At 61.2% G+C, this 55,454-nt stretch carries 56 protein-coding genes (1 of these 56 only partly in view); 19 read left to right on the top strand and 37 right to left on the bottom strand.

The genetic code is table 11. The annotated features are described in order from the left end of the window. From B9Z43_RS11895 to B9Z43_RS11880, 4 genes are all read right to left on the bottom strand, one after another. On the bottom strand, positions 1-837 hold the 5' portion of the coding sequence (locus B9Z43_RS11895) for an FCSD flavin-binding domain-containing protein (protein ID WP_108325837.1). The gene continues 438 nt to the left of window position 1, outside the view; the window shows 837 of its 1,275 coding nt (coding positions 1-837); its start codon is at positions 835-837; its stop codon lies off the left edge, out of view. A gap of 11 nt (positions 838-848) precedes the next feature. Beyond that, on the bottom strand, positions 849-1,154 hold the full coding sequence (locus B9Z43_RS11890) for a c-type cytochrome (RefSeq protein ID WP_108325835.1): 306 nt from the start codon (positions 1,152-1,154) through the stop codon (positions 849-851). 44 nt (positions 1,155-1,198) lie between these two features. Beyond that, complete coding sequence (locus B9Z43_RS11885; protein ID WP_108325833.1) at positions 1,199-1,609, bottom strand: DsrE family protein; 411 nt, start codon at positions 1,607-1,609, stop codon at positions 1,199-1,201. Positions 1,610-1,687: 78 nt separating this feature from the next. Then, on the bottom strand, positions 1,688-2,020 hold the full coding sequence (locus tag B9Z43_RS11880; protein WP_369910230.1) for an ArsR/SmtB family transcription factor: 333 nt from the start codon (positions 2,018-2,020) through the stop codon (positions 1,688-1,690). 202 nt (positions 2,021-2,222) lie between these two features. Here B9Z43_RS11880 and B9Z43_RS11875 point away from each other — a divergent pair, with 202 nt between their 5' ends. After that, positions 2,223-2,801, top strand: a complete 579-nt coding sequence (locus B9Z43_RS11875) for a rhodanese-like domain-containing protein (protein WP_108326117.1) — start codon at positions 2,223-2,225, stop codon at positions 2,799-2,801. A gap of 115 nt (positions 2,802-2,916) precedes the next feature. On the opposite strand, the gene B9Z43_RS11870 is transcribed toward B9Z43_RS11875, so the two are convergent. Then, positions 2,917-3,318 (bottom strand): RNA-binding S4 domain-containing protein, encoded by a 402-nt coding sequence (locus B9Z43_RS11870; RefSeq protein WP_108325831.1) that lies wholly within the window; start codon positions 3,316-3,318, stop codon positions 2,917-2,919. Between the two features lies 1 nt (position 3,319). Beyond that, complete coding sequence (locus B9Z43_RS11865) at positions 3,320-4,276, bottom strand: SDR family oxidoreductase (RefSeq protein WP_108325829.1); 957 nt, start codon at positions 4,274-4,276, stop codon at positions 3,320-3,322. A gap of 47 nt (positions 4,277-4,323) precedes the next feature. Here B9Z43_RS11865 and B9Z43_RS11860 point away from each other — a divergent pair, with 47 nt between their 5' ends. Together B9Z43_RS11860 and B9Z43_RS11855 are read left to right on the top strand one after the other, a co-directional pair. Further along, positions 4,324-5,364 carry a CDP-6-deoxy-delta-3,4-glucoseen reductase gene (locus B9Z43_RS11860; protein WP_108326115.1) on the top strand — a complete coding sequence of 347 codons (1,041 nt, stop codon included), beginning with the start codon at positions 4,324-4,326 and terminating at the stop codon, positions 5,362-5,364. A gap of 3 nt (positions 5,365-5,367) precedes the next feature. Continuing rightward, on the top strand, positions 5,368-6,330 hold the full coding sequence (locus B9Z43_RS11855; protein WP_108325826.1) for a tripartite tricarboxylate transporter substrate binding protein: 963 nt from the start codon (positions 5,368-5,370) through the stop codon (positions 6,328-6,330). A 116-nt stretch (positions 6,331-6,446) separates the two neighbouring features. Here B9Z43_RS11855 and B9Z43_RS11850 read toward each other — a convergent pair whose 3' ends face one another. The 7 genes from B9Z43_RS11850 to B9Z43_RS11820 form a co-directional block, all read right to left on the bottom strand. Beyond that, positions 6,447-7,163, bottom strand: coding sequence for an ABC transporter ATP-binding protein (locus B9Z43_RS11850; RefSeq protein WP_108325824.1), 717 nt, complete (start codon positions 7,161-7,163; stop codon positions 6,447-6,449). Between the two features lies 1 nt (position 7,164). After that, complete coding sequence (locus tag B9Z43_RS11845) at positions 7,165-7,938, bottom strand: ABC transporter ATP-binding protein (RefSeq protein WP_108326113.1); 774 nt, start codon at positions 7,936-7,938, stop codon at positions 7,165-7,167. 11 nt (positions 7,939-7,949) lie between these two features. Continuing rightward, the gene (locus B9Z43_RS11840; protein ID WP_108325823.1) at positions 7,950-9,026 is read right to left on the bottom strand and encodes a branched-chain amino acid ABC transporter permease; all 1,077 of its coding nucleotides are present in this window, start codon (positions 9,024-9,026) and stop codon (positions 7,950-7,952) included. Positions 9,027-9,043: 17 nt separating this feature from the next. Beyond that, positions 9,044-9,973, bottom strand: coding sequence for a branched-chain amino acid ABC transporter permease (locus tag B9Z43_RS11835; protein WP_108325822.1), 930 nt, complete (start codon positions 9,971-9,973; stop codon positions 9,044-9,046). A 187-nt stretch (positions 9,974-10,160) separates the two neighbouring features. Next, the gene (locus B9Z43_RS11830) at positions 10,161-11,459 is read right to left on the bottom strand and encodes a replication-associated recombination protein A (protein ID WP_108325821.1); all 1,299 of its coding nucleotides are present in this window, start codon (positions 11,457-11,459) and stop codon (positions 10,161-10,163) included. A gap of 16 nt (positions 11,460-11,475) precedes the next feature. Next, a complete protein-coding gene (lolA, locus tag B9Z43_RS11825) occupies positions 11,476-12,144 on the bottom strand; it encodes an outer membrane lipoprotein chaperone LolA (protein WP_108325820.1) in 669 nt (222 codons plus the stop codon). A gap of 5 nt (positions 12,145-12,149) precedes the next feature. Continuing rightward, complete coding sequence (locus B9Z43_RS11820) at positions 12,150-14,552, bottom strand: DNA translocase FtsK (RefSeq protein WP_108325818.1); 2,403 nt, start codon at positions 14,550-14,552, stop codon at positions 12,150-12,152. A gap of 128 nt (positions 14,553-14,680) precedes the next feature. On the opposite strand from B9Z43_RS11820, the gene trxB reads away from it, so the two are divergent. From trxB to rpmG, 3 genes are all read left to right on the top strand, one after another. Then, positions 14,681-15,640, top strand: a complete 960-nt coding sequence (gene trxB, locus B9Z43_RS11815) for a thioredoxin-disulfide reductase (protein ID WP_108325816.1) — start codon at positions 14,681-14,683, stop codon at positions 15,638-15,640. A gap of 180 nt (positions 15,641-15,820) precedes the next feature. Continuing rightward, positions 15,821-16,054, top strand: a complete 234-nt coding sequence (gene rpmB, locus B9Z43_RS11810; protein WP_026039317.1) for a 50S ribosomal protein L28 — start codon at positions 15,821-15,823, stop codon at positions 16,052-16,054. Between the two features lie 26 nt (positions 16,055-16,080). Further along, a complete protein-coding gene (gene rpmG / locus B9Z43_RS11805) occupies positions 16,081-16,251 on the top strand; it encodes a 50S ribosomal protein L33 (RefSeq protein ID WP_006298735.1) in 171 nt (56 codons plus the stop codon). 358 nt (positions 16,252-16,609) lie between these two features. On the opposite strand, the gene B9Z43_RS11800 is transcribed toward rpmG, so the two are convergent. Next, complete coding sequence (locus B9Z43_RS11800) at positions 16,610-17,821, bottom strand: fatty acid desaturase (protein WP_108325814.1); 1,212 nt, start codon at positions 17,819-17,821, stop codon at positions 16,610-16,612. Positions 17,822-17,934: 113 nt separating this feature from the next. Next, on the bottom strand, positions 17,935-19,230 hold the full coding sequence (locus B9Z43_RS11795) for an RsmB/NOP family class I SAM-dependent RNA methyltransferase (protein WP_108325811.1): 1,296 nt from the start codon (positions 19,228-19,230) through the stop codon (positions 17,935-17,937). 53 nt (positions 19,231-19,283) lie between these two features. Between B9Z43_RS11795 and B9Z43_RS11790 the strand changes: the two genes are divergently transcribed. Continuing rightward, positions 19,284-19,523: a DUF1653 domain-containing protein gene (locus B9Z43_RS11790; RefSeq protein ID WP_108325809.1), complete on the top strand. Its 240-nt coding sequence runs from the start codon at positions 19,284-19,286 to the stop codon at positions 19,521-19,523. On the opposite strand, the gene purN is transcribed toward B9Z43_RS11790, so the two are convergent. Further along, positions 19,520-20,095 (bottom strand): phosphoribosylglycinamide formyltransferase, encoded by a 576-nt coding sequence (gene purN, locus B9Z43_RS11785; RefSeq protein WP_108325806.1) that lies wholly within the window; start codon positions 20,093-20,095, stop codon positions 19,520-19,522. The genes B9Z43_RS11790 and purN overlap by 4 nt on opposite strands. A gap of 154 nt (positions 20,096-20,249) precedes the next feature. On the opposite strand from purN, the gene B9Z43_RS11780 reads away from it, so the two are divergent. Together B9Z43_RS11780 and B9Z43_RS11775 are read left to right on the top strand one after the other, a co-directional pair. Further along, positions 20,250-21,431: an acyl-CoA dehydrogenase family protein gene (locus B9Z43_RS11780; RefSeq protein ID WP_108325804.1), complete on the top strand. Its 1,182-nt coding sequence runs from the start codon at positions 20,250-20,252 to the stop codon at positions 21,429-21,431. A 10-nt stretch (positions 21,432-21,441) separates the two neighbouring features. Further along, positions 21,442-22,557: an acyl-CoA dehydrogenase family protein gene (locus tag B9Z43_RS11775; RefSeq protein ID WP_108325802.1), complete on the top strand. Its 1,116-nt coding sequence runs from the start codon at positions 21,442-21,444 to the stop codon at positions 22,555-22,557. Positions 22,558-22,602: 45 nt separating this feature from the next. On the opposite strand, the gene B9Z43_RS11770 is transcribed toward B9Z43_RS11775, so the two are convergent. After that, the gene (locus B9Z43_RS11770) at positions 22,603-23,475 is read right to left on the bottom strand and encodes a DNA ligase (protein ID WP_233250109.1); all 873 of its coding nucleotides are present in this window, start codon (positions 23,473-23,475) and stop codon (positions 22,603-22,605) included. A 102-nt stretch (positions 23,476-23,577) separates the two neighbouring features. Continuing rightward, positions 23,578-24,135 carry an HNH endonuclease gene (locus tag B9Z43_RS11765; protein WP_108325797.1) on the bottom strand — a complete coding sequence of 186 codons (558 nt, stop codon included), beginning with the start codon at positions 24,133-24,135 and terminating at the stop codon, positions 23,578-23,580. Between the two features lie 182 nt (positions 24,136-24,317). On the opposite strand from B9Z43_RS11765, the gene B9Z43_RS11760 reads away from it, so the two are divergent. From B9Z43_RS11760 to B9Z43_RS11745, 4 genes are all read left to right on the top strand, one after another. Then, positions 24,318-25,355 (top strand): bifunctional riboflavin kinase/FAD synthetase, encoded by a 1,038-nt coding sequence (locus B9Z43_RS11760; protein WP_108326108.1) that lies wholly within the window; start codon positions 24,318-24,320, stop codon positions 25,353-25,355. Positions 25,356-25,487: 132 nt separating this feature from the next. Then, positions 25,488-28,367 (top strand): isoleucine--tRNA ligase, encoded by a 2,880-nt coding sequence (gene ileS, locus B9Z43_RS11755; protein ID WP_108325795.1) that lies wholly within the window; start codon positions 25,488-25,490, stop codon positions 28,365-28,367. Between the two features lie 17 nt (positions 28,368-28,384). Further along, positions 28,385-28,894 (top strand): signal peptidase II, encoded by a 510-nt coding sequence (lspA, locus tag B9Z43_RS11750; RefSeq protein WP_108325793.1) that lies wholly within the window; start codon positions 28,385-28,387, stop codon positions 28,892-28,894. A gap of 99 nt (positions 28,895-28,993) precedes the next feature. After that, a complete protein-coding gene (locus B9Z43_RS11745; RefSeq protein ID WP_108326106.1) occupies positions 28,994-30,142 on the top strand; it encodes an aminotransferase class V-fold PLP-dependent enzyme in 1,149 nt (382 codons plus the stop codon). Positions 30,143-30,253: 111 nt separating this feature from the next. Here B9Z43_RS11745 and B9Z43_RS11740 read toward each other — a convergent pair whose 3' ends face one another. Beyond that, a complete protein-coding gene (locus tag B9Z43_RS11740; protein ID WP_108325791.1) occupies positions 30,254-31,237 on the bottom strand; it encodes a quinone oxidoreductase in 984 nt (327 codons plus the stop codon). Positions 31,238-31,359: 122 nt separating this feature from the next. Between B9Z43_RS11740 and B9Z43_RS11735 the strand changes: the two genes are divergently transcribed. Next, the gene (locus tag B9Z43_RS11735; protein WP_108326104.1) at positions 31,360-32,262 is read left to right on the top strand and encodes a DMT family transporter; all 903 of its coding nucleotides are present in this window, start codon (positions 31,360-31,362) and stop codon (positions 32,260-32,262) included. A 133-nt stretch (positions 32,263-32,395) separates the two neighbouring features. Here the strand turns inward: B9Z43_RS11735 and B9Z43_RS11730 are convergent, their stop codons facing one another. From B9Z43_RS11730 to B9Z43_RS11670, 13 genes are all read right to left on the bottom strand, one after another. Beyond that, positions 32,396-33,196, bottom strand: a complete 801-nt coding sequence (locus B9Z43_RS11730) for an SDR family oxidoreductase (RefSeq protein WP_108325789.1) — start codon at positions 33,194-33,196, stop codon at positions 32,396-32,398. A 16-nt stretch (positions 33,197-33,212) separates the two neighbouring features. Next, positions 33,213-34,118, bottom strand: a complete 906-nt coding sequence (locus B9Z43_RS11725) for a DMT family transporter (protein WP_108325787.1) — start codon at positions 34,116-34,118, stop codon at positions 33,213-33,215. Next, entirely contained in the window at positions 34,118-35,740 is a 1,623-nt protein-coding gene (locus B9Z43_RS11720; protein ID WP_108325785.1) for a gamma-glutamyltransferase family protein, read from the bottom strand. The genes B9Z43_RS11725 and B9Z43_RS11720 overlap by 1 nt, the downstream gene beginning before the upstream one ends. A gap of 157 nt (positions 35,741-35,897) precedes the next feature. Next, positions 35,898-37,409, bottom strand: a complete 1,512-nt coding sequence (locus B9Z43_RS11715) for a tripartite tricarboxylate transporter permease (protein WP_108325782.1) — start codon at positions 37,407-37,409, stop codon at positions 35,898-35,900. Between the two features lie 13 nt (positions 37,410-37,422). After that, positions 37,423-37,911, bottom strand: a complete 489-nt coding sequence (locus tag B9Z43_RS11710) for a tripartite tricarboxylate transporter TctB family protein (protein WP_108325780.1) — start codon at positions 37,909-37,911, stop codon at positions 37,423-37,425. Between the two features lie 148 nt (positions 37,912-38,059). Beyond that, positions 38,060-38,818: a spermidine synthase gene (locus B9Z43_RS11705; RefSeq protein ID WP_108325777.1), complete on the bottom strand. Its 759-nt coding sequence runs from the start codon at positions 38,816-38,818 to the stop codon at positions 38,060-38,062. Further along, positions 38,815-39,369 (bottom strand): DNA-deoxyinosine glycosylase, encoded by a 555-nt coding sequence (locus B9Z43_RS11700; RefSeq protein WP_108325775.1) that lies wholly within the window; start codon positions 39,367-39,369, stop codon positions 38,815-38,817. The genes B9Z43_RS11705 and B9Z43_RS11700 overlap by 4 nt, the downstream gene beginning before the upstream one ends. Next, a complete protein-coding gene (locus B9Z43_RS11695) occupies positions 39,366-40,205 on the bottom strand; it encodes a TatD family hydrolase (RefSeq protein WP_108325773.1) in 840 nt (279 codons plus the stop codon). Before B9Z43_RS11695 ends, B9Z43_RS11700 begins: the two co-directional genes overlap by 4 nt. Before the next feature lie 6 nt (positions 40,206-40,211). Then, positions 40,212-40,895 (bottom strand): lipoprotein-releasing ABC transporter ATP-binding protein LolD, encoded by a 684-nt coding sequence (gene lolD / locus B9Z43_RS11690; protein WP_108325771.1) that lies wholly within the window; start codon positions 40,893-40,895, stop codon positions 40,212-40,214. Continuing rightward, complete coding sequence (locus B9Z43_RS11685; protein WP_108325769.1) at positions 40,888-42,156, bottom strand: lipoprotein-releasing ABC transporter permease subunit; 1,269 nt, start codon at positions 42,154-42,156, stop codon at positions 40,888-40,890. Before B9Z43_RS11685 ends, lolD begins: the two co-directional genes overlap by 8 nt. 35 nt (positions 42,157-42,191) lie before the next feature. After that, the gene (locus B9Z43_RS11680; protein WP_108325767.1) at positions 42,192-43,475 is read right to left on the bottom strand and encodes an O-acetylhomoserine aminocarboxypropyltransferase/cysteine synthase family protein; all 1,284 of its coding nucleotides are present in this window, start codon (positions 43,473-43,475) and stop codon (positions 42,192-42,194) included. A 48-nt stretch (positions 43,476-43,523) separates the two neighbouring features. Then, entirely contained in the window at positions 43,524-43,991 is a 468-nt protein-coding gene (locus tag B9Z43_RS11675; RefSeq protein ID WP_108325765.1) for a CoA-binding protein, read from the bottom strand. 18 nt (positions 43,992-44,009) lie between these two features. Further along, entirely contained in the window at positions 44,010-45,194 is a 1,185-nt protein-coding gene (locus B9Z43_RS11670) for an MFS transporter (RefSeq protein ID WP_108325763.1), read from the bottom strand. 95 nt (positions 45,195-45,289) lie between these two features. On the opposite strand from B9Z43_RS11670, the gene B9Z43_RS11665 reads away from it, so the two are divergent. Beyond that, positions 45,290-46,225 carry a hypothetical protein gene (locus B9Z43_RS11665; RefSeq protein ID WP_108325761.1) on the top strand — a complete coding sequence of 312 codons (936 nt, stop codon included), beginning with the start codon at positions 45,290-45,292 and terminating at the stop codon, positions 46,223-46,225. Beyond that, entirely contained in the window at positions 46,222-47,931 is a 1,710-nt protein-coding gene (gene recJ, locus B9Z43_RS11660) for a single-stranded-DNA-specific exonuclease RecJ (RefSeq protein WP_108325759.1), read from the top strand. The genes B9Z43_RS11665 and recJ overlap by 4 nt, the downstream gene beginning before the upstream one ends. Here recJ and coaD read toward each other — a convergent pair whose 3' ends face one another. From coaD to B9Z43_RS11645, 3 genes are all read right to left on the bottom strand, one after another. Then, on the bottom strand, positions 47,932-48,426 hold the full coding sequence (gene coaD / locus B9Z43_RS11655; protein WP_108325757.1) for a pantetheine-phosphate adenylyltransferase: 495 nt from the start codon (positions 48,424-48,426) through the stop codon (positions 47,932-47,934). It lies immediately after the preceding gene. Positions 48,427-48,467: 41 nt separating this feature from the next. Continuing rightward, entirely contained in the window at positions 48,468-49,112 is a 645-nt protein-coding gene (gene rsmD, locus B9Z43_RS11650) for a 16S rRNA (guanine(966)-N(2))-methyltransferase RsmD (RefSeq protein ID WP_108325754.1), read from the bottom strand. Between the two features lie 142 nt (positions 49,113-49,254). Next, positions 49,255-49,566 (bottom strand): cell envelope biogenesis protein TolA, encoded by a 312-nt coding sequence (locus tag B9Z43_RS11645; RefSeq protein ID WP_108325752.1) that lies wholly within the window; start codon positions 49,564-49,566, stop codon positions 49,255-49,257. Positions 49,567-49,810: 244 nt separating this feature from the next. On the opposite strand from B9Z43_RS11645, the gene B9Z43_RS11640 reads away from it, so the two are divergent. Next, complete coding sequence (locus tag B9Z43_RS11640; protein WP_108325750.1) at positions 49,811-50,341, top strand: hemerythrin domain-containing protein; 531 nt, start codon at positions 49,811-49,813, stop codon at positions 50,339-50,341. 4 nt (positions 50,342-50,345) lie between these two features. Here B9Z43_RS11640 and B9Z43_RS11635 read toward each other — a convergent pair whose 3' ends face one another. After that, positions 50,346-51,698, bottom strand: coding sequence for a pitrilysin family protein (locus tag B9Z43_RS11635; protein ID WP_199222304.1), 1,353 nt, complete (start codon positions 51,696-51,698; stop codon positions 50,346-50,348). Between the two features lie 10 nt (positions 51,699-51,708). Beyond that, positions 51,709-53,133 (bottom strand): pitrilysin family protein, encoded by a 1,425-nt coding sequence (locus tag B9Z43_RS11630; protein ID WP_108325748.1) that lies wholly within the window; start codon positions 53,131-53,133, stop codon positions 51,709-51,711. Positions 53,134-53,161: 28 nt separating this feature from the next. On the opposite strand from B9Z43_RS11630, the gene ftsY reads away from it, so the two are divergent. Together ftsY and rpoH are read left to right on the top strand one after the other, a co-directional pair. Further along, positions 53,162-54,175, top strand: a complete 1,014-nt coding sequence (gene ftsY, locus B9Z43_RS11625; RefSeq protein ID WP_108326100.1) for a signal recognition particle-docking protein FtsY — start codon at positions 53,162-53,164, stop codon at positions 54,173-54,175. 220 nt (positions 54,176-54,395) lie between these two features. Further along, the gene (rpoH, locus tag B9Z43_RS11620) at positions 54,396-55,328 is read left to right on the top strand and encodes an RNA polymerase sigma factor RpoH (protein ID WP_108325745.1); all 933 of its coding nucleotides are present in this window, start codon (positions 54,396-54,398) and stop codon (positions 55,326-55,328) included. Positions 55,329-55,454 lie beyond the last annotated feature (126 nt).

The following is a 55,454-nucleotide window of genomic DNA, read 5'->3' as shown; positions in this document are numbered from 1 at the left end:
AGGAATGACGTTGAGCACACTGGCCTTGATGTCGTCGTTGAATTCAAACTTCAAGGTGTTGGCGGCGGCGTCCACATCGGTCACACGGTGTTTGCCACGGTATTCGACGATGCCTTTGTAACGCTCGGCCCAAGCCTTCTTGAACAAGGGACCTTTCGATGTCACGTCGTCGTTGGCATCCAAAATCAGCACCTTGCTCTTGGGCTTGGCCTTGGTGAAATATTCAGCCACCTGGCAAGCGCGCTCGTAGGGGCCGGGCGGGCAGCGGTAAGGCGCCAAAGGGATCGACATGGCGAACACACCGCCATCAGGCATGGCTTCGAGTTGCTTGCGCAGCGTGACGGTCTGCTCGCCCGCTTTCCAAGCGTGCATGACTTTGTCTTTGGCACCTGCCTTGGCCATGCCAGGCAAGGTTTCCCACATGAAGTCCACGCCGGGCGAGACGATCAAGCGGTCATAAGCCAGCTCGGTGCCACCGGCCAGCTTGACGATGCGCTTTTCCGCATCAATGGTGTTGACGCGGTCCTTGATGATGTTCACACCGTGGCGCTTGGTCAGGTTGTCATAGGGGGTGGTGATCTCGGCGATGGTCTTGCTGCCGCCAATCACCAAGTTGGAGATGGGGCAGGAAATGAACGCATCGTTGGGCTCCACCAAGGTGACCTGAATTTTGTGCTCAGACCACATGCGCAGGTATTTGGCCGCCGTAGCGCCGGCATAGCCACCGCCAATGACCACCACTTTGGGGCCGCTGCCGCCACCCACTGTGGCACAACCCGAAACCAAACCCATGGCTCCCAGTGCGGAACCTGTCTGCAAAAAATGACGACGTTGCATGGCTGTTTTCCTTATTTCTTTTGGGCGGCAAAGTAGCCAGCGATGGCGACGATCTGCTCGTCGGAATAGCCCTTGGACAGCTGGTGCATGATGGTGGCGGGCTTGCGACCCGTCTTGAAATCCAGCATTTTCTTGACCATGTCGTCCTTGTTGGCACCGGCCAACGACTCCATGCCCGGCTGGGCGCGCCCATCGGTGCCATGACAAGCCGAACAAGAGGCCGCCATGCTGCGCACGTGAAGCGGATCAACCTGGGCTTGCGCCAGGCCAGACAGTGCCAGCAGCGCAGTGGCGCTCAAAGCGTGTTGAATTTTCATGAAAACTCCTCAAAAAACGGATTGATGACGGTCCTCATGAACCATCACGGGCGCAGATAAACAAAGCCTTCTTTGGCTTGCAGTTTGGCCACTTCAGCAACACCCGAAGGAACCACCTTGGCTTCCATCTGGACCTTGTCTGCTGAGATTTTGCGCGAGACCAATGTGTTGTTGCACACACGGAACTCCACCCCTTTGCCCACCAGATCGCTCACGCTGCCTGCAAAGGGTTGGTCCATCTGATTGGTTGCACCATCCAGAAGAAAATCAATTCCCAAGCCGTGGGTCACCACCACAATCTTGACTGTCGGGTCTGCATTGAGGTGATTGCGAATGTTGCCAATCGCGCGTGAGGCTTGGGGAATGCCTTCACTCAAGTGGTAAACCACCTTGATTTGCGCCATGCTCAAAGTGCAAGCCAACAAACCTGAAATCAATAATAACCAACGCTTCATTCGTGTCTCCTGATGGACTGATATTAGCGGCTCATCCTACATGGGCACGACAGTGAAAACCCGACTCGAAACTGACGCTCAACTTTCAAGATCGGTTTGTTGACACACTGCACGGCAAATGTTGACGATGTTGTTGTTGACGATCCTGTAGTAGATCTGAACGCCTTCTCGGCGTTTGTCCAATACCCCTGCCAAATAAAGCGTGTTCAAGTGCTGTGACATATTGGGCTGTGTCGTATCAATCTCCGTGAGCAATTCACCGACATTTTTCTCGCCGCTGCACAAGCAGCTGATGATCCTCAAGCGCATGGGTGCCGACATGACGCGAAAAACCTCTGCAGCTTTTTCGATTTGCTCATCCGAAACGGCAATGGACTGGTCCCCAGCAGATTTATGGGTCATTTTGACCATAGAACTTCCCGTCTTATTTCAGAATTGAAGTGTGATTGTCACCCAAAACACATTGGCAGATTTTGTCGCACAACTATTTGAGCGCAATCAAGGCGCCCCTGCGGCATAGGGATAACCCTGACTCAACCATTGATGCAAATCAAGTCAAAACAAGGCCTACAAAGTCAGGATCCCTTGATTCTCAACTTTTTGAACAATGACCATGAAAAGCATTTCAGCTTGGCTCTTAGGAATTGGTTTTGCAGGCGCTGCCTTTGGCCAAGCCGCCATCATTCCCGTAGGGACAGCCTTGAACATTTTTGACAACCAGAAATCCGTTGTCGTGAAAACCACCAAAGGCCCGGTTGAAATCACCCGTGTCATGACCGTGGCTGCCAAAAACGGCGGCACCTTGCAGCCCTTGGTCCCCGTCGCAGGCGTTCACCCCGTCGGTGAGATCGAAATTTTGGAAGCCCTGAGTGACCGCAACGCCTTGGTCGTGGACATGCGGGACACCAACGACCGCGTCAAAGGCACCATCCCGGGCTCCGTAGGCATCCCCTACACAGAGGTGGCCTCGCGTCTGAGCGAATTGGGTTGCAAAAAAACGGGCAGCCAATGGAACTGCACCGAGGCCAAGAAAATTTTTGCATTCTGCAATGGACCCGTCTGTCCACAAAGCCCCATGGCCATTCGTGCCATGACACGAGAGGGCTTTCCGGCCGACAAAATTTATTACTACCGCGGCGGCATGCTCGACTGGGATGTACTCGGCTTGACCATGGTGAAAGACGAATTCTGAGCACCCGCAGTGTGGATCTGAAAAGAAAACGGCCTTGTCCATGAACTGATCGCGAGCAGCTGGGCGCTCTGAGCAAAGGGCCTGTTCCAAGACATCCAGCGCGATGTGCCTGGCATCAATCGATGCCTGCGCTCCAGCGGTCATCCCAGGTTTTCTCGATCTGACGGCGATCTCGCTTGGTGGGGCGTCCCTGCTCGATGCTCAGCGCTGGCTCGCGCGACAAGCGGTTCATTTCGGCCAGTTTTTGCCGCTGCGCCAGGCTTTCGGCGGTTTCCTCGTAAAGCAATTGCGCCACCGGCGCTGGACCCCGCACGCCACTGATGCCTTTGACCAAGACGGTGCGCTCCACCTGGCCTTGGCGCATGCGCACGGTGTCACCCGGTTTGACTTCGCGCGAGGCCTTGGCGTCCTGGCCATTGATCTGCACACGGTTCTTGCCGATCTCGTCGCTGGCGATGCTGCGGGTCTTGAAGAACCGCGCCGCCCACAGCCATTTGTCAATGCGCAGCGAATCCATATCAGCTGACGAACAAGGTCGTTTGCGGACTCAAGCCGTCGCGCACATGCGGATAACGCAGCTTGAGCCGCAGCTCCTGCTTCATGCGGGTGTTGTCCAACCTGCGCGATTCGTTCATGAAGCTCAGCAACATCAGCGGCAAGGCGGTGTTGGCGTCATGACGCGAAATGCGCGGCGGCTTGGGCAAACCATACAAACCGGCCGCCAGATCAAAGTAGTCGCCCATCTTCAAGTCGGTGTCGTCGTTCACATTGACCACCCGCTGCGGCTTGCCTCGCCACAAGGCGGCCGCGCAAGCGCGGGCCAGGTCGGTCGCGTGGATGTGGTTGGTGTACACGTCTTCTTTGGCCACCAGCACTGGCGTGCCTTTGAGCAAACGCCCGCGCGGCGTGCCGCCTTCGCGGTCGGCCGCATAAATGCCAGGAATGCGCAAAACGCTCACCCGCACACCGCTGCGGCCCAAAAACCGCATGGCCATCTCGGCGTCCACACGGCGCTGGGCACGGGGCGTGTGCGGCTTGACGGCATGCGACTCGCTGACGCGTTCGCCAGCACAGTCGCCGTATACGCCGGTGGTCGAGCCATAAACCAACACCTGCGGCAGCGTGCGTAAACGCAGCACACGGCCCAAGGCCTGGGTACGGGGATCGTGCTCCCAGTCACCCCGGCGCTCACTGGGCGGCGGGGCCAGATGAATCACCCGGTGCGCAATACCCGCCAAGCGGCGAAGGCTCGCGGCATCGTCCAGATCGCCCTGCAAAGGGGTGATGCCACAAGCGCGCAGCAAACGCACACGTTCGGGCGACGAAGTCAGCGCCATCAGGCGCACACGCTGGCTTTGCGGCGCACCCAACTGGCCTGCGGTGCGCAAGCCGACATCGCCACAACCCACGATCAGGACACGCTGACGGCGAAATCGGGCGGGCAGTGCGCCCAAGGGAGTTTGGTTTGAAGGCAAAATCAGAGGTTCCGGGTGATATGCAACCCCTCAAGGATACCGAAAAGATGAGCTTCCAAATTTCCGTGCAGCCCAGCGGCCGCAGCTTCACCGCCGATGTCAACGAAACCCTGCTCACAGCAGGCATCCGCCAAGGCATCGGCCTGCCCTATGGTTGCAAGGACGGCGCCTGCGGTTCGTGCAAATGCAAAAAGATTTCGGGCACCGTGGTGCACGGGCCCCACCAGGCCAAAGCCCTGAGCGACGAAGAAGAAGCCCAAGGCCTGGTGCTGACTTGCTGCGCCACCGCCCAAAGCGATGTGGTGCTCGAATCGAAACAAGTGACGGCTGAAGGCGGCCTGCCCGTCAAGAAGATGCCGGTGCGTGTGGTGAGTCTCGAGAAGAAATCGCACGATGTGATCGTGCTGAAACTCCAATTGCCCGCCAACGACGTGATGAAGTTTCACGCCGGTCAGTACATCGAGTTCTTGCTGCGCGATGGTTCGCGCCGCAGCTACAGCATGGCCAATGCACCGCACACATTGGAGATGGCACCGCCCACGGTGGAGCTGCACATCCGCCACATGCCCGGCGGCAAGTTCACCGACCCGGTGTTCACCACCATGAAGGAAAAAGACATCCTGCGCGCCGAAGGCCCGTATGGCAGCTTTTACCTGCGCGAAGACAACGACAAGCCCATCGTGCTGCTGGCTTCGGGCACGGGCTTTGCGCCCATCAAGGCGCTGATCGAGCACATGCAGCACCGCGGCATCACCCGCCCGGCCACGCTGTATTGGGGCGGTCGCCGTCCGGCCGATCTGTACATGGCCGATTGGGTCGAAGCTCGCCTGGCCGAGATGCCCAATCTGCGCTACGTGCCCGTGATCTCCAACGCCGAGGCCGAAGACCAATGGACAGGCCGTACCGGCTTTGTGCACCAAGCTGTGCTTCAGGACTTCCCCGATCTGTCGGGCCATCAGGTCTATGCCTGCGGCGCCCCCATCGTGGTGGATTCGGCCAAGCGCGACTACGTGGCGCAAGGCGGTTTGCCTGAGGAAGAGTTCTACGCAGACTCGTTCACGTCTGAGGCCGATAAAGCCAAGGCCTGAAGCGTGCAGCGCCGTGACTTTTGCCTGAGCGCCGCGGCTTGCGGTCTGACGACCGCAGCCTGGGCCCAAGGCAAGCCGATCCGGCTCATCGTGCCTTATGCGCCCGGCGGACCCATCGATGTCACAGCACGAGCCTTGGCCGAGCGCGTGAAAGACAGCTTGGGCACGGTGATCATCGAGAACCGCCCTGGCGCGGGTGGCAATCTGGGCGCTGATCTGGTGGCCAAAGCGGCACCCGATGGCCTGACGATTGGCATTGCGGCCACCGCCACCCACGCCATCAACCCTTGGCTGTTTGCCAAGATGCCTTATGACGCGGCCCGCGACTTTGCGCCCATCACGCAAATGCTGCGCGTGCCCAATGTGCTGGTGATGAACGCCGACACCGCACAACGCCTGAAGATCAACACCTTGGCCGATTTGGTGGCCTATGCCAAAGCCAACCCCGCCAAGCTGAACTTTGGCTCGGGTGGCAACGGCAGCGCGGGGCATTTGGCGGGTGAAATGTTCAAGCGCGCGGCGGGCATTTTTGCGGTGCACATCCCCTACAGCGGCGGCAACCCGGCCCAGCTGGCCTTGCTGTCAGGCCAGGTCGACTTCAACTTCGACAACCTGGCCACGGCGGCCGCCAACATCAAAGCGGGTCGACTCAAAGCCCTGGCGGTGACCACCACCCAGCGCAGCAACGCCCTGCCCGATATTCCAAGCATGAGCGAGACCCTGAAAGACTTTGCGATCGACACCTGGTGGGGTCTGGTGGCGCCTGCGGCCACGCCGCGTGAGGTGGTGGATCGGCTGAACAAGGCTTTTGTGGCCGCGCTGCAAACCCCCGAAACCAAAACACGCTTTGCCCAACTGATGGCCGAACCCGTGGGCAACACGCCTGAGCAGTTTGGGGCCTTCATGAAGAAGGAGCTGACACGCTACGAAACAGTGGTCAAGGCCAGCGGCGCGCGGGTGGACTGAGCCAAAATTCACTCGCGGTTTTTGCGGTCATACCGGACTTGATCCGGTATCCATGCCCCCGGACGTGCTGACGAGATGGTTCCCGGATCAAGTCCGGGGTGACAAAGGGTCTGAAATCACTCGCCCAAATAGGCTGCGCGCACCTTGGGGTCTTCGAGCATGTCTTTGCCCACGCCGGTCATGGTGATGAGGCCAGAATCCATCACATAACCACGGTCGGCAATCGCCAGCGCACGGCTGGCGTTTTGCTCAACCAACATCACGGTGACACCTTGCGCATACACATCGCGCACCACCTCAAAGATCTTGTCGACCATGATGGGTGACAAGCCCATGGACGGCTCATCGAGCAAGAGCACCTTGGGACGGCTCATCAGGGCGCGACCCATGGCCAGCATCTGCTGCTCGCCACCGGACATGGTGCCCGCCAGCTGGTCCTTGCGCTCACGCAAACGCGGGAAGATGGTGAACATCTTCTCGATGTCGTCGGCAATGCCTGCGGCGTCCGAGCGGATGTACGCGCCCATTTGCAGGTTTTCGGTGATGGTCATGCGGGTGAACACGCCTCGGCCTTCGGGCACCATGGCCAAGCCTTGCTTGACCAGATCCCAAGGGCCTTGGCCCTTGATGCTTTTGCCCAAGTACTCGATGTCACCGACTTGCAAAGGCAAGGTGCCGGTGATGGCTTTCATGGTGGTGGTTTTGCCTGCGCCGTTGGAGCCGATCAGCGAGACCAACTCACCCTCGCGCACTTCGAGGCTCACGCCCTTGACCGCTTGAATGCCGCCGTAGCCGACTTGCAGGTCTTTGACTTTCAAAAGGATGTCGGCCATCTCAGTGTCCTCCCGTGCCCAGATAGGCTTCAATCACTTTTTCGTTCTTCTGCACATCGGCCGGCGTGCCTTCGGCGATCTGTTTGCCGTAGTCGAGCACCGTGACGCGGTCACACAAGCCCATGACGAGCTTCACATCGTGCTCGATCAGCAAGATGGTGCGGTTGTCTTTGCGGATGCGGTCAATCAATTCGCGCAATTGCACTTTCTCGGTCGCGTTCATGCCCGCGGCCGGTTCGTCCAGCGCAATCAGCTGCGGGTCGGTCGCCAAGGCGCGAGCGATTTCCAGTCGGCGCTGGTCGCCATACGACAAAGTGCGCGCCTTGAAGTCGGCGTATTTGCCAATGCCCACATAGTCGAGCAGCTCTTGGGCACGCTTTGCAATGGCGGCTTCTTCGGCCTTGAAACCGGGTGTGCGGAAGATGGCACCCAGCAAGCCCGAATGGGTGCGCACATGGCGCCCCACCATCACGTTTTCGAGCGCGGTCATTTCGGCAAACAAACGGATGTTCTGAAAAGTGCGGGCAATGCCGGCCTTGGCCACTTCGTGCACCGCCGTGGGCTGGTAGGGCTTGCCTGCCAGCTCAAAGGTACCGCTGTCAGGGGTGTACAGGCCTGTGATCACATTGAAAAAGGTGGTCTTGCCCGCACCGTTGGGACCGATCAGGCCATAGACCTGACCGCGCTGGATGGTCATGCCCACATCGGTGAGCGCTTGCAAACCGCCAAAACGTTTGGAAATGCCTGCAACCTGGAGAACAGTATCTTGTGTCATGTGCGGGTCTTTCATTTCGTCTTGAGCGCTTTGCCGTGCTCTGGCGATGGCCACAGGCCACGCGGACGCATCAACATGATCACGATCATGGCCAGCGCCACCAGCAACTGGCGCAAGATGGATGCATCCAAACGGCCATCGGTCAGTGCCTGCAAAGGCCCAGCCACGTAGCGCAAGACCTCTGGCAAGGCCGACAACAAAACAGCGCCCAAAATCACACCGGGCAAATGGCCAAGGCCCCCCAGCACCACCATGGCCACGATCATCACCGACTCCATCAGGCTGAAAGATTCGGGCGAGATGAAGCCCTGAAAGCCCGCGAACATGGCACCGGACACCCCACCGAAAGTGGCCCCCATGCCAAAAGCCAGCAGCTTCAAGTTGCGGGTGTTCAGGCCCATGGCTTTGGCGGCGATTTCGTCTTCACGAATCGCCATCCAGGCGCGGCCGATGCGCGAAAACTCCAGGCGGTGCGAGATCAAGATGGCCACCAGCACCAGACTCAGGAACAGGTAGTAGTACAACGAGACCGAAGAGATTTCGAAGTCACCGACCATCAGCTTCTTGCCCAAATTGATGCCAAAAACCGAGATCGGATCGATCTGATCCAAGCCCTTGGGGCCATTGGTGATGTTGACCGGGTGGTCCAGGTTGTTCATGAACACCCGGATGATTTCACCGAAACCCAGCGTCACGATGGCCAGGTAGTCGCCCCGCAATTTGAGCGTGGGCGCACCCAGCAACATGCCAAACAAGCCCGCCAATGCGGCCCCCACCGGCACGATCAACCAGATCGGCATGTGCATGCCCGCAGGGAACACGGCGGCGATCCATTCGAAGGTGTTGGTCAGGTGCGGTGAAGACAGCAGGCCATACATGTAGGCCCCCACCGCGAAGAACGCGACGTAACCCAGGTCGAGCAAACCGGCGTAACCGACCACGATGTTCAGGCCCAGCGCCAGCAGGATGTAGAGCAAGGCCATGTCGGCGATGCGCACCCAGGCGTTGCCAAAGCCTTGCAGGATGAGCGGCAGCACGATCAGCGCCACCCCCACCAAGATGAATTGAAGTGTTTTGTTGTTTTTCATGACAGCGGTCCCTTCGATCAAGCGCGGTCTGCCACGCGTTCACCCATCAGGCCAGAGGGGCGCAGGGTCAACACAATGATGAGGACGATGAATGCAAAGATGTCGGTGTAGTGGCTGCCCAGCACACCGCCGGTGAGCTGACCGATGTAGCCCGAGCCTATGGCCTCGATCAGGCCCAGCAAGATGCCACCGACCACCGCCCCTGACAAATTGCCAATGCCGCCAAACACAGCCGCAGTGAAGGCTTTGAGACCGGGCAAAAAGCCCATGGCGTGCTGCGCCGTGCCGTAATTCGAGGCATACATCACACCCGCAATGGCCGCCAGGATGGCGCCGATCACGAAGGTGGCAGAAATCACCATGTCGGGCTTGACGCCCATGAGCCCAGCCACGCGGGGGTTCTCGGCCGTGGCCCGCATGGCGCGCCCCAGACGCGTGTAGTTGACCAACCACATGAGCACCGCCAATGACACCGCCGTCACGCCCAAAATCATGATCTGGGTGGGGGTGATCACCGCACCGCCCACATGGATGGGGGTGCTGGACAGCAAAGTGGGATACGCCTTGTAGTTGGGCTTCCAGATGATCATGGCCAAGGTCTGCAGCAAGATGCTCATGCCAATCGCCGTGATCAGGGGCGCCAGCTTGGGGCTGTTGCGCAAGGGGCGGTAGGCCACTTTCTCAATCGTGAAGTTGAGCGCGACGGCCACCACGCAGGCAATCAAGGTCGCCAGGATCAGGATCAGCCAACCCGGCGCCCAGGGCATGGCGCCCTGCATCATGCCAATGGCCGACCAGCTCGTCAGAGCACCCACCATCAGCACTTCACCGTGCGCAAAGTTGATCAGGTTGATGATGCCGTACACCATGGTGTAGCCCAAGGCCACCAAGGCGTACATGCTGCCCATGACCAGGCCGTTGATGACCTGCTGCAAGAAGACGTCCATTTTTTCTCTCCGAATGTGGACCCGGTCTTGCCGAGTCGCGCCACGAATGGCTTTTGAATACCCAGACGCACCTTTTGGGTGATTCCAAATACATAGCAAAAACCCCGCCAATGGTGCTTTTTTCGCTGGCGGGGTTGAAGAATTGTAGAGAAGGCGGGATGCCGACCGCCTTGGATTTGCTCAGGAATTACCCTGTGGCTGAATTTCGTTTTCGCAGTTCTTCCAGTTTGTCGGCGATTTTGATTTCCAAGCCCCGGCGCACGGGCCGGTAAAAGCCGGGATCAGGCATGCCTTCGGGCAGGTAACGCTCCCCAGCGGCAAAGCCGTCTTCTTCGTCATGGGCGTAACGGTAGCCTTTGCCGTAATCCAGCTGTTTCATGAGCTGGGTGGGGGCATTGCGCAAATGCATGGGCACGGGGCGTGTGCCGTCTTTCTTGACGAAGGCTTTGGCCTCGTTGAAGGCCTTGTAGGCCGCATTCGATTTGGGGGCCATGGCCAGATAGATCACGCACTGGGCCAGTGTCAGCTCACCCTCAGGGCTGCCCAAACGCTCGTACACATCGGCCGCATCCAGCGCCAGACGCAAAGCGCGGGGATCGGCCAAACCGACGTCTTCACTGGCCATGCGGATCAAGCGCCGCGCCATGTAGCGCGGATCGGCACCGCCATCGAGCATGCGCACGAACCAATACAGTGCGGCATCGGGGTCCGAGCCACGCACCGATTTGTGCAAGGCGCTGATGGTGTCGTAGAACTGCTCGCCGCCTTTGTCGTAGCGGCGCATGCGCTCGCCAAGCACCCGCAGCAACCAGGCATCGGTGACCGGGTCGATCTTTTCGCGGGTGGCCGCCATCGACAAGGTCTCCAGCGTGTTGAGCAGGCGCCGGGCATCGCCATCGGCATAGGCCAACAAACGGGCCAGGGCATCGGGCTCGATCGCCGGAACCGCTTGGATGCCTTGGGCACGCAAGACGATGTTTTTCAAATCGTCTTCGGTCAAGGACTGCAAGACATACACGGCCGCCCGCGAGAGCAAGGCCGAATTGACCTCGAACGATGGGTTCTCGGTGGTGGCGCCGATGAAGGTGAAGAGGCCACTTTCAACGTGGGGCAAGAAGGCGTCTTGCTGGCTCTTGTTGAAGCGGTGGACCTCATCGACAAACATGATGGTGCGCTGCGGGTGCAGGCCAGTGCGTGCCGCTTGTGCTTTGTCGACGGCCTCACGGATGTCCTTGACACCGCCCAGCACCGCACTGATGCTCAAGAACTGGGCATCAAAGGCGTCGGCCATCAAGCGGGCGATCGTGGTCTTGCCGACACCCGGAGGCCCCCACAAAATGCAGCTGTGCGGCTGCCCCGACTCAAAGGCCAAACGCAGGGCCATGCCCTCGCCCAGCAAATGTTGTTGACCGATCACCTCACCCAAATTGCGCGGGCGCAGGCGTTCGGCCAAAGGGGCCTGGGGCGAAAGTGGCACGACCGTCATCGCTTGCCTGCACGCTTCAAGGTCGAATCACATCGGCACCGGCGGGTGCCTTGAACACAAAGCTGGATGCGGGCAAAGCAGGATTGAGCTCGAACGCAGAAAAACTCAACAGCGAGCGCTGACCCAGGCTGTCCTGCACATCGAGCACGGCCAACTCCACCCCTTTGTCCGTTGTGCGCAAGCCCACCCGCACCGACTGGATTTGACCGTCGGTTTTTTGAGGCGTCGCACGGACCCATTGCAGACCATCGCGATCGGGCTCTGTTTTGAAGCTGAAATCGGCTTTGAGACCTTCCAGGTCTGTGGCCGCCGTCAACAAAGCAACGGGCGTAGAGCCCAACACTTGCGCCTGGTTGCGCGCCGTCACTTGGTTCAAGTCCACATCGTGCATCCAAACCGTCTGGCCATCGGCCACCAGCGTTTGCACAAAGGGCTTGCGGTAATCAAAGCGGAATTTGCCGGGACGCTGAAACTCAAAGCTGCCGCTGGAAGTCTTGCTGCGACCAAGCTGCCCTTGCCGCGCTGGCGAGGTGACCACCTGAGTGAACTGCGCACGGCCACTGCGTGTTTGCTTGATGAACTGCGACAAGGCATCCAGCCCGTCGGCATGGGCCTGTGCAGACAAACCCACCCCCATGCAAAACAGCAAGCTGGCAAGCAGCCCATGACGACGTGAAAATTTCATGTGTCTCACTCTGCCCGGGCGGGCACCAGAATTTCGCGTTGACCACTGCCACTCATGGCACTGACAAGGCCCGCTTTTTCCATGTCTTCCACCAAGCGCGCGGCGCGGTTGTAGCCAATCTTCAAATGGCGTTGCACCAAGGAGATGCTGGCCTTGCGGTTCTTGAGCACCACTTCGACCGCTTGGTCGTACATCGGGTCTTTCTCGGCGTTGTCGCCTTCGCCCAACATGCCGCCATCGTCATCCACGGTGCCGCCTTCGAGCACACCCTCGATGTAATCGGGCTCGCCCTGGCTCTTGAGGTAGCTGACCACGCGGTGCACTTCTTCGTCGCTCACAAACGCGCCATGCACGCGGATCGGGAAACCCGTGCCCGAGGGCATGTACAACATGTCGCCCATGCCCAGCAGCGCCTCGGCACCCATCTGGTCGAGGATGGTGCGGCTGTCGATCTTGCTGGACACTTGGAAGGCGATGCGGGTCGGGATGTTGGCCTTGATCAAACCCGTGATCACATCCACACTGGGGCGCTGCGTGGCCAAGATCAAATGGATGCCGGCGGCGCGGGCTTTTTGCGCCAAGCGGGCGATCAGCTCTTCGATCTTCTTGCCCACCACCATCATCAAGTCGGCCAACTCGTCGATCACCACCACAATGTGCGGCAAACGCTTGAGCGGTTCTGGATCGTCCGGGGTCAGGCTGAAGGGGTTGTAGATGAACTCCTCGCGGGCCGTGGCGTCGTCGATTTTCTGGTTGTACCCCGCCAGATTGCGCACGCCCATCTTGCTCATCAACTTGTAGCGTTTTTCCATCTCGGCCACACACCAGTTCAGGCCGTGCGCGGCCTGGCGCATGTCGGTCACCACCGGGGCCAACAAATGTGGAATGCCTTCGTAGACCGACATCTCCAGCATCTTGGGGTCGATCATCAACAAGCGCACATCGCGCGCTTCGGCCTTGTACAGCAGCGACAGGATCATGGCGTTGATCCCCACCGACTTGCCCGAACCGGTGGTACCGGCCACCAGCACGTGCGGCATCTTGGCCAGATCGGCCACCACCGGGTTGCCAATGATGTCCTTGCCCAAGCCCATGGTCAGCATGGACTTGGCTTCGTTGTAAATCTGCGAACCCAGGATTTCGCTGAGCTTGATCGACTGGCGTTTGGCATTGGGCAACTCCAGCGCCATGAAGTTTTTGCCTGGGATGGTCTCGATCACGCGGATGGACACCAAGCTCAGTGAACGGGCCAGGTCCTTGGCCAGGTTGACGATCTGCGAGCCTTTGACGCCGGTATCCGGTTCGATCTCGTAACGCGTGATCACGGGCCCGGGGGCCGCTGCCACCACCCGCACCTTGACGCCAAAATCGGAGAGCTTCTTCTCGATCAAACGGCTGGTCATCTCCAGCGTCTCAGGCGATACCGTTTCCTGACGAGCCGTCAGGGCATCGAGCAAGTCCACCTGCGGCAGCTTGCTGTCAGGCAACTCATTGAACAAGGGTTTTTGGCGTTCCTTGACCACACGTTCGCTGCGCGGCACTGCGGTCACCGCAGGTTCAATGACCATCGGTGGCACAGGCGGCGCAGGTACGGGCACGGGCGCCAGATCCAGCTGCCCTTCAGGCGCTTGCAAATGGGGTGCATCCAGGTCCCACTGGGGCTCGACAGGCTGCATGGACAAGACCTGCTCGCGTTCGCGCAGCGCTTGCTGACCCAAGGCAAAGTCTTCTTCGATCTCTTTCTTGGCATGGCGCGAGCGAATCAAACGGTCAATGCGCTCGCCAATGCTCTCGGCCAGCTGGCCCCATGAAAATTTGAACACCATGGCCAAGCCGATGACACCCAGCACCAAGCCCACCAAGCCCGAGCCTGTGAAACCCAGCCACTGCATGCTCAGACGGCCCAATTGATAACCCAAGATGCCGCCGCTGTGACCTGGCAAATTCGACTCCCAGCGGTACAGACGGGTCCACTCCAAACTGGCACTGGCAGACATGAGCAACATCAAACCCAACCAGAACACCCAAGCCCTGCGTTGCAAAGTGAATGCCTCTGCCGATTCGGATGCGCCAGTGTTGCCCAGCCAACGCGCCAAACCCGACAGCCATGCTCGCAAGCCTGCGGCAAAACACCACCAGACGGAATAACCCGAAATGAAGAACGCCAAGTCGGCAAACAAAGCCCCCGAACGCCCCATCCAATTGCGCGTGACGCCACCTGCGCCTGATGTTGACCACGCAGGATCCTGAGCTTGGTAGCTGAGCAAAGCCAACAGACACAGCAGCAGCACACCTGCGCCGAGCAAAAGACTGATCTCTTGGGCAAAACGAGCCCAAAAATTTTGCGGCTCGGCCTCCTCGTCTGCGGAGGAAGTCGAATGGGTCAGAGTATGCAAAGAATAGGTCATAACTTAAGTTGCAAGCTTACCCGATCAAAGGACCAGATTCCCCTGTCGCCCTCTGCCTTTGCCAGCTTCTTACAATAAGGAATACGCGATGCTTGGCATCCTCATTCTCATCACCCGATTGGCAGACCATGTCTACTTCTACCCAACACGCCCAAGTTCTGATCCTCGGCTCCGGCCCTGCAGGCTACACCGCTGCCGTGTACGCTGCCCGTGCCAACCTCAAGCCCCTGCTGATCACCGGCATGGCCCAAGGGGGTCAACTCATGACCACCACCGAAGTGGACAACTGGCCCGCCGACGTGAACGGCGTGCAAGGCCCCGAGCTGATGCAGCGCTTTCAGGAACACGCCGAGCGCTTCAAGACCCAGATCGTTTTTGACCACATCCACACCGTTAAGCTGGAGCAGCGCCCCTTCACCCTGATCGGTGACAGCGGCACCTACACCTGCGACAGCCTGATCATCGCCACCGGCGCTTCGGCCAAATACTTGGGCCTGCCCTCCGAAACCGCCTTCATGGGCCGTGGCGTGAGCGGCTGCGCCACCTGCGACGGTTTCTTTTACCGCGAACAGCTGTGCTGCGTGGTGGGCGGTGGCAACACGGCCGTCGAGGAAGCCCTGTACCTGTCCAACATCGCCAGCAAGGTGTACCTGATCCACCGCCGCGACAAATTCAAGGCCGAACCCATCCTGGTGGACAAGCTGATGGACAAGGTTGCCGCCGGCAAGATCGTGCTCAAGACCTTCCAGACGCTGGAAGAAGTATTGGGCGACGACACTGGCGTGACCGGCGTGCGCCTGAAAAGCACGGTGGACGGCAGCTTGGAGGACGTCGAGCTCAAAGGCTGCTTCATCGCCATTGGCCACTCGCCCAACACCGACATCTTCCAGGGCCAGCTGGAGCTGGAAAACGGCTACATCGTGACCCAAGGTGGCCTGAAGGGTTTTGCCACCCAAACTTCGGTGCCCGGCGTGTTCGCTGCGGGCGATGTGCAGGACCACGTTTACCGCCAGGCCATCACCAGTGCCGGTACGGGCTGCATGGCCGCCCTGGATGCCCAACGCTTCCTGGAACAGAACCAGGCCTGATTTCTGGTTATAATTCAAGGCTTTGCTGGATCTGCCCCGACTTTTCGCCGGGGATCACAGGGCCAGCGATCTGGGATACCGCCACCCATCTTGGCGAGGTGAGGCTGGAACGCCAGGCCCCGTGCAAATCTGCATGAGACCCATCGGCACCGGCTGTTTTAAAAGTATCGGAGTGTCCACATGGCACGCGTTTGCGACGTAACGGGCAAAGGCCCAATGACGGGAAACAACGTTTCCCACGCCAACAACAAAACCAAGCGCCGGTTCCTGCCGAACCTGCAATACCGTCGTTTCTGGGTTGAAACAGAAAACCGTTGGGTGCGTCTGCGCGTTTCCAGCGCTGCTCTGCGCCTGATCGACAAAAACGGCATCGATGCCGTGCTCGCAGACCTGCGCGCACGCGGTCAAGCCTAAACCCAGAACATTAGGAGTCATCTACCATGGCAACCAAAGGCGGACGCGAAAAAATCAAGCTGGAATCCACAGCTGGCACTGGTCACTTCTACACGACCAGCAAGAACAAGAAAACCATGCCCGAGAAAATGTCGATCATGAAGTTCGACCCCAAAGCTCGCAAGCACGTTGAATACAAGGAAATCAAGCTGAAGTGATTCGGCCTGAGCCTTGCAACAAAAAACCCGCCTCTGGCGGGTTTTTTGTTGGCTGATGCAGCTCTCGGGTCACCAGGTCAATGGAAATGGACCCCGGGTCAAGCCCGGGGTGACAAGCCCAAGAAGTCAAGCCCGAGAAGACCAAGCCAACAGGCTCTGCCCGGCGAGGAAAATCCAAGAGGCCAGCCCAGCGTAGACAGTACAAGAAGTCTGTCATCCCGGACTACGATCCGGGATCCATTCACCTCACAGACATGGCAAAGGGCCGCGGACTGGACCCCGGATCAAGCCCGGGGTGACATGATGGGTCCCAACAAAAAAGGACCCGAAGGTCCTTTGTCGTGGTGTTTTCAACGCCTCAAGCGGTTTGACGCACCGCGCGCAGCTTGACCGAGAAGTCACGCAAAGTGGCGATGCCACTCTCTTCGGCGCGGCGGCACCAAGCTTGCAAGTCTGCGGCCAGTTGCTCGCGTGAATGCGAGGTGTTCAGCCAGATCTGGCTGAGCTCTTCACGCATCTGCACCATCTTGTCGAGCACGGGGCTCGCGGCGCGGGCCTGCTTGAGTTGGTCTTGCGCCTCGGCGGGCACTTTGGCGGCATCGCGGTGCAGCCAGCGCTTGGCCGCTTGCAGCACATTGGCGTCCAGCTTCAATTTTTCGGCTTCTTGCTGCATCACCGTGCGCACATTGCGGGCATAACCGGCCATCACCTCGTAACGGTTGGCGATCAAGGCTTCCAGCGTCTTTTCATCGGCCACGGGGCGGATGTCACCGTAAGCCAGACGAGGCACTGTTTTCTTGACGGTGGCCAGCCCCATGATTTCGAGGGCGCGGATGTAAGCCCAACCCAGATCGAATTCGTAAGGCTTGACCGACAGCTTGGCCGATGTGGGGTAGGTGTGGTGGTTGTTGTGCAACTCTTCGCCACCAATCAAGATACCCCAGGGCGAGATGTTGGTGCTGGCGTCGTGCGCCTCGAAATTGCGGTAACCCCAGTAGTGGGCGGCGCCGTTGATGATGCCAGCCGCCGTGATCGGGATCCAGGCCATTTGAACCGCCCAGATGCTCAGGCCAATGAAACCGAACAGGGCCACATCGATGATCAGCATCAAAGCCACACCCTGCCACGAAAAGCGGGTGTAGAGATTGCGCTCGATCCAGTCATCGGGTGTGCCATGACCATAACGCTTCATGGTGTCCAGGTTCTTGGATTCCTTGCGGTAGAGCTCGGCACCAGTGAACAGCACGGTCTTGATGCCGTACACATGGGGGCTGTGCGGGTCTTCGGCTTGCTCGCACTTGGCGTGGTGCTTGCGGTGGATCGCGGCCCATTCCTTGGTCACCTGGCCAGTGGTCAGCCACAGCCAGAAACGGAAGAAGTGCGAAGGAATCGCATGAAGGTCCAGTGCACGGTGCGCCTGGTGGCGGTGCAGGAAAATCGTCACGCTGGCGATGGTGATGTGGGTCAGGCCCAAGGTCACCAAGACGATTTGCCACCACGAGAGGTCAAACAAACCGTGACCCATCCACTGGATCAAAGCATCTAGAAAAGCCGAATCAGGCAACAACATGCAGGTATCTTTCTACGAACGCCTGTTTTCAGGCAATCTTTCGATTTTAAGTTTTTCAGGCCAAAAAGGACAGTTCTTTCGCGCCAGCTGACGCATGAAAGAGCTCCAAATGATCACTTTCGAGTCCAGACTGCGGCAAAGAAACCATCTGTGCCATGGCGGTGTGGCCACAGGCGGAGGAAATCGCCGCCTGTTCGCGTCCCGTCTTCATCCACCGAAACCGCTGGGGCGCACAAGCCCTCGGCACCCGGCACCTTCAGGCGCTCGAGCTCTTGGGCTGCGTTGAGGGGCACAAAGTCCGGATTGGCGGCACTGAAGGCTTGCGCAATCAACTCGTTTTCTTCGGGCAACACGCTGCAGGTGGCGTACACCAAGCGGCCGCCCGACTTGACCATGCGCGAAGCGCTTTGCAAGATGGCCAACTGCTTTTCGGTCAACTCCTGCACAGCTTGGGGCTTTTGGCGCCATTTCAAGTCAGGGTTGCGGCGCAAGGTGCCCAAACCTGAGCACGGTGCGTCGACCAGCACGCGGTCGATCTTGCCGGCCAAGCGCTTGACGCGGTCATCGCGCTCGTGCGCAATGGCGGCCGGGTGCACGTTGGACAGGCCACTGCGCGCCATGCGCGGCTTGAGCGCGTCCAGGCGGTGTCCGGACACGTCAAACGCATACAGGCGACCGGTGCTGCGCATGGACGCGCCCAGCGCCAGCGTTTTACCGCCCGCACCGGCGCAAAAGTCCACCACCATCTCACCCCGGTGGGCATCCACCAGCAAGGCCAGCAGCTGCGAGCCTTCGTCTTGCACCTCGATGGCGCCACGGGTGAAGGCATCGGTCTTTTGCAGAGCGGGCTTGCCCTCTAGGCGCAAACCCCAAGGCGAATACGGCGTGGGTTTGGAAGGGATGCCCGCCTGGGCCAATTCTTTTTGGATGTCGCTGCGCTTGGCCTGGAAAGTGTTCACGCGCAAGTCCAGCGTGCCGGGCTGCTGCAGGTTCTCGGCCAAGGCCCAGAAGTCCTCGCCCAGCTGGTCTTGCAGCGCTTTGGCCATCCACTCGGGCAAGTTGTGGCGGTGCGGGGCCATCAGGGCATCGGCGGGAATGGCGTCACAGGTGGCCAGCCATTGCTTTTCGGTGTCGTTCAAGGCTGCGGCCAAAAAGTCGCGGGGGCCGAAGAAACCCAAAATGGCCAGCTTGCGCTCTTTGGGGCCGGAGCCCGAGCGGGCCAGCTGCTCGAACAGCAGTTTTTTGCGCAGCACCGCAAATGCGGTTTCGGCCAAGGTCGCACGCTCGCGCGGGCCCAGCGAGCGGTGTTCACGGAAATAGCGCGACACCACAGCGTCGGCGGGATGTTCAAATTGGAGAACCAGCCTGACCAGATCGGCGCAGGCGTCTAAAAGGGCTTTTGGATGCATGGGGCGTATTGTCCCACCCTTGTCCCTTTGGAATGCACCACCCCAGGAAACACATGTCCGAAGAAACCTTGCCTCCCTTGATCGAAACCCCCAAAGGCCTCTACAAGCACTACAAAGGCGGCATGTACCGCGTGCTGGGCACCGTGCGCCACAGCGAAGACCTGCAGCCCATGACGCTTTACCAGGCGCTGTATGGCGAACAAGGCCTGTGGGTCAGGCCTGCGGCCATGTTTGCCGATGTGGCCGAGTTCAACGGCAAGGTGCAGCCGCGCTTCGAACGCTTGGGCGATTAAGCCAGGAATTTCGCCACAGCACGCGGGTAAATCAGGTGCTCTTGGGTGAGCACACGAGCTGCCAGCACCGCGGCCGTGTCACCCGCCAGCACCGGCACCACCGCTTGATCGAGGATCGGGCCGTGGTCCAGATCTGCCGTCACCTGGTGCACCGTGGCACCGGCAAACTTGCAGCCCGCGTCGATGGCCCGCTGGTGTGTGTTCAGTCCCGGAAAAGCAGGCAACAAAGACGGGTGGATGTTAAGCAAGCGCCCGGCGTAGTGCGCCACGAAACCCGGCGTCAGGATGCGCATGAAGCCGGCCAAGACCAGCAGACTGGGCGCGAACTGGTCAATCTGCGCCATCAAGGCCGCGTCGAATGCTTCACGGCTGGCAAACGCTTTGTGGTCCAGCACAGCGGTGGCAATGCCATGTTCTTGGGCCAAGGCCAGGCCAGGGGCATCGGCCTTGTTGCTGACCACAGCGGCCACCCGGACATGCAGGCGATCCGCCCAACGCTCTTGCTCGGCCGCACGGACGATGGCCGCCATGTTGGAGCCCGAGCCGGAAATCAAAATGACAATGTTTTTCATGTGTGCGCGGATTATCCCTGCACACCCCCTGCAAACCCTTGTTTGTCGCTCCTAAGACAGGAAAGCACGGCTGGCGCGTGATAAAAAGCACGGTCGTTTGATTTTGTTTGCACAGCGCTACAAAGAACACTTACCCCAACGGAGAAATTCCCCCATGGATTTGGCATTCACCCCCGAAGAACTCGCGTTCCGCGACGAGATCCGCACTTGGGTCAAGGCAAACTTGCCCGCCGACATTTCACAAAAAGTGCACAGCGCCATGCGCCTGACGCGTGAGGACATGCAGCGCTGGGCCAAAATTTTGGGCAAAAAAGGCTGGCTGGGCTGGGGCTGGCCCACGCAGTTTGGCGGCCCCGGCTGGACCGCCGTGCAAAAGCATTTGTTCGAAGAAGAATGTGCCTTGGCTGGCGCCCCCCGCGTGGTGCCCTTTGGCCCCGTGATGGTGGCCCCGGTGATCATGGCTTTTGGCAATGCCGAGCAACAACAACGCTTTTTGCCCGGCATCGCCAGCGGCGAGGTCTGGTGGAGCCAGGGTTACAGCGAACCGGGCTCTGGCTCTGACTTGGCGTCCCTCAAAACCCGCGCCGAGCGTGTGGGCGACAAATACATCGTCAACGGCCAAAAAACCTGGACCACTCTGGGTCAATACGGCGAGTGGATCTTCTGCCTGGTGCGCACCAGCACCGAAGGCAAGCCACAAACCGGCATCTCTTTCTTGCTGATCGACATGAAGTCGCCCGGCATCACCGTGCGCCCCATCAAGCTGTTGGATGGCGAATGCGAAGTCAACGAAGTCTGGTTTGACAACGTCGAAGTGCCTGCCGAAAACCTGATCGGTGAAGAAAACAAAGGCTGGAACTACGCCAAGCACCTGCTGGCCCACGAGCGCACCAACATCGCCGACGTGAACCGCGCCAAGCGCGAACTCGAACGCTTAAAGCGCATCGCCAAAGCCGAAGGCGTTTACGACGACATGCGCTTCCGTGACGAAATCGCCAAGCTCGAAGTCGACATCGTGGCCCTGGAAATGCTGGTGCTGCGTGTTTTGTCGGCCGAAAAGTCCGGCAAAAACTCGCTCGACATCGCCGGTCTCCTGAAGATCAAGGGCAGCGAAATCCAGCAACGCTACACCGAGCTGATGATGCAAGCCGCAGGCCCCTTTGCCCTGCCCTTCATCTTCGAAGCCATGGACGCCGGCTGGCAAGGCAACTTCCCTGGTGGTGTGGTAGCCAACGCGCCGCTGGCCGCCAACTACTTCAACATGCGCAAGACCACCATTTACGGCGGCAGCAACGAAGTGCAACGCAACATCGTCGCCCAGACAGTTCTGGGTTAAGGAGACACACATGGATTTCGATTTTTCTGACGACCAAGAACAACTGCGCGATGCGGTGCGCAAATGGGTGGACAAGGGCTATGACTTTGACCGCCGCCGCGCCATCGTGGCTGCGGGTGGCTTTGACCGTGCCGCGTATGGCGAAATGGCCGAGCTGGGCCTGACGGGCCTTTATGTGAGCGAAGAGCACGGCGGTATGGGCATGGGCCCCACCGAAGCCATGGTCACCATGGAAGAACTCGGCCGCGGCATCGTGCTCGAACCCCTCACCCAGACCCTGATCTGCAGCGCCACGCTGCAAACACACGCCCCGGCAGCCCTGCAAGCCGCATGGTTGCCGCGCATGGCGGCAGGCGAAGCCATCGTCGTGCTGGCGCAGCAAGAACGCGGTGCACGTTACCAATTGGGCCGATGCGCCGCCCAGGCCAGCGAGTCGGGCGGCACATGGACCGTGAGCGGCACCAAGAGCGTGGTGGCCGTGGGCGACCAGGCAGATGCCTTTGTCGTACCCGCCACCGTGAATGGCCAAATCGCTTTGTTTTTGGTCGAGCGCAGCGCCAGCGGCGTGAATACCCAGGCTTACATCACCCAAGACGGCTCACGCGCCGCCGAAGTGGTGTTGAACAAGGCCGCCGCCCAGCTCATCACCCTGAACGGCCTGACCGCTTTGGAAGAAGCCGTGGACATCGGCATTGCTTGCACCTGCGCCGAAGCCGTGGGCGTGATGGACCAGACCTTGGCCATCACCGTGGACTACATGAACACCCGCAAGCAGTTCGGTGTGAACATCGCCAGCTTCCAGGCCCTGCGCCACCGCGTGGCCGACATGAAGATGCAGCTGGAGTTGGGCCGCTCGATGAGCTACTACGCCAGCCTGAAGTTGCACGCGCCTGCCGACGAACGCCGCCGCGCCTTGGCCCGTGCCAAGTACCAGCTGGGCGTGTCCATGCGCTTCGTTGGCCAACAAGCGGTGCAATTGCACGGCGGCATTGCCGTCACGGACGAGTACATCGTGAGCCACTACTTCAAGAAATTGACGCAGCTGGACATGACCTTTGGCGACACCTTGCACCAGCTGGGCGAAGTGTCGGCCCGCATGCAGGAGACGGCAGGCGTCTTCGCTTGAAGGTCTGCTGACCCCATCAACAAGGGCGCCGCAAGGCGCCCTTGTTCATTCTGGCTGCCGCACCCGCAAAAAAGAAGCAAATCTCGGCAGGCCTGAGGGCGTGCGGTCACGGTAACGGTAGGTCACCCAAGCCCCCACGGGCGGCGGATCGCGCCGCAGGGCGTCGCTCAGACCCGAACCCAATGCAAAACGCTGGCCTTGCGGCGTCTCCAGCAACAGCGCACCCGTCAAGCCTTCAAAACGTCCTTTACCCGCTTGGTAGCCCAGTACCCGCCCTTCTTCATCGGGCTCTGGCTTGAGCTTGAACAAGGCATCTGTTCGGCCCGATTGCCACACCGCATCGGCACGGTGCAAGACCAGGCCTTCACCGCCTTGGCTCACCACGTCGTGCAAGCGCGCCTGCAGTGCCGCCGCATCCTCCAAGCTGCTGTGTGGCACCGCTTGCAACCACGACAGCTTGGCGGCCGACACGGCTTGCGTGAGCACACCCACACGCTGGGCAAAAGTCTCGGTCAGCCCCATGGCGTCAAACACCAGGTATTTCAGGCTGCGCCATTCGGCATCGTCGGGCACGGTTTTGCGCACAGCACCCGAGACACGGTCAAATTGCCCACGGCCCATCCACAGCTCGCCATCCAGCGGCAAAGGTGGCAAGGCGGCTAAAAACCACGCGGGTGCTGCGATCATGCGGCCGCTGCGAAAACGCAAATGCTTACCGTCCCACACGGCGCGAACGCCATCGAACTTTTCGCTGACCAGAAATCCTTGCGGTGAACGACCGGAAGGCCAGGCCTGCGCGAGTTGAACCGACTCACCAGCGGCCAGTGCAGGCGGCGCCCACCACGCGCCGCCCAGCAAACTGCAGATGACGTTCCGCCGCGAGACGAGCGGCGTGCCCATTTTTTCATGGCTGTGCATGATGAAGTCCCCCCTGATCGCGCTGGTCAGTTCAGTCCGCGCTTTGTTTTTTTCAGGAAGTGATGATGCGGCGCTTTGGCCGCGTCTGCAAGCGCCAGCAGCTCAAACCAGCAAGCGCGAGGTTTTGGGCACATGCGCCATCAAGAACGCCATCTGGTCACTCAAGATGCGGCGGTTGCGCAAGATGAAGTCCTCCCACAGGCTGGGGACATAGGGCGCATAGAGCAAAGGCATATTGGCCTGCTCGGGCGTGCGGCTGCTTTTGCGGTGGTTGCACGAGCGGCAGGCGGTGACCACGTTCATCCAGTGGTCCGGGCCTTTTTGCGCCAAGGGCACGATGTGCTCGCGGGTCAGTTCTGCCTCATGGAAATGCCCACCGCAATAAGCGCAGACATTGCGGTCACGCACAAAGAGTTTGGGGTTGGTCAGGCCCGGGCGCATGTCAAACGGGTTGATGCGCGGCACGCCCTGGGTGCCGATGATGCTGTTCACGGTGATGATGGATTGCTCGCCCGTGATGGCATTGTGGCCACCGCGATACACCGCCACTTGCCGGCCCGCTTCCCAGCGCACCTCGTCGGCGGCGTAGTGGGTGACCGCTTGCTCCAGCGTAATCCACGACTGGGGCAGCCCTTGGGCAGAGAGTTTCAAGACCTTCACACACAACTCCTGACAACAGATGCAAGCACTGAAAAGGATGGGGACTGTCTCGGTCCAGACAAGCCCGGCACGGTGGCGGGCTTGAGCGGATCGGGCTCAGTCACAATATACCCTTTGAATTTCTCAAAACCATGACAAAGGGCAAAAGCCTCAAGTCGTGGACTCCAGGACCCCCAAGCGCCATGAAGGTTTTTCGCGGTTTTCATCACCCAGAGCTGGCCCCCGCCTGCGCCCTGACCATTGGCAATTTCGATGGCGTGCACCGGGGCCACCAGGCCATGCTGGCGCTCTTGCGCAGCGAAGCGGCCCACCGGGGCGTGCCCAGCTGCGTGATGACCTTCGAGCCACACCCCCGCGACTACTTCGCCAAGGCACTCAACAAGCCCGAACTGGCCCCGGCCCGCATCGCCACCTTGCGCGACAAGCTGCAGGAGCTGGAGCGATGTGGCGTGGACCAGGTCGTGGTGCTGCCCTTTGACGCTCGCCTCGCCAGCCAGTCCCCCGAAGACTTCATCCAGCAGGTGCTGGTGCGCGGCCTGGGTGTGCGCTATGTGCTGGTGGGTGACGATTTCCGCTTTGGCGCCAAACGGGCGGGCGACTACGCCATGCTCGACGCTGCAGGCCAGCGCTTGGGCTTTGACGTGGCCCGCATGAACAGCTATGAGGTGCGCGGCCTGCGCGTGTCCAGCTCGGCGGTGCGCGAAGCCTTGGCCAAAGGCGACCTGCCCGCGGTGCAAGCCCTGCTGGGTCGCCCCTACAGCATCAGCGGCCATGTGGTGCACGGGCGCAAGCTCGGGCGCGAACTGGCCGCCACAACCGAAGGCGCGGGCGATGGCTTTCGCACCCTGAATCTGCGCTTTGCGCACTGGAAGCCCGCGGCCAGCGGCATCTTTGTGGTGCAGGTGCACGGCCTGGCCGAGCAGCCCTTGCGCGGGGTGGCCAACCTGGGCATACGCCCCTCCATAGACCCGAACGACGTCAACGGCGGGCGGGTGCTGCTGGAGACCCACGCCTTCGACTGGCCCAAGCATCTGGGGGCCGAGGGGGGCTACGGTAAAATCATCCGCGTGGATCTGCTGCACAAACTACACGACGAGCTCAAATACGACGGTCTGGACGCCCTGACAAAAGGCATCGCCCAAGACTGTGACGACGCGCACGCCTGGTTTGCCTTGCGCCACAGCGAGACCCACCGCCAGACCACCCGCGACCGAATTTGACGCTCCGGCCCTCGTTTGCTGCCTTCGACAGGCTCAGGGCAAACGGAACCACGGCCCAGCCCTCTCCTCTTACTCTCCGAACGGTCCGCCGCTCGGGCTGAGCTTGTCGAAGCCCTCTCGACTTGAAGCACCATGACCGACAAAGACCAGAACCCCGACACCCGCATCAACATGATGGACACCCCGTTCCCGATGCGCGGCGACCTGCCCAAGCGCGAGCCGGGCTGGGTCAAAGACTGGAACGAAGGTGGCCTGTACAAAAAGCTGCGTGCCGCCCGCCAGGGTGCCCCACTGTTCGTGCTGCACGACGGCCCGCCCTACGCCAACGGCAAGCTGCACATCGGCCACGCGCTGAACAAAGTGCTCAAAGACATGATCGTCAAATCCAAGCAGCTGGCTGGCTTTGACGCGCAATACATCCCCGGCTGGGACTGCCACGGCCTGCCGATCGAAAACGCGATTGAAAAACTGCACGGCCGCAACCTGAGCCGCGACGACATGCAGGCCAAAAGCCGCGCCTTTGCCACCGAGCAGATCAACCAACAGCGCGAAGACTTCAAGCGCCTGGGCGTGCTGGGCGACTGGGAGCGCCCTTACCGCACCATGGACTTCGCCAACGAGGCCGGTGAAATCCGCGCCTTCAAGCGCGTGATCGAGCGCGGCTTTGTCTACCGTGGCCTCAAACCCGTGTACTGGTGCTTCGACTGCGGCTCGTCGCTGGCCGAATTTGAGATCGAATACGCCGACAAAAAGAGCGACACGCTGGACGTGGCCTTTGAAGCCAACGACAACGCCGCATTGGCTGCCGCCTTCGGCCTGCCCAAGCTGCCCGGCGAAGGCAGCAAAAAAGCCTTCGCCGTCATCTGGACCACCACCGCCTGGACCATTCCTGCCAACCAGGCCCTGAACGCCCACCCCGAACTGGAATACGCCTTGGTGGACACGCCGCGCGGCGTGCTGCTGCTGGCCGCCAGCCTGGTCGAGAAATGCCTGGAGCGCTACAAACTTGAAGGTTCTGTGATCGCCACCGCTGTGGGTGAGAAACTGCGCGGCTTGGTATTCCGTCACCCGCTGTACGACGCGGTGGCCGAAGGCGAAGGCGGTGAGTACTGCTACCGCCGCACATCGCCCCTGTACCTCGCCGACTACGTGACCGCCACCGACGGCACGGGCATCGTGCACTCGGCCCCCGCTTACGGCGTGGACGACTTCAACTCCTGCGTGGCCCATGGCCTGAAATACGACGACATCCTGAACCCCGTGCAAGGCAATGGCGTGTATGCGCCCGAGCTGCCCTTCTTTGGTGGCCAGCACATCTGGAAAGCCTGCGCCCGCGTGATCGAGGTGCTGGGACAAAGCGACCGCCTGATGTCCACCGTGGAAATCACCCACAGCTACCCGCACTGCTGGCGTCACAAGACCCCCGTGATCTACCGCGCGGCCGCTCAGTGGTTTGTGCGCATGGACGAGGGCGAGGGCGTCTTCACCAAGGACAAGGCCCCCAAGACCCTGCGCCAGCTGGCGCTGGACGCCATCGACCAAACCCAGTTCTACCCCGAGAACGGCAAATCGCGTCTGCGCGACATGATCGCCAACCGCCCCGACTGGTGCATCTCGCGCCAGCGCTCTTGGGGCGTGCCGGTGCCCTTCTTCCTGCACAAGGACAGCGGCGAGCTGCACCCGCGCACCATGGAGATCCTGGACCAAGCCGCTGACATCGTTGAAAAAGGCGGCATCGAGGCCTGGAGCCGCGTCACGGTGGAAGACATCTTGGGTGCGACCGACGCGCCCAGCTACACCAAGAGCACCGACATTCTGGAAGTCTGGTTCGACTCCGGCTCCACCTTCCAGCACGTGCTGCGCGGCAGCCACAAAGACGCATACGGTGTACCGCCCTTCCACGCCGAGGGTTCAGAGGCCGACCTGTACCTCGAAGGCCACGACCAGCACCGCGGCTGGTTCCACAGCTCGCTGCTGCTGGGCTGCGCCCTCTACGACCGTGCCCCTTACCGGGGTCTGCTGACCCACGGCTTTGCCACCGACGGCCAGGGCCGCAAGATGAGCAAATCGTTGGGCAACACCGTCGAGCCGCAAACCATCACCTCCAAAATGGGCGCTGAAATCGTGCGCCTGTGGGTGGCCTCGACCGACTACTCGGGCGACCTCAACATCGACGACAAGATCCTCGCCCGCGTGGTGGATGCCTACCGCCGCATCCGCAACACGCTGCGCTTCTTGCTGGCCAACGTGAGCGACTTTGACCCGGCCACCGACACCGTGCCCGACGACCAGCTGCTGGAGATCGACCGCTTTGCCCTGGCCCGTGCGGCCCAGCTGCAAGCGGACATCCGCGCCCACTTTGACGCGTACGAATTCCACCCGGTGGTCAGCAAGCTGCAGGTGTACTGCTCGGAAGACCTGGGTGCGTTCTATCTGGACGTGCTCAAAGACCGCCTGTACACCACCGCGCCCAAATCGCTGGCCCGCCGCAGCGCACAGACTGCGCTGTACCGCATCACCCACGGCATGCTGCGCTGGATGGCACCGTTCTTGTCCTTCACCGCTGAAGAGGCCTGGAGCAGCTTCGGCAGCTCCGAATCCATCTTCTTGGAGCAATTCAGCGACTTTGGTGCCACCGACGCTGCACTGCTGGCCAAGTGGGGTCGCATCCGCGAGATCCGCGACTTGGTCAACAAGGACATCGAAGTGGTCCGCGCAGCAGGCCAAGTGGGCGCATCCCTGCAAGCCGAAATCACCCTGACGGCACCTGCAGATGACCACGCCCTGCTGTCCAGCCTGGGCGCAGACATCAAGTTTGTGTTCATCACCTCCAAAGTGACGCTGCAAGCAGGCGATGTTTTGGCCGTGCAAGTGGCGGCCAGCCAGGCCGTCAAGTGCGAGCGCTGCTGGCACTACGCAGACGATGTGGGCCATGACGCCGCACACCCCACCATTTGCGGTCGCTGCGTCAGCAACCTGCATGGCGAGGGTGAAACCCGCCAGGTCGCCTGACCCTCAAGGAAGCACGCATGGCCAGCTCGAAAAAATTTGCCAAAGGCGGCGCCCGTCCAAACCTGTGGGTCTGGCTGGGCATGGCGCTTTTGGTGCTGCTGATCGACCAGTTCACCAAGGTCTTGGTGCTGGGCGCTTTCCAGCTTGGCGACAGCACGCCGGTGACCTCGTTTTTCAACCTGGTGCGGGTGCACAACCACGGCGCGGCGTTTTCCTTCCTGGCCGCTGCGGGCGGCTGGCAACGCTGGTTTTTCACCGGCATTGGCGTGGTCGCGGCCCTGTTCATGCTGTGGATGCTGCGCTCGCATGCCGGCCAAACGCTGTTTTGCCTGGCCATCTCGCTCATCCTGGGCGGCGCTGTGGGCAACGTGATCGACCGCCTGCTGCACGGCTACGTGGTCGACTTCCTCGACTTCTTCTGGGGCAGCTGGCACTTCCCCGCCTTCAACGTGGCCGACAGCGCCATCACACTGGGTGCAGGCTTGTTGATCCTCGACGAAATTTTGCGGGTGCGGCGCGGGCGTTGACCGTCAAATGGTCATGGGCTGTGCCTGATGACCATGAGCCCACCTGATCCCCTGAACTCAGGTAAGCTCTTCCCCCTGATTGAAAAAACGGAGACACCCATGCCTGGCTTGTTGCCCCACATCGACCCTGACGGTCTGCTCGAATTTTCGGTGGTCTACACCGACCGCGCCTTGAACCACATGTCCAAGCGCTTTGGCGGCGTGATGACCGACATCTCGCGCATGCTCAAGAACGTTTATGGTGCCCACTCGGTGGCGCTGGTGCCTGGCAGCGGCACCTTTGGCATGGAGTCGGTGGCCCGCCAATTCGCCACGAACCAACACGTCATGGTGATCCGCAACGGCTGGTTCAGCTTCCGCTGGACACAAATCTTTGACATGGGCCAGATCCCCAAGAGCCACAGCGTGCTCAAGGCCCGCCGCATCGCGGCTGGCTCGCAAGCGGCCTGGGCGCCTGCGCCGATTGAAGAAGTCAAAGCCGCCATTGCCGCTGAAAAGCCCGCGCTGGTGTTTGCACCACACGTGGAAACCGCCGCCGGCATGATCTTGCCCGACGATTACCTCAAGGCTGTGGCCGATGCCGTGCACGCTGTGGGCGGTTTGCTGGTGCTGGACTGCATTGCCTCGGGTGCCATGTGGGTCGACATGCAAGCCACCGGCGTGGACTTGCTGATCAGCGCGCCGCAAAAAGGCTGGAGCAGCTCGCCTTGCTGCGCCATGGTCATGATGAGCGAGCGTGCTCGCCAAGCGATTGACGGCACCACCAGCACCACCTTCGCCATGGACCTGAAAAAATGGCTGCAAGTGATGGAAACCTACGAAGGCGGTGGCCACATGTACCACACCACCTTGCCCACCGATGCTTTGCTGCGCCTGCAAGAAGCCATGCTGGAAACCGAAGCCTATGGTTTTGCCAAAGTGCGCGAAGAACAAATGGCGCTGGGCCGCCAGGTTCGCTCATTGCTGTTGGAGCACGGCTTCCCAAGCGTGGCTGCACCCGGCTTTGAAGCACCTGGCGTGGTCGTGAGTTACACCACCGACCCCGAGATCCAAAGCAGCAAAAAGTTCCTGGCCCTGGGCTTGCAAACCGCCGCAGGCGTGCCGCTGCAGTGCGATGAACCGGCCGACTTCCGCACCTTCCGCATGGGGTTGTTCGGCTTGGACAAATGGCACGAGGTTCCCCGCACTCTGCAAATCCTGAGTGATGCGCTGGAGACCATCGCGCCCAAGGCCAAGCTGGCTGCGTGATCTGACGCGCTGAGCGCCCAGAAAAAAACCGCTGCCCTTGAGGGTCAGCGGTTTTTTTCATTCAGCGACGTGTGAATGGGCATTCGGCGCCGAAGCGCCGACGCCCAAGGCTCACAACGTGATGATGGTGCAACCCGTGGTTTTGCGCGCTTCCAAAGCGATGTGCGCGTCCTGGATTTGTGCCAGCGGGAAGGTCTGGTCGATGTGGATCTTGACCTTGCCGCTGGTCACGGCTTCGAACAAATCGTCGGCCATCTCTTGCGTGCTTTCGCGCGTGGTGATGTGGCTGAACAAAGTCTGGCGCGTCACATAGATCGAACCCTTGGGGCCGAGGATGCCCGGTGCAAACGGTGCCACGGCACCGGATGCGTTGCCAAAGCTGGCCATCAGGCCAAACGGGGCCAGGCAGTCGAGCGACTTGTCCCAGGTGTCTTTGCCCACCGAGTCGTACACCACTTTGACGCCCTTGCCGCCGGTGATCTCTTTGACCTTGGCCTGGAAGTCATCGGTCGAGTAGTTGATGCAGAACTCCGCGCCATTGGCCAAGGCCAGCGCGCATTTGGCATCACTGCCTGCGGTGCCAATCAGGCGCAAGCCCAGGGCCTTGGCCCACTGGCTGGCGATCAGGCCCACGCCACCGGCTGCGGCATGGAACAGCACAAAGTCACCGGCTTTGAGGCCGCCCTGGGGCAGCGTGCGCTTGAGCAAATATTGCGCTGTCAGGCCCTTGAGCATCATGGCCGCACCGGTCTCGAACGAGATCGCATCGGGCAGCTTGCACACGCACTTGGCGGGCATCACGCGCACTTCGCAGTAGCTGCCGGGCGGCTGGCTGGCATACGCTGCGCGGTCGCCCACCTTGAGGTGTGACACGCCCTCACCAACAGCTTCGACCACGCCCGAGGCTTCCATGCCCAGCTTGAGCGGCATGGGCAAGGTGTACAGGCCACTGCGCTGGTACACGTCAATGAAGTTCAGACCAATGGCCTTGTGGCGGATGCGGATCTCACCGGGGCCGGGTTCGCCGACGGTCACATCGACCAATTTCATGACTTCGGGACCACCGTTCTGGTCGATCTGAACTGCAAGGCTCATGGCATTCTCCTGAAAGGGTAAAAACAAACGATGCGTGACTGTGCCACGAATTGCATGCCCGACAAGCGCACATGGACAGCTTGGCGACAACGGGAAAACCCGAATACCGATACAGTCGCCGCATGTCTCAAAAACTCTCTCCCGTCACGGCCTTGCTGTTGACTGTGCCGCCACTGCTTTGGGCGGGCAATGCCGTCGTGGGGCGCATGGTGAATACCTTGGTGCCCCCCATCACGCTGAATTTCTTGCGCTGGGCTGTGGCCTTCGTGATCTTGCTGCCTTTGGCCGCTTGGGTTTTGCGCTCGGGCAGCGGCTTGTGGGCGCATTGGCGGCGCTTTGCGCTGCTCAGCCTCTTGGGCGTGGGCTGCTACAACGCCTTGCAATACCTGGCCTTGCAAACATCGACACCACTGAACGTGACCCTGGTGGCCGCCAGCGGGCCCGTGTGGATGCTGGCCATCGGCGCATTGTTTTTTCAGGCGCCTGTGCGTCGTGCGCAAATCCAAGGCGCCGTGTTGTCCATTCTGGGTGTGCTGGTGGTGCTGTCACGGGGCGATTGGGCTCAGCTGATGGCCGTGCGACTGGTGGTGGGCGACTTGTTCATCTTGCTGGCCACCGCCTGTTGGTCTTGGTACAGCTGGCTGCTCAGCCGCAAAGACGAGCCCGAAGCCATCCGACAGAACTGGGCCGCCTTCTTGCTGGCGCAAGTGGTTTTTGGACTGGGGTGGTCCGGTTTGTTTGCTGGCATGGAGTGGGGCTTGACCGATGCCCACATCACCTGGGGCTGGCCTTTGGTGAGCGCCCTCGCCTTTGTGGCCGTGGGCCCTGCGGTGCTGGCCTACCGCTGCTGGGGGCTGGGCATCCAGCAAGCCGGTCCTGCTGTGGCCGGTTTCTTTGCCAACCTCACGCCCTTGTTTGCAGCCATCTTTTCGGCCGCCTTTTTGGGCGAGTTACCGCACCTTTACCACGCACTGGCGTTTGCACTGATCATTGGCGGAATCTGGGTGTCGTCAAGGCAGCGCTGAAACCCGCGGTGCCATGTCATCCCCGGCAAAGACCCAGGGGCCGAATGCGACATATCACCCCGGGCGAAGACCCGGGGCCGAATGCCTGATGTCACCCCGGGCGAAGACCCGGGGTCCATCTCAATCTACCGGCTTAGAAACTGCCCGGGTACGCGCCCCCATCGGCCAACACGTTCTGGCCCGTCATGTAAGCCGCATGCTGGCTGCACAAGAAGGCACAAATCGCACCGAACTCCTGAGGGTTGCCATAGCGCCCGGCGGGAATCTGCGCTTGCTGGATGGCGCGCATTTCTTCCACGGTTTTGCCCTGCTTTTGCGCCATCGCAGGCAGCGTGGCGCGGATGCGATCGGTGTCGAATTTGCCGGGCAACAGGTTGTTGATGGTCACGCCCTGGCCTGCAATCTTGCTGCGCGAGGCGCCTGCCACAAAGCCCGTGAGGCCGCTGCGTGCACCGTTGGACAAGCCCAGCACATCGATGGGCGCCTTCACAGCGCTGGAGGTGATGTTGACGATGCGGCCAAAGCCGCGTGCGGCCATGCCGTCCACCGTGGCTTTGATCAGTTCAATCGGGGTGAGCATGTTGCCGTCGATGGCCTTGATCCAGGCGTCGCGGTCCCAGTCGCGGAAGTCGCCAGGGGGTGGGCCGCCTGCGTTGGTGACCACGATGTCGTAGTCCTTGCCGGGGCCACCGGCCACGTTCCAGATGGCTTCGCGGCCCGCTGGGGTGGTGATGTCTTGTGCCACCGCGATCAATTTCACCTTGCCGCCTGTTTCGGCACGCAAGTCGTCGACGGCCTTGTCCAGCACCTCAGCGCCCCGCGCCACCATGACCACGTTCACGCCTTCGAGCGCCAAGGCGCGTGCGCAACCCCAGCCCAAGCCTTTGCTCGCGCCACCCACCAAAGCCCATTTGCCTGCAATGCCCAGATCCATTTTGTTCTCCTGAAAATCAATTGCTGCGGCCCGCTGGCCGCGTCACAAAAAACACACCACTGACCACCAAAGCGGTGCCAGCGATGACCCACACATTGAAGGGCTCATCCAAAATCAGAACGCCCATCAAAATCGTCGACATGGGGCCGATCATGCCCGTCTGCGCCGTCAGGCCCGGGCCAATGCGCTCAATCGCCATCATGACCAGCAGCACCGGCAAAGCGGTGCAGGCCGTGGCGTTGAGCAGCGACAGCCACAGCACCGGCTCGGCCACTTGCGCAGCGGCCCAGGGCCGCAGCAGTGCAAACTGCAACAAGCAAAAAAAGCAAGCGGCCGAAGAGGCCAGCCCGGCCAGCCGCAAAGAACCCAAGCGTTGCACCATCTGGCCGCTGTAGGTCAGGTAAACGGCATAGGTGAATGCGCTGGAGAACACCAAAAAGGCCCCCAGGGCGGCATGCGTGCCGGCCAGGCTGACTTCATGCCCGAACACCAGCAAAACACCCGAGTAACTGATGGCCATGGCCATGCCCTGGCGGGTGCTGATGCGCTTTTTGAACAAGAACCAACCCAGCACCAGCACCAGCGTGGGGTTGAGGTACAGGATCAAGCGCTCCAGCGAAGCGCTGATGAACTCCAGGCCCCAAAAGTCCAAAAAGCTCGACAAGTAATAACCGCTGAAACCCAAGCCGATCACACCCAGCCAGTCGCGCCCAGTCAACGCGGCCTTGCCCCGCCCTGCCCACCAGGCCATCAGCAAAAACATGGGCAGCGCAAACAGCATGCGGTACATCAAAAGCGTGACCGCATCCACGCCATGGCGGTAGGCCAGTTTGACGATGATGGCCTTGCCACTGAAGGCGATGGCACCGGTCGCCGCCAGGATCAAACCAGCGGAGGCTTTGTGCGGCTGTGCCTGCACCATCAAAAGCCCACCGCCTGCCCGTCCCGGCGCGGGTCGCTGGCGGCCATGTAACCCTCCACACCCGGATCGCCCATGCGCCAGATGAATTGGCCAGCGCCAAAGTCCTGGTAGGAGTCGTTGATGATGTCGAGCTGGTGACCGCGCTCGGTCAGTGCTTGCACGGTCTGGGCGTTCATCGCGGCTTCCACGTTGATGTTCAGGCCCGTGTTGTAGCGCCAGCGCGGCGCATCGCAAGCGGCCTGCGGGTTCTGCTTGTAGTCCAACATGCGCACCAGCGTTTGCATATGACCCTGGGGCTGCATGTTGGCGCCCATCACACCGTAGCTCATGACGGGTTGGCCGTTTTGGGTCAGGAAAGCAGGGATGATGGTCTGAAATGGGCGCTTACCGGGCATCACCAAGTTGGCCGTGTTGGGCCCCTTCGCGTTGGTGCTGAAGCCATGGCCGCGATTTTGCAAACTGATGCCATAGGTCGGCTCCACACAACCGGAGCCAAAACCCATGAAATTGCTCTGGATGAAGCTGACCATCATGCCGTTTTCGTCAGCCGCCGTGAGATAAATCGTGCCGCCCTTGACCGGGTTGCCCGCCTGGAAGTTTTGCGCCTTCTTCATGTCGATGAGCTTGGCACGGCTGGCCAGGTAAGCCGGGTCAAGCATCTGCTCAGGCGTGACCTCCATGTAGCGCGGATCGGCCACATAGCGGTACACATCGGCAAACGCCAGCTTCATGGCTTCGATCTGCAGGTGCTGCGAATCGACCCCGTCCACCGCGTGGCTGGCCAGGTCAAAGTTGGACAAGATGCCCAGCGCGATCAAGGCGGCGATGCCCTGCCCGTTGGGCGGGATTTCGTGCAGGGTATAGCCCCGGTAGTCTTGCGCAATCGGCTTGACCCACTCTGGCTTGAAGTCGGCCAAGTCTTTGGCGGTGATGCTGCCACCGTTGTCTTTGGCAAAACGCTCAATCGCTTCGGCGATCTCGCCACCGTACAAGGCTTGACCTTTGGTGGCGGCGATGGCTTTGAGACCTCGCGCCGCGTTCTTGAACTGGAACAACTCGCCCACCTCGGGCGCACGGCCCCAAGGCAAAAAGCTCTGCGCAAAGCCCGGCTGCGATTGCAGCTCGGGTGTGGCCGCCGCCCATTTTTGTTGCACCACCACTGGCACCAGATAACCGCGCTCGGCCACCTCGATGGCGGGCTCCAGCAAGTCGGCAAAAGGCAGCTTGCCGAAACGCTCGCTCATGGCCACCCAGCCTGCGACGGCGCCTGGCACGGTGACCGAGTCCATGCCGCGCTTCGGAGGCGCGACCGCATCCGCGCCATATTTGCGGTGAAAGTATTCGGGCGTCCAAGTCGATGGCGCAGGGCCCGAAGCATTGAGCCCATGCAGCTGTTGCCCATCCCAAAGAATGGCAAAAGCATCGGAGCCCAGACCGCAGCTCACAGGCTCGGTCAAGGTGATCACGGCCGCAGCGGCGATGGCGGCATCGACCGCGTTGCCGCCTTTGAGCATCATGCGCAGGCCCGCTTGCGCCGCCAAGGGGTGTGAGGTCGACACCACATTGCGGGCAAACAAAGGCAAGCGTGTGCTGGTGTAAGGGTATTGGTTGTGAAACTGCATATCAGTCCGTAAGTCGCCAAAAATTCGTGGCCCAAGGCCAGCCAATCCTTGATTTTGTCAGAGGCGGCAAACCCTGGTGCTAGCAGAGGTGACACGGGGGCCGCCATGAAAAACGGCCTCGCGAGGAGGCCGTTGGGATCAAGAAGACAAGCAGGGCTCAGTCTTCCACGAATGCTTCTTCGCGTTTGGATTTGATCGATGGCAAAGCCACAATGATCAGCAACAAAACAGCGGCAGCCAACAAACCGGCCGACAAAGGACGTGTCACAAACACACTCCAGTCACCACGCGAGAGCAACATGGCACGGCGCAGATTCTCTTCCATCATCGGGCCCAGAATGAAGCCCAACAGCAAAGGCGCTGGCTCCATGCCCAACTTGATGAAGGTGTAACCGATCACACCGAACATGGCCACCATCCAGATGTCCCAGGTGTTGTTGTTGGTCGAGTACACACCGATCGCGCAAAACAGCACGATGGCCGGGAACAACCAGCGGTAAGGCACGGTGAGCAACTTGATCCAAATGCCGATCAAAGGCAGGTTCAAAATCACCAACATGGCATTGCCAATCCACATCGATGCGATCAGACCCCAGAACAACTCGGGGTTGCTGGTCATCACTTGCGGGCCGGGCTGAATGTTGTGGATGGTCATGGCACCCACCATCAAAGCCATCACGGCGTTGGGCGGAATGCCCAAGGTCAGCAAAGGAATGAAGGATGTCTGCGAAGCCGAGTTGTTGGCCGACTCAGGGGACGCCACGCCACGGATGTTGCCTTGACCAAAAGGCACTTCGCCCGGACGCAACTTGGTTTTCTTCTCAATGGTGTAGGCCGCAAAAGCTGCCAGCAAAGCACCGCCACCAGGCAAGATACCCAGAGCAGAGCCCAGCGCCGTGCCGCGCAAGACGGCAGGCACCATGTTCTTCAAATCTTCAACTGTGGGCATCAGACCCGTCACTTTGGCGGTGAAGACTTCGCGCTCATCTTCAGGCTTGGACAAGTTGGAGATGATCTCGCCGTAGCCAAAAACGCCCATGGCGATGACGATGAAACCCACGCCGTCTGTCAGCTCAGGAATATCAAAGCTGAAACGAGCCACACCGGAATTCACGTCGGTACCAATCAAGCCCATCAACAGGCCCAGCACAATCATGCCAACCGCTTTGATCAGCGACCCTGAAGCCAGCACCACGGCGCCAATCAGGCCCAAGATCATCAGGGAGAAGTACTCGGCGGGGCCAAACTTGAACGCCACCTCGGTCAGAGGCGCCGCAAATGCAGCCAAGATGAGGGTACCTACGCAGCCAGCGAAAAACGAACCCAAACCCGCCGCAGCCAATGCAGGACCTGCACGACCTTTGCGAGCCATCTGGTAGCCGTCGATCATGGTCACCACCGATGAAGCTTCACCGGGCAGGTTGACCAAAATGGCCGTGGTAGATCCACCGTACTGTGCACCGTAATAAATACCGGCCAGCATGATCAGCGCAGCCACAGGGGGCAGCGCATAAGTAGCTGGCAGCAGCATGGCGATGGTGGCCACAGGCCCCACACCAGGCAACACACCGATCAGCGTGCCCAACAGGCAGCCAATGAACGCATAAATCAGGTTCTGAAAGGTGAAAGCCACCCCAAAACCCAGTGCCAAGTTGTCAAACAATTCCATGTTCTGTTACTCCTCAACCGGTGATGAATGTGGGCCAAACGGGAAACTGCAACTTGAGCAGCAACACGAAAGCGGCATAGCTGCCGATGGACAGAACGCTGGACAAAACCAGGACTTCCTTGAGGTTGAAGGTCTCACCCGCAAGGCTGACAACGATGGTGGTGCCAAAGATGGCCATGATCAGACCCATGGCCGGGACACCCAAGCTGGGCAAGCCGCCCAACAAGACGCCAAACAACAAGTTGCCAGCGATGATGAAAAACAAAGGCTTCCACGCCCATTTGCCAATCTTTTCGCCGTCTTGTGTCTCGACCGTTAAGGCCTTGAACATCACAAAGCCACCGATCACGGCCAGCAAGATGCCCAATAACATGGGGAAGTAACCTGGCCCCATGCGGGCGCCAGAACCGATGCTGTAATTTGTAGCGCCATATGCAAAAGCTGCACCCGCTACTGTAAAAAGCAGACCTGAAAAAAAGTCTTTTTGACTCTTGATGTTCACGACATATCTCCTCTGATTGAGTTGGCATGATTTTGCGTGAAGATGCACTGCGGATGGATGTGGGTTACACCTATGTCCCCATCATGAGAAAACCATGGTTTACCCTTATTTCATGCGGCTTGGCGCACCATGAGTGTGCGCCACGGCTTCATTTGCTCAGCGGCTTGAACACCCTGAGCCATTTGGGTGCAGGCAGACCCCATTTGTCCTGAATGCGTTCGGCAGCCGCCAGCAACTCTTCGCGCTTGGGTCGGCTGCTGGTGCGCTGGGCCAGCACGATCGCATTGCCTTCGCGGGTGGGTTTGAAGGCCCACACCGCGTCTTCGCCAAAAGCCGCGCAAATCTTCTCGACGCTGGCCGGGTAGCTGGACGAGCGGCCAAACAGGTTGACCGTCATCACGCCTTGCGGGCTGAGCAGATCGCGGCAGTGGCGGTAAAAGTCGGGCGTGTCGAGCACGGGCGCGGCCGCGTGTTCGTCGTACAAATCCACCTGCAGCGCATCGACGGTGCCACGCCATTCGTCAGACTGGATTTCCAGCGCCGCATCGGCCAGCACCACGCGCAAACGTTCATCGTCTGGCGGCAAACGGAACCAGCCACGACACGCATGGAGCACACCCGGGTTGAGCTCGATGGCGGTGGTGGTCATCTTGAGCTTTTTGTAGCAAAACTTGGTGATGGTGCCTGCGCCCAAGCCCAGCTGCATGGCGTGCGCACCTTTGACTTCGTCGTGCGGAAAAAACAGCAGCCAGCCGAACATGCGCTGCACATACTCCAGCTCAATGTCGTAAGGCCTGTCCAGAAACATGGAGCCCTGAATCCACTCGGTGCCCAAGTGCAGGTAACGGATTTCGCCGTCTTCAGAAAAATTGACTTCGGGCAGTTCGATTGCTTTTTTTCGGCTCATGCCATCATTCCATGGGTGTTCATCACCGCCTGCCAGGCGCTGAGTTTTTGTTCAAAAGTCCACGACGCATTGGCCGGACTGGTCGATGGTAGGCGATGAAGCGTCACGCGCTCGGCCAAACCCGCGCTGAGCAGCGCTTTTTCGACCGCTTTGGCGTGTCTGAAACTCTCGCCGCCGTTGTGCAAGATGCCGCGCAACTGGGGGCAACGCCCAAGCAGAGCCGGAAAATCATTCAGCTGCGCATGGCGGATCGCACTGTCCAGACTGCCTTCGCGCTCGCAATGCGCATACACATCCCACACACCCACGCCTTGGGCCAGCAAGCATTGGCAGCGCTGGCCGTAATCGCCGTCTACAGGCCAAGGGGCATCGGGCCACAGCGCCAGCATGATGCGCCAGAAATGGTTTTTCGGGTGCGCGTAATACTGCTGCGACTGCAAAGACTTCACACTGGGGAAACTGCCCAACACCAAGACCCGGGTGTGGGCATGCACCAAGGGCGGCAAACCCTGCAAACGTTCGGGCTGTTGAGCATCGTTGGACAACCTCATCCCCCCGTCAAAGACAAGGCCGACAGCTTGGGCAAAACCCGCAGGGCATTGCTTGTGCTGGCTTGCGCGAGATCGTGGAGCGCCAGCCCACGCAAATCCGCCAGCACCTGCGCAATGCGCGGCAACTCAGCCGGACTGTTGCGGCCTTGCGCCTGGCCCAGCGCCCGCTGCTCAGCCGTCTGGTACAGCCAATGCGGCGGCATGTCGGGCGCATCGGTTTCCAGCACCAAAGCCGCAAGCGGCAAATCGCACGCCAATCGGCGCAATTGCAAAGCCCGCTCGTAAGTGAGCGCACCGCCAAAGCCCAACGCAAAACCCATCGCCACAAAATGCCCGGCCTGCTGCGCACTGCCATTGAAGGCGTGCGCGATGCCAGACACCACCGGGCATTGGCGCAGGCCTTTGAGCAAGAGGTCGGCCGATCGGCGCACATGCAAGATCACCGGCAATTGATGTTTTTGCGCCAGCATCAATTGGGCGGTGTAGAACCGCCACTGCCGCTCGCGCATGGCGGGCTCGCACAAGGCAGGCACAAAAAAATCCAGCCCGATCTCGCCCACCGCCACCAAGCGCGGGTCGCCCTGGCGCTCGGTCAAGGCCCGGTCCAACGCCAGCAAGTCTTCTTCACTGGCCTGCGGCACATACAAAGGGTGAATGCCCAGGGCATAGGCATCGCCTTGCTGGGCCGCCAGCTGCGCCACGGCCGACCAATGCGAGCGCTCCACCGCCGGGATCACAGACAGCGCCACACCTTGTGCGCGGGCCTGCGCCCGAACCGCACCACGGTCGGCGTCAAACTCCGCCGCGTCCAGGTGGCAATGGGTGTCGATCCACATCGCAGCTCAAACAGCTGGCTGCAACACGCCTTTGACCAGATGCAATTGCCGGTCGCAGCGGGCCGCCAAGGCCTGGTCGTGCGTGACCACCACAAAAGCAGTGCCGCGCTCGCGCGCCAATTGCAGCATCAGCGCGAACACACCATCGGCCGTCTCGCGGTCCAGATTGCCGGTGGGTTCATCGGCCAGCACACAAGCCGGATCGTTGACCAGCGCCCGGGCCAAGGCCACGCGCTGGCGCTCGCCGCCCGACAGCTCGGCTGGCCGGTGGTGCACGCGATCGGCCAGCCCCACGCGGGCCAACCACTGCGCCGCCACGGCGGCAGCCTGGGCGCGGTCTTGGCGGCGGATCCACAAGGGCATGGCCACGTTGTCCAGCGCGCTGAACTCGGGCAAGAGGTGGTGGAACTGGTAGACAAAACCCAGGTAACGGTTGCGCCACTGGCCTTGCTCGGCCGCGCTGAGCGCTGAGAGCAATTGGCCCTGCAGCTGCACGCTGCCTTGCGTGGGCGCGTCCAGCCCGCCCAGCAAATGCAAGAGCGTGCTCTTGCCCGAGCCCGAAGCGCCCACAATCGCCAAGGTTTGCCCCGCATGGACTTCCAGGTCCACGCCCTGCAACACGGTCACATCCAGACGGCCTTCGGTGAAGCGCTTGGTCAGGCCCTGGGCTTGCAAGACAGTTTTATTCATAACGCAGCGCCTCGGCAGGGTTGACCTGGCTGGCGCGCCAGCTGGGGTAGAGCGTGGCCACAAAAGCCAACACCAAAGAGATCAACGCGATCGGCACGATGTCGCTGGCCAGTGGCTCGCTGGGCATGCGGCTGATCAGGTAAATGTCGCGCGGCAAGAAGCTGGCGTTGAACAGTTTTTCCAGCGCGGGCACGATCACATCGATGTTGAAGGCCACCAACAAGCCCAAGAGCAAACCGCTCATGGTGCCGATCACGCCCACCGTGGCGCCCTGCACCACAAAGATGCCCATGATGCTGCGCGGGCTGGCGCCCAAAGTGCGCAAGATGGCGATGTCGGCCCGTTTGTCGGTCACCGTCATCACCAAGGTGCTGACCAGGTTGAACGCGGCCACCGCCACGATCAACGTGAGGATGATGAACATCATGCGTTTTTCAACCTGCACGGCGGCAAACCAGGTCTTGTTTTGCTGCGTCCAGTCGCGCACCCAAAAGCGCGCGCCCAATTGCAGCTGCAAGTCCCGCGCCACAGCGCGGGCTTCGTGCAAGTCCTTGAGTTTCAAGCGGATGCCGCTGGGGCCTTCCAGGCGGAACATCCGCGCTGCATCGTCCACATGCATCATGGCCAAGGTGGCGTCGTATTCGTAATGCCCGGAATGGAACAGGCCGACCACATTCATCTGCTTCATGCGTGGCACCACACCCGCTGGCGTGACCTGCCCCGACGGCGAAACCAAAGTCACCGGATCGCCCACCTGCACACCCAGCCCCTGCGCCAGATCGGTCCCCAACACCAGGCCGAACTGACCGGGCAGCAAACGCAGCAAGGCGGCACCCTGCGCGTCCGAATTCAGGTCCGTCACCTCTGGCTCCAGCGCCGGATCGATGCCACGCACCAGCACGCCCTTCATGTCTTCACCCCGCGCCAGCAAAGCCTGCGCGGTGATGAAAGGCGCGGCACCCAACACCTGCGGGTGGGCCTTGAGGTGGCGCAGCAAAGCGGGCAAGTCCTGCACCGCCCCGCCGTCGGCGGCATAAACCTCTATGTGAGAGACCACACCCAGCATGCGGTCGCGCACCTCTTTTTGAAAGCCGTTCATCACGCTCAGCACGATGATCAGCGCCGCCACACCGAGGCCAATGCCCATCATGGACACCCCGGAAATGAAAGAAATGAAGCCATTGCGCCGCGTGGCGCGGCCTGCGCGGGTGTAACGCCAGCCCAGTACGAGTTCGTAGGGAATGTTTTTGAAAAAAGCCATAGGCCGCTATTGTGACCAATCGCAGTTGGGGCTTTTCAACGGCTGGCTTTGTCCAGCGCCTGGTCGATGTCCCACAAGATGTCGTCCAGATTCTCCAAGCCCACCGAAATGCGCACCATGTCGGGCGGCACGCCCGCAGCCAGTTGCTGAGCTTCATCGAGTTGGCGGTGCGTGGTGCTGGCCGGATGGCTGATCAGGGTGCGGGTGTCGCCGATGTTGACCAAGTGGCTCATGAACTGGGCCGACTCGATGAAGGTCACGCCCTGCGCCAAACCGCCTTTCACGCCAAACGACAGCAAGCCCGACGCGCCGCGCATCTGGCGCTGCATCAGGGCGTGCTGCGGGTGGTCGGGCAAGCCGGGGTAATTGACCCAGGCCACACGCGGGTCGGCCTGCAAAAACTTCGCCACGCCCAAAGCGTTGTCGCAATGCTTTTGCATGCGCAGCGGCAGGGTCTCGACGCCTTGCAAAATTTGCCAGGCGCTCATGGGGCTGAGCGCTGCGCCAAACACGCGCAGGCTCTCCATGCGGCAGCGCATGGTGAAGCCAAAGTCGCCAAAGGTCTCGTAAAACTTCACGCCGTGGTAGCCCTTGGACGGTTCGGTCATGCCCGGAAACTTGCCGTTGTCCCACGGGAATTTGCCGCCTTCAACCACCACGCCACCCAGCGTGGTGCCGTGGCCCGCCAGGTATTTGGTGGCCGAATGCACCACGATGTCGGCCCCCAGCAACAGCGGCTGGCAAAGCAGTGGGCTGGGCACAGTGTTGTCGATGATGAGCGGCACGCCATGTGCGTGGGCCACCTCGGCCACGGCGGCGATGTCCAGCACCACCATGCTCGGGTTGCCCAGGCTTTCGGCATACACCGCACGCGTGTTGGGTCGCATGGCGGCGGCAAAGGCTTCAGGCTTGGTCGCGTCCACAAACGTCGTTTCAATGCCGAATTTGGCCAGGCTCACGGCCAGCATGGTGACCGAGCCGCCGTACAAAGCCCCAGCGGCCACCACATGGTCGCCCGCTTGCAAGATGGTCATGAGCGCCATGGTTTCGGCCGCCATGCCGGATGCGCTGGCTACGGCAGCGCGCCCGCCTTCGAGCGCGGCCACACGCTCTTCGAGCACTGCCACCGTGGGGTTGCTCAAGCGCGAATACACATTGCCAAAGGTTTGCAGGTTAAAAAGCGAGGCCGCGTGCTCGGCGCTGTCAAACACGAAGCTGCTGGTTTGGTAAATCGGCAAGGCGCGTGCGCCCGTGGCCGCGTCGGGGATTTGCCCGGCGTGGATGGCCAGGGTTTCGGGGTGGAATTGGCGGTCGGTCATGGTGTTGGGGTCATCAATTTGTTTTAAGTGGCAAGGGGAAAGAAGCCTTCACACCAGCCGCCGCGCCGAGATGATGCCGGTGTTCACGCCCACCCAGTTCAGGCCGCCAAACAGACGGGCGTGTTCGATCTTCACGCAGCGGTTGGTGACGGAATCCATGCCCGCCTGCCGGGCCAGCGCATCGGCCTCGGGGTTGGCCACGCCCAGTTGTTGCCACAGGCACTTGGCACCGATCTGCACCGCTTGCTCGGCAATCGGCAGCACGTCTTCGGCGCGGCGAAACACGTCAACCATGTCCACATTGAAAGGGATGTCGCCCAGGCTGGCGTAACAGGTCTCGCCCAGCACCGGCTTGCCCGCATAGCGCGGGTTCACGGGCACGATCTTGAAACCGTGCGACTGCATGTACTTGGCCGCAAAGTAGCTCGGTCGGTGCCATTCAGCCGACAAGCCCACCACGGCGATGGTGGGGCATGTTTTGAGGATGCGCCGCAGCGCGTGCAAATCGTTGTGCATGGAGATCCTTCTTTTTGTTCAATACTGCGCCTGCCCACTGCGCTTCATTTGCCGCGAGGCCCAGGTGGCACACAGCGACAGCACGGCGCACACCGCCATCACGCCCAAGTAGTGGCCGCTGTGGTCAAACACCGCACCGGCCAACACAGGCCCCAGCAAGTTCCCCAGAGCCGCGCCGCTGTAGAGCGTGCCCACCACGCTGGCCACCGATTTTCCGCCAAAGTAGTCCATGCAAATGGCGGGCAAGAGCGACACGATGGCGCCATAACTCAGGCCAAACCACAGCGCAAACACCACCAGCAGCCCCTGCCCGCCTGCTGCACCCCACAGCACATACGACGCGCCCATGGACATCTGCATCAGCACCAGCGTCTGCGCCCGCCCCAGCCGGTCGGCCAACAGGCCGATGGCAAAGCGTCCGACCAGACTGCCCACACCGATCAGGCCGACCAGGCCCACGGCAAAGGCTTCGCCCAAGCCCAGATCACGCGCCGAGGCCGACACATGGGCAAATGGAATGAACATCACCGGCGAGGCCAACACCGTGGCCAAGTACAGCCAGCGAAACGTGGGGCTGCGCAAGGTCTCGCGCAAGCTCAGGCCAGAGGACGAGCCACCTGCACCCGAGGACGGGGCAGCAGGTGCGCGCCGCAACAAAGCCGCCGCCAGCAGGCCCAGCACCAGCACGCCCAGTGCCAGCACCTGCATCGCCTCGCGCCAGGGCATGGGGCCAATGGCCATGGCCACCAGCACCGGCACCAGCAAAGTGCCCGCGCCCACGCCCGAACTGGCAATGCCCCCGGCCAAACCGCGCCGGGTGGTGAACCAGGGCTGCACGCTGGCAATCGACGGGGTGTAGACCAGGGCAATGCCCAGGCCCACCAGCAGGCCGTAACTCACGTACACCGCCAACAAAGACGTGGCCCAACTGGTGGCCAGCAAGCCCAGTGCAATCAAAGCCATGCCGGCCGAGCACACGATGCGCGGGCCAAAACGGTCGGCCAACATGCCGCCGCCAGCGCCCATCACAAAATACACAAAGCCAGAGAGGCCAAAAATCCAGGACACATCGGCCCGCTGCGCCGAAAACTCGGCTGCAAACGATTCAAAAAACGCCGCGAACGAATACGACACCCCAAAGATCAGCGCCAGGCACACAAACGTGGCCCAAACCACCACCCAGGCGTAGGGGGTTTCTTTCATGCGGTCTCCTGTCTTTGGGTTTTGAGGGTCATTGTGCCTTTGAACAGCCCCCTCAGCCTGCCAGGCCGTTCAGGGGCCTGCGACAATCAGGCCCCATGCACCTGATCATTCCCTACGCCGCCAGCCACGCCCTAGCAGGTCCAGAGGCCTTGGCCGATTTGCAGTTGCCCCATTTACAAACCTTGCTGGCGGTTTTGCAGCGCCAGCCTGTGCAGCAAGACAGCGAGGACACGCCACTGCACATGCCGCACGAACGCTTGCACGCCCAAGCTTTGGGCTGGAACGATGGGCTTGCCGCCCTGCCATGGGCCGCTTGGCAAACCACGCAAACGGGCACGACACCACAGGCCTGGATGACGCCTTGCCATTGGCAGATCGGCATGGACCAAGTGGTCATGCTCGACCCGGCCAGCCTGTTCCTGTCGGACGATGAATCGCAGCAATTGCTGCAGGCCATGCAGCCGTTTTTGCAAGAAGACGGTTTGCAGGTCACCTGGCACAGCGCACTCAAGTGGCATGTTCAGGGTGCGATGCTGACGGACCTGGCCTGCGCATCGCTCGACCGGGTGATCGGCCAAAACATCAAGCGCTGGATACCCGAGAGTCCCGCCGCGCGCCCCTTGCAGCGCCTGCAAAGCGAGATGCAAATGCTGCTGTACAACCACCCGGTGAACAATGCCCGCGATGCACGCAGGCAGATCTCGGTCAATTCCTTCTGGCTGCATGGCGCGGGCACACTGCCGACGGCTGCAGCCCCTGCCCGGCACGTGGCGTTGCCCGAAGCCCTGCGCCACAGCGCCTTGCGCGGCGATGTGCAGGCTTGGCGGCAAGCCTGGCAAGGGCTTGACGCCACCGCCGTGGCCGATTTGCTCACGCACTTCAAAGCCACAGGCCAGGCGACGCTCAGCCTGTGCAGCGAACACGCGGCCCAAACCTATGAGGCCGCCCCCGCCGCCTGGCACCAACGCATCACGCGACTGTTCAACAAGACCACACCTGCAGCGGCACTGGCCGCCCTGATCACCCCATGAATTTGCTCACCCGAGATGTGCCCCCCCGCAGCGCCTGGGCGCTGGAACAAGCGGGCATCCACCCCTTGCTGGCCCGCCTGTATGCCGCCCGTGGCGTGCAGTCCAAAGATGAACTCGACGATGCGCTGAACCTGTTACTGCCCCCGGCCGGCATGCTGGGCACCACAGAAGCCGCCAAATTGCTGGCCGATGCCATGGCGCACAACAAACGCTTGTGCATCGTGGCCGACTACGACTGCGATGGCGCGACCGCCTGCGCCGTAGGCGTGCGCGGTTTGCGCATGCTGGGCGCCCAGAACGTGAGTTATCTGGTGCCCGACCGGGTGGTGGATGGTTATGGCCTCACGCCCCCGATTGCCGAGCGCGTGCACCAACAAGGCGCAGATGTCTTGATCACCGTAGACAACGGCATCGCCAGCGTGGCGGGCGTGCAAGCGGCACAGTCGCTGGGCCTGCAGGTGCTGGTCACCGACCACCATTTGCCGGGCAACGAACTGCCCACGGCAGAAGTGATCGTCAACCCCAACCAGCCCGGCTGCAGCTTCACCAGCAAGTCCATCGCGGGTGTAGGCGTCATGTTTTACGTGCTGCTGGCCCTGCGCGCCGAGTTGCGCCAGCGCGGCGTGTTTGACGCGAGCACCCAGCCGCGCCTGGACGCACTGCTGCCCTTGGTGGCACTGGGCACCGTGGCCGACGTGGTCAAGCTCGACGCCAACAACCGCCGCCTGGTGGCGCAAGGTCTGCGCCGGGTGCGGGCAGGCGCTCTGCCTCCGGGCATGTCGGCGCTCATGCGCGCAGCGGGCCGCGAAACGGCCAAGGCCACCACTTTTGACTTTGGTTTTGCACTGGGGCCACGCATCAACGCGGCAGGTCGGCTGGCCGACATGACGCTGGGCATCGAGTGCCTGCTGACCGATGATGCAGGCCGCGCCGACGAGCTGGCCCGGCAGCTGGACGCGATCAACCGCGAACGCCGCGTGATCGAGGGCGACATGCGCGAGATGGCGATGGAGATGGCCGAATCGTTGTTTGACGAAGGCGACGAGCCACCGCCCGCCATTTGTGTGTTCGACCCGGACTTTCACGAAGGCGTGGTGGGCATCGTGGCCTCGCGGATCAAGGACAAACTGCACCGCCCCACCTTTGTGTTCGCGGCCAGCAGCGCGCCGGGCAAGGAACACGAACTCAAGGGCTCAGGCCGCTCGATCGCGGGATTCCATTTGCGCGATGCGCTCGATCTGGTGGCCAAACGCGCACCGGGCGTGCTGCTGCGCTTTGGTGGGCATGCCATGGCGGCGGGTTGCACCATTGCCGAAGAACACCTCGATGTGTTTGAAGAAACCCTGAACCAGGTGGCCATGGAATGGCTGGACGCTGCCACGCTGCAACGCCGCCTGGAAACCGACGGGCCGCTGCCTGCCGAATACCGCCGGGTGGATTTGGTGGAGATGCTGCACCACGAGGTCTGGGGCCAGGGCTTTGCGCCGCCCGTGTTTTGTGAAGAGATTGAAATCGTGTCGCAACGCTTGGTGGGCGAAAAACACCTGTCGCTCAAGATGAAGCACCAAGGCCAACCGGTGGACGGCATCTGGTTTGGCCGCACAGAGCCCTTACCGTCCAAAGTGAAGCTGGCTTACCGGCTGGATGCCGACGAATGGCAAGGCCAAAAGCGCGTGCGCTTTTTGGTGGAAGGCGCGGAAGACTGATCAGTCCGCGCTGGAGAGCTTGAACTCCAGCGCATTGAGCACAGGTGCCGACACCAGGCCCGACACATCACCCCCGAGCTTGGCGATTTCGCGCACCAAGGTGCTGCTGATGTGTTGCACGTTGGCGCTGGTGTGCAAAAACACGGTGTCCACATCGGGGGCCAGATGGCGGTTCATGCCCGACATCTGGGTTTCGTAGTCGTAATCGGTGACCGAGCGCAGACCACGCACGATCACTTGCGCCTGTTGGGCGCGCACGAAATCCACAATCAGGCCATCAAAAGGCACGGCTTTGACGTTGGGGCAATCGTTCAGGGCAGACTGCGCCAGGTGCAAGCGCTCGTCCAGGCTGAACAAGGTTTTCTTGTGGTGGGCGGTGGCCACCGCGATGATGACCTGATCGAACATCCGGGCCGCACGGCGCACCACGTCTTCATGGCCCAGTGTGAGCGGGTCGAAGGTGCCAGAGTAAACAGCGATCACGGGGTGTTGCATGGTGGGTCCTCGGTTCAGTCTGCACAAATTATGCAGTGCGTTTATGCCGTGCGCTGCAGCAAATGGGCATGCACCGCACCGGCCTCGAGGTGACGCTCGACCTTCAGGCCCCAAACACCCAAAGCTTCATCGGTCCAGGCCACGGGCGCTTCCAGATACACCCAGCCCCCCACCGGCACGGCGGCTGAGGCGGCTTTGAGCGCCGATTCAAACCAGGGGCCATCAAACGGCGGATCGATGAACACCAAGTCCACACTGCCCGCAGGCAAGCGCTGCAAAGCGGCGATGGCGTCTGCGCGCTGCACCTGGACCATGCCCGCCTGCAAGCGCAGCACATGGGTTTGCAAGGCGCTCACCAAGGCAGGGTCTTGCTCCAACATCAGCACATGGGCCGCACCACGCGAAGCGGCCTCCAAGCCCAACGCGCCGGTGCCGGCAAAGGCATCCACGCAGCGCCAGTCGCTCAGGTCTTGACCCAGCCAGTTGAACAAGGTTTCGCGCACGCGGTCGGGCGTGGGGCGCAGCCCGGGTTTGTCGATGACTTTGAGGCGTGTGCGGCGCCATTGGCCACCGATGATGCGCACTTCGTGTGCGGCATGGCCTTTGGGCTTGCCTGCTTGGGCTGAAGGGGGCGCGGACGCACGCGCGGCCTGGCGCGGCGCAGAAGAAACTTTGGATGAACGCATGGGGCCAAGTGTAAAGGCCCGCTTGCGGCCCTTGCGACACGCGGGCACGCGCCAACGACACCCACCAACAAAGAAGCCTGCACAGGTGCAGGCTTCTCGTGGGGTGAAGCGCTGGCCGGACAAACTGTCCGGCTGGCGGGTATCACTTGCCTTGTGGCAGTTTGGCGTCGACTTTGGCAGCGGCTTTGTCGGCCATTTTTTCTGCGGCAGGGGCCACTTTGCTTTCAGCGGAGGCTGGTGCCGCTTTCGCTTCGGCCTTGTGGGCTGCTTTCTTTTCGGCTTTCGCAGCTTTGGCCTGGGCCTTCGCTTGTGCCTTGGCATCTTTCATTTCGGCCTTGGCAGCAGGTGCTACGGCGGCTGCGGGTGCAGCAGCTGTCGCAGGCGCAGCGGGGGCTTGGGCGAATGCACCGGCAGCGAAGAAACCGGCGATCAGGGTGGCGAGCAGCTTGTTCATGAGAAGAGTCCTTCTTTCAGTTTTCAGTCCAACACCTTGTTGGACTTGCAACTACAACGCGGCCCGTCTGCGCCCTGATGACCCAAATGCCGGGCCAGTTGTAACGGCATGTGTGTTGTGTGCGATCCACTCACGCCGCGCGGTGGACTGGACGCTCATGACTTGCGTCAAACAAATCGCACATCGCACTTGGCGCAGCCGCCCATGCTGCCTACAGTGAAACCATTCACTGAATGGATAAACCATGAGCCACAACCCATCTGAAGCCCCCATCACCCATTTTTCCAATTGCCATGTGGGCATCTTTGCCCAGCTCGATCGCATGGGCGATTTGCCCGCGCTGCTGGGGCCTGCCGCGCAGGCGCGCAAAATTGCCGAGCAGTCTCTGGCCTTCTTCAGCACAGGCATGTACACCCACCACAGCGAAGAAGAAAAAGACCTGTTCACGGCCGTGCGCGCCAGCGCTCAGGCAGGCGCTGAACGCATGAAGGTGGACGCCCTGATCGAACAACTCACACAGGACCACCGCAGCCTGGAAAAGATTTGGGAATCGCTGGAGCCCAGTTTGCGCAAAGTCGCCAAAGGACAGGACGCCATGCTGGACGTGAGCGCCCTGCAGGCCATGGTCCAGCGCTACCAGGCCCACGCCAAACTGGAAGAACAAGCCTTCCTGCCGCTGGCGCAAAGCATCTTGGGTCGCAACGACAACCACATGGCAGCGCTGGGGCTGACCTTGCACATGCGCCACGTGCCGCCTTTTGCGGCGCACATCTGAAACCTCAGGGCTGCGCGCCCAGCACCACCGTGACCATGCGCTCGGGTTGCAGCACCCGGGCCATGGCGCGGCGCACATCGTCGGCGCTCACCCGATCGACCTGTACCGTCCAGGTGTCCAGATAGTTCAGCGGCAAACGGTTCCACGCGATGTTGGCCACGTTGTCGAGCAGCTTGCGGTTGCTGTCGATGCGCAAGGCAAAGCCACCAACCAGATTGGCCTTGGCCGCTTGCAACTCGGCTTCGGTGGGGCCGTCCTTGACGAAGGTCTGCACCACCTCTTGCGCCACGGCGATGGCCTGCGCCGCTTGGTCTGGCCTTGTTTGCAGGCCCACCGTGAAGGCCCCCGCATGCAGCCCCGGCGCGAAATAGCTGTACACGCTGTAACTCAGGCCCCGCTTTTCTCGCACCTGCTCGGTCAGGCGTGACACGAAACCGCCACCGCCCAAAATGTGGTTGCCCACCAGCATGGGGAAAAAGTCCGGATCGTTGCGCTTGTAGCCGGGCTGACCCATCAGCACATGGGCCTGTGCGGAATCGAAAGGCACATTCACCGCTTGCGCGGCTTTCAAGGGCTGCACTTCAGCCACTGGCGGCATGTCCTGGCAAGCCGACATGGCCGGCCACAAGGCCAGCAAGCGCTTGACCAGCGCGTCAACTTGGGCGCGCGACAAATCACCCACCACGCTGACCGATGCATTGCAGGTGCGCAAAGCTCGGGCGTGCAAGGCTTTCAGGTCAGCGGCCCCGATGCGCGACAAGGATTCGGGCGTGGTTTTGTAGCCGTAGGGATGGCTGCCATAGACGGCCGAGGCGTAGCTGTTTTGCACCACCGTGCCAGGCTGCGTCAAAGACTCGCGGATGGCGGCGGACAAACGTTCACGGTCACGCCCCCATATCGCTTCAGGAAAGGCCGGATGCGCCATTTGACGGGCCGCTAGAGCCACCGCCTTGTCCAGCAAGTCCGGGTAGCTCAGGCTGCGCAGCGAGAAACTCAAACGGTCTGCGCCAGCCCCGGCGCCAAAGCTGGCCCCCAGATCGGCCCAGGCTTCACCCAACTGGTTTTCGTCCATGGCCCGGGCATAGGGGCCTGTGCCTTTGGGATCGGCGCGCAAGCCACTGGCCATTTGTCCGGCCATGACCGAGGCCAGGCCCGCCTGCGCGGCCGGATCGCGCCGGCTGCCAGCGTCCAGATCGATTTGCACATCGACCATCGGGATGGCATGGCTTTCCACCAGGTAAACACGGGCTCCGTTGGGCTGGGTCCAATGCTGGATGGGCAAGGCCGCTTGTGCCCACGTGGCTGCCAGCAAGGCAGCGCCCACACACGCTTGATGCAACATGTTCTTGACTTTCATGACCGCCCCTTCAGTGCCGCGCACCGGCAGCGGGCTTGCGTTTGACTTGGCCCGACAGGGGCTGTGGACGCAAAACCGCCACGGTGAGGCTGTCGTCACCAAAATACTTTTGCGCCACCGCCTGCACTTGCGCCGCGGTGACCCGGCGCAGACGCGCCATCAATTGTTCTCCGTGATCGGGCGGCAAGCCCAGCGTCCAGGCCACACCCAGTTCGCGGGCCTGGTTGAAGACCGAGTCGAGTTTGTAGATTTCGCTGGCGACCCACTGGGTCTTGACGCGCTGCAGCTCGCTTTCGGCCACGCCTTCTTTGGCCACCTTTTGCACTTGCGCGCGCAAGGCGGCTTCCAGCGCCTCGGTGGTCTGGCCTTTGGCAGGCACACCTTCGAGGTAGAAAAATTGTGGCCCGCGCCCCATCAGGCCGTTGTAAGCGCCAACGCTGTCGGCCAGGCGCTGCTCACCTTGGGTCAAAGCGCGCTCCAGGCGGGCGCCGCTGTAACCGTCCAGCACAGCCGCCAGCACCGTGAGGGCCAGGGCATCGTCGTGCTCGGCAGAGGGCTGCAAACTGGCCAAGCGAGGCACTTTGAAAGCCAGCGCCACATACGACTGCTCGGCCGGGGCCTTGAATTCAAAGCGGCGCAGGCCTTGCTGCGCAGGCTCTTGCTGGGGCTTGCGATCGGCCACGCTGCGCGCGGAGATCACGCCGTAATATTGGTCGGCCAAGGCTTTGACCTGCACAGGGTCCACATCTCCGGCCACGACCACGACCGCATTGCCGGGCACATACCAGCGGCGGTAAAAATCACGGGCATCTTGTGCCGTCATGGCCTCCAGATCGCTCATCCAGCCCACGATCGGGCGGCGATAAGGCGATGCAGACAAAGCGGTGGCCGCCAGCATTTCGTGCAGCAAGGCACGGGGGTTGTCTTCGGTGCGCAAGCGGCGCTCTTCCTTGACGACCTCCAGCTCTTTGGCAAATTCCGCATCGGGCCACTGGTTGTTGGCAAAGCGGTCCGACTCCAGACGCATCACCGCCTCCAGCTGGTGCGCAGGGATCTGCTGAAAGTAACCCGTGTAGTCCTTGGAGGTGAACGCGTTTTCACGCCCGCCCAAAGCCGCCACACGCCGCGAAAACTCACCTGCCGCCAAATTGGGCGTACCTTTGAAGAGCATGTGCTCCAGCACATGGGCCACGCCGCTGGTGCCATCCACCTCGTCCATGGAGCCCACCCGCAACCACACCATGTGCACGGCCGTGGGTGCCCGGCGATCGGGCTTGACCCACAAGGTCATGCCATTGGCCAAGGTGTAGGTGTGCACTTGCGCTGCAGGCTTCACCATTGCGGCCTGGGCCGCAGGGGCCTGCGACCAGGTGGTCAAAGGCACACTCCAAAGCACGGCCAGACAAGAAATTCCCAAGAGAAAGTTCGGTTTCATAGAATGCATGATCCTTGAAATCCAGACCATGTTCAGTTTCTTCCGCAAAAAATCCCCGCCAGAGCCGGCGAAATCCGCCCCAACCGCCGCAAACAAGGCCAGCGCCAGCACGCCTGCTGCGGTGCCCGCGCCTGAAGCCCCCGCCCGCCAGGGCTGGCTGGACCGCCTGAAAAACGGTCTGCGCAAGACGGGCTCCAACATCGCCACGGTGTTCACGGGCACGCGCATCGACGACGAACTCTACGAAGAGCTCGAAACCGCCTTGCTGATGGCCGACACCGGTGTCAAAGCGACCGAACACCTGCTGCAAGACTTGAAACGCCGCGTCAAGGAAGCCAAGGCCACCGAGCCCGCGCAGGTCAAAGGCCTGCTGGCCGAGGCCATCGCCGACTTGCTGCGGGTCTTGCAAAAGCCCCTCGAAATTGGCGCCCACCACCCCACGGTGATCATGGTGGCTGGCGTCAACGGGGCGGGCAAAACCACCTCGATCGGCAAACTCACCAAACACCTGGCCGATGGCGGCCAAAGCGTCTTGCTGGCCGCAGCCGACACCTTCCGTGCAGCAGCGCGTGAACAGTTGGCCGTCTGGGCCGACCGCAACACGGTAGAGATCGTCAGCCAGGAAGGCGGCGACCCGGCGGCCGTGAGCTTTGATGCCGTGACCGCAGGCCGCGCGCGCGGACGCGATGTGGTGCTGGTGGACACAGCAGGCCGCCTGCCCACCCAGCTGCACCTGATGGAAGAGCTGAAAAAAATCAAGCGTGTGGTGCAAAAGGCCGAGGCCACGGCACCGCACGAGGTGCTGCTGGTGATTGACGGCAACACCGGACAGAACGCCTTGGCCCAAGTGAAAGCTTTTGACGACACACTGGGCCTGACGGGCCTGATCGTGACCAAACTGGACGGCACGGCCAAGGGTGGCGTGTTGTGCGCCATCGCCCGCGAAAAACCCATCCCGGTGTATTTCATCGGTGTGGGCGAAAAACTGGAAGACCTTGAAACTTTTGACGCCAGCGAATTCGCGCAGGCCTTGCTGAGCTGAAGCCATGACCACCGCCCGGCTGAACTCGCCGGGCCACAAGCTGGCCGCCTTCGCCCGCCACGGCGTTGACCAAGCCGCCGTGCTGGGCCGCGCCCCCTCAGGCCTGCTGATGGCGCATTGAACGCTCTACCTGTTACACCTGCTCACGGCTTCTGTGTTTCAGGTATTAGCACTCACCCACAGGGAGTGCTAATATGTATGGATTGAAAGGAGTTCTGGTATGACTACTCAAACCATTTCCCCGGCCACCGCGGTGACACTGAGCAATCCATGGGCCGTGGTGCCCTCGCTGGGTCACCTGGACGCGTACATCTCTGCGGTCAACCGCATGCCCATGCTCACCCTCGAGGAAGAGCAAGAAGCCGCCCGCCAACTCAAAGCCAACGACGATTTGGAAGCTGCCCGCAAGCTGGTGCTCTCGCACCTGCGTCTGGTGGTGTCCGTGTCGCGCCAATACCTGGGCTACGGTCTGCCACACGGCGACCTGATCCAGGAAGGCAATGTGGGCCTGATGAAGGCCGTCAAGCGTTTCGACCCCGACCAAGGCGTGCGCCTGGTCAGCTACGCACTGCACTGGATAAAGGCCGAAATCCACGAGTACATCCTGAAAAACTGGCGCATGGTCAAGGTCGCCACGACCAAGGCCCAGCGCAAGCTGTTTTTCAACCTGCGCTCCATGAAGCAAGGCTTCAAGGCCGAAGCCGAAGAAGGCACGCACCGCGACACCTTGACGCCCGAGCAGGTCGATTCGATGGCGCACAGCCTGAATGTCAAGCGCGAAGAAGTCATCGAGATGGAAATGCGCATGTCCGGCGGCGATGTGCTGCTCGACCCCGCACCATCCGACGATGGCGAGCAGGCTTTTGGCCCCATTGCGTACTTGGCCGATGGCAGCCACGAACCCACCGCCATGATCGAAGCACACCAGCGCGACGTGATGGCCAGCGATGGCCTGGCTGCTGCGCTGAACGCGCTGGACGAACGCAGCCGCCGCATCGTGGAAGAGCGCTGGCTCAAGGTCAACGACAACGGCTCAGGTGGCATGACGCTGCACGACCTGGCAGCCGAGTACGGCGTGAGTGCCGAGCGCATCCGCCAGATCGAAGTGGCGGCCATGAAGAAGATGAAAAAGGCGCTTGTCGAGTTCGCATAAAACCCGATGACCCTGAATCACCGTACCCGGCCATGGCCGGGTATTTTTTTTGGTGTAACGCCCATGCGGTCGTCTTTGCAAAGGGTTCAGGCGTCTGCGCTAAAGTGGCAGCTGTTGAGATGTTTT

The sequence above is a fragment of the Limnohabitans sp. MMS-10A-192 genome, assembly GCF_003063335.1.
GTDB lineage: Bacteria > Pseudomonadota > Gammaproteobacteria > Burkholderiales > Burkholderiaceae_C > Limnohabitans_A.
Note: the sequence above shows the minus strand (reverse complement) of the source record. Positions and strands in the feature narration are given on the sequence as shown.

What these genes read in the sequence shown, in the direction of transcription:
- B9Z43_RS11790 (WP_108325809.1), top strand. Translation starts at nt 19,284, where the DNA reads ATGTCCGAAGAAACCTTGCCTCCCTTGATCGAAACCCCCAAAGGCCTC.
- rpmG (WP_006298735.1), top strand. Translation starts at nt 16,081, where the DNA reads ATGGCAACCAAAGGCGGACGCGAAAAAATCAAGCTGGAATCCACAGCT.
- B9Z43_RS11705 (WP_108325777.1), bottom strand. Translation starts at nt 38,818, where the DNA reads ATGAGCCGAAAAAAAGCAATCGAACTGCCCGAAGTCAATTTTTCTGAA.
- B9Z43_RS11890 (WP_108325835.1), bottom strand. Translation starts at nt 1,154, where the DNA reads ATGAAAATTCAACACGCTTTGAGCGCCACTGCGCTGCTGGCACTGTCT.
- B9Z43_RS11770 (WP_233250109.1), bottom strand. Translation starts at nt 23,475, where the DNA reads ATGCACAGCCATGAAAAAATGGGCACGCCGCTCGTCTCGCGGCGGAAC.
- B9Z43_RS11665 (WP_108325761.1), top strand. Translation starts at nt 45,290, where the DNA reads ATGCACCTGATCATTCCCTACGCCGCCAGCCACGCCCTAGCAGGTCCA.
- B9Z43_RS11775 (WP_108325802.1), top strand. Translation starts at nt 21,442, where the DNA reads ATGGATTTCGATTTTTCTGACGACCAAGAACAACTGCGCGATGCGGTG.
- B9Z43_RS11740 (WP_108325791.1), bottom strand. Translation starts at nt 31,237, where the DNA reads ATGAGCCTTGCAGTTCAGATCGACCAGAACGGTGGTCCCGAAGTCATG.
- B9Z43_RS11730 (WP_108325789.1), bottom strand. Translation starts at nt 33,196, where the DNA reads ATGGATCTGGGCATTGCAGGCAAATGGGCTTTGGTGGGTGGCGCGAGC.
- B9Z43_RS11800 (WP_108325814.1), bottom strand. Translation starts at nt 17,821, where the DNA reads ATGTTGTTGCCTGATTCGGCTTTTCTAGATGCTTTGATCCAGTGGATG.
- B9Z43_RS11860 (WP_108326115.1), top strand. Translation starts at nt 4,324, where the DNA reads ATGAGCTTCCAAATTTCCGTGCAGCCCAGCGGCCGCAGCTTCACCGCC.
- B9Z43_RS11835 (WP_108325822.1), bottom strand. Translation starts at nt 9,973, where the DNA reads ATGGACGTCTTCTTGCAGCAGGTCATCAACGGCCTGGTCATGGGCAGC.
- B9Z43_RS11870 (WP_108325831.1), bottom strand. Translation starts at nt 3,318, where the DNA reads ATGGATTCGCTGCGCATTGACAAATGGCTGTGGGCGGCGCGGTTCTTC.
- B9Z43_RS11875 (WP_108326117.1), top strand. Translation starts at nt 2,223, where the DNA reads ATGAAAAGCATTTCAGCTTGGCTCTTAGGAATTGGTTTTGCAGGCGCT.
- B9Z43_RS11885 (WP_108325833.1), bottom strand. Translation starts at nt 1,609, where the DNA reads ATGAAGCGTTGGTTATTATTGATTTCAGGTTTGTTGGCTTGCACTTTG.
- B9Z43_RS11760 (WP_108326108.1), top strand. Translation starts at nt 24,318, where the DNA reads ATGAAGGTTTTTCGCGGTTTTCATCACCCAGAGCTGGCCCCCGCCTGC.
- B9Z43_RS11745 (WP_108326106.1), top strand. Translation starts at nt 28,994, where the DNA reads ATGCCTGGCTTGTTGCCCCACATCGACCCTGACGGTCTGCTCGAATTT.
- B9Z43_RS11780 (WP_108325804.1), top strand. Translation starts at nt 20,250, where the DNA reads ATGGATTTGGCATTCACCCCCGAAGAACTCGCGTTCCGCGACGAGATC.
- B9Z43_RS11840 (WP_108325823.1), bottom strand. Translation starts at nt 9,026, where the DNA reads ATGAAAAACAACAAAACACTTCAATTCATCTTGGTGGGGGTGGCGCTG.
- B9Z43_RS11695 (WP_108325773.1), bottom strand. Translation starts at nt 40,205, where the DNA reads ATGTGGATCGACACCCATTGCCACCTGGACGCGGCGGAGTTTGACGCC.
- rpoH (WP_108325745.1), top strand. Translation starts at nt 54,396, where the DNA reads ATGACTACTCAAACCATTTCCCCGGCCACCGCGGTGACACTGAGCAAT.
- B9Z43_RS11880 (WP_369910230.1), bottom strand. Translation starts at nt 2,020, where the DNA reads ATGGTCAAAATGACCCATAAATCTGCTGGGGACCAGTCCATTGCCGTT.
- rpmB (WP_026039317.1), top strand. Translation starts at nt 15,821, where the DNA reads ATGGCACGCGTTTGCGACGTAACGGGCAAAGGCCCAATGACGGGAAAC.
- B9Z43_RS11725 (WP_108325787.1), bottom strand. Translation starts at nt 34,118, where the DNA reads ATGGTGCAGGCACAGCCGCACAAAGCCTCCGCTGGTTTGATCCTGGCG.
- B9Z43_RS11645 (WP_108325752.1), bottom strand. Translation starts at nt 49,566, where the DNA reads ATGAACAAGCTGCTCGCCACCCTGATCGCCGGTTTCTTCGCTGCCGGT.
- B9Z43_RS11700 (WP_108325775.1), bottom strand. Translation starts at nt 39,369, where the DNA reads ATGAGGTTGTCCAACGATGCTCAACAGCCCGAACGTTTGCAGGGTTTG.
- ftsY (WP_108326100.1), top strand. Translation starts at nt 53,162, where the DNA reads ATGTTCAGTTTCTTCCGCAAAAAATCCCCGCCAGAGCCGGCGAAATCC.
- purN (WP_108325806.1), bottom strand. Translation starts at nt 20,095, where the DNA reads ATGAAAAACATTGTCATTTTGATTTCCGGCTCGGGCTCCAACATGGCG.
- B9Z43_RS11685 (WP_108325769.1), bottom strand. Translation starts at nt 42,156, where the DNA reads ATGGCTTTTTTCAAAAACATTCCCTACGAACTCGTACTGGGCTGGCGT.
- B9Z43_RS11850 (WP_108325824.1), bottom strand. Translation starts at nt 7,163, where the DNA reads ATGGCCGACATCCTTTTGAAAGTCAAAGACCTGCAAGTCGGCTACGGC.
- B9Z43_RS11640 (WP_108325750.1), top strand. Translation starts at nt 49,811, where the DNA reads ATGAGCCACAACCCATCTGAAGCCCCCATCACCCATTTTTCCAATTGC.
- ileS (WP_108325795.1), top strand. Translation starts at nt 25,488, where the DNA reads ATGACCGACAAAGACCAGAACCCCGACACCCGCATCAACATGATGGAC.
- B9Z43_RS11680 (WP_108325767.1), bottom strand. Translation starts at nt 43,475, where the DNA reads ATGACCGACCGCCAATTCCACCCCGAAACCCTGGCCATCCACGCCGGG.
- B9Z43_RS11635 (WP_199222304.1), bottom strand. Translation starts at nt 51,698, where the DNA reads ATGAAAGTCAAGAACATGTTGCATCAAGCGTGTGTGGGCGCTGCCTTG.
- B9Z43_RS11795 (WP_108325811.1), bottom strand. Translation starts at nt 19,230, where the DNA reads ATGCATCCAAAAGCCCTTTTAGACGCCTGCGCCGATCTGGTCAGGCTG.
- B9Z43_RS11720 (WP_108325785.1), bottom strand. Translation starts at nt 35,740, where the DNA reads ATGCAGTTTCACAACCAATACCCTTACACCAGCACACGCTTGCCTTTG.
- rsmD (WP_108325754.1), bottom strand. Translation starts at nt 49,112, where the DNA reads ATGCGTTCATCCAAAGTTTCTTCTGCGCCGCGCCAGGCCGCGCGTGCG.
- lolD (WP_108325771.1), bottom strand. Translation starts at nt 40,895, where the DNA reads ATGAATAAAACTGTCTTGCAAGCCCAGGGCCTGACCAAGCGCTTCACC.
- B9Z43_RS11675 (WP_108325765.1), bottom strand. Translation starts at nt 43,991, where the DNA reads ATGCACAACGATTTGCACGCGCTGCGGCGCATCCTCAAAACATGCCCC.
- B9Z43_RS11820 (WP_108325818.1), bottom strand. Translation starts at nt 14,552, where the DNA reads ATGACCTATTCTTTGCATACTCTGACCCATTCGACTTCCTCCGCAGAC.
- B9Z43_RS11670 (WP_108325763.1), bottom strand. Translation starts at nt 45,194, where the DNA reads ATGAAAGAAACCCCCTACGCCTGGGTGGTGGTTTGGGCCACGTTTGTG.
- coaD (WP_108325757.1), bottom strand. Translation starts at nt 48,426, where the DNA reads ATGCAACACCCCGTGATCGCTGTTTACTCTGGCACCTTCGACCCGCTC.
- B9Z43_RS11830 (WP_108325821.1), bottom strand. Translation starts at nt 11,459, where the DNA reads ATGACGGTCGTGCCACTTTCGCCCCAGGCCCCTTTGGCCGAACGCCTG.
- trxB (WP_108325816.1), top strand. Translation starts at nt 14,681, where the DNA reads ATGTCTACTTCTACCCAACACGCCCAAGTTCTGATCCTCGGCTCCGGC.
- recJ (WP_108325759.1), top strand. Translation starts at nt 46,222, where the DNA reads ATGAATTTGCTCACCCGAGATGTGCCCCCCCGCAGCGCCTGGGCGCTG.
- B9Z43_RS11735 (WP_108326104.1), top strand. Translation starts at nt 31,360, where the DNA reads ATGTCTCAAAAACTCTCTCCCGTCACGGCCTTGCTGTTGACTGTGCCG.
- lspA (WP_108325793.1), top strand. Translation starts at nt 28,385, where the DNA reads ATGGCCAGCTCGAAAAAATTTGCCAAAGGCGGCGCCCGTCCAAACCTG.
- lolA (WP_108325820.1), bottom strand. Translation starts at nt 12,144, where the DNA reads ATGAAATTTTCACGTCGTCATGGGCTGCTTGCCAGCTTGCTGTTTTGC.
- B9Z43_RS11630 (WP_108325748.1), bottom strand. Translation starts at nt 53,133, where the DNA reads ATGAAACCGAACTTTCTCTTGGGAATTTCTTGTCTGGCCGTGCTTTGG.
- B9Z43_RS11845 (WP_108326113.1), bottom strand. Translation starts at nt 7,938, where the DNA reads ATGACACAAGATACTGTTCTCCAGGTTGCAGGCATTTCCAAACGTTTT.
- B9Z43_RS11715 (WP_108325782.1), bottom strand. Translation starts at nt 37,409, where the DNA reads ATGGAATTGTTTGACAACTTGGCACTGGGTTTTGGGGTGGCTTTCACC.